This is a genomic window from Curtobacterium sp. VKM Ac-2887, assembly GCF_015350935.1.
Taxonomy (GTDB): domain Bacteria; phylum Actinomycetota; class Actinomycetes; order Actinomycetales; family Microbacteriaceae; genus Curtobacterium.
Map to the genome: position 1 here is coordinate 113262 of NZ_JADKSB010000005.1, position 57494 is coordinate 170755.

The window sequence follows — 57494 nt, forward strand, 5'->3', positions numbered from 1 at the left end:
CGAGCCCGGCCGAGGTGAGTTCCTCGAGAGTGAAGCCCCGACCGCGCAGGTGGTCCTTGAGCATGTCGAAGGACTTCGGGGCGAAGCCGACACCGAAGTGCTGCGCCGCCGAGGGATCGAACCCGCGCTCCCCCAGGAACCGCCGTGCGGGGTCGGCCGCGGCGGTGGTGAGCTGCGCCGTGTAGAACTCGAGCGCGGCTTCGTTGGCCGCGATCAGCCGGGCCCGGGTGTTGTAGTCGGTGCGCGGCCCGTCGCCCTCTTCGTAGTGCAGGGTGAAGCCGATCTTCGCGGCCATACGCTCGACGGCCTCGGCGAAGGTGGTGTGGTCCTGCGCCATGATGAAGCTGAAGACGTCGCCGTCCTCGCCGCAGCCGAAACAGTGGTAACGCCCGACCTGGGGCCGGACGTGGAACGACGGGGAACGTTCGTCGTGGAAGGGGCAGAGCCCCTTCATCGACCCGACGCCCGCGTTCTTCAGCGTGACGTAGTCGCCGACGACGTCGGCGATGTTGACACGCGAGCGGACCTCGTCGATGTCGTTCCGCGCGATCCTGCCAGCCACCCTCTGATCCTAGTTCGTGGGACCGACCTCGGCCGACCGCTCACACCGGGATGTGGACCGCTTCCCGCTCGCCGACGACCAACCGACGGTGCCAGGCGATCGCCCCTTGGTCCGTCAGGCTCGCGACCTGGTCGACCACGGCGCGGAGTCGGCCGTCGTCGTCGGACGCCGCACGCCAGTCGGCGGCGAAGCCGGGCTCGAGGTCCGACGCACCCGACGCCGCCAGGGCGTCGAGCAGCTCGGTCAGGATCCGACGCTGGTCTTCGTACACGGGCTGCCGGTCGCCCTGCGTCATCACGAACGCCGCCACGATCCCCTTGAGGACCGCGATCTCGCCGATGATCTCCGGCGGCGTCACCACCGACGCCGCGAACCGGACCAGGGACCCGGAGGCGTAGGACTCACGGGTCGCGGCCGTTGCCGTCCGCGCGAAGCGGCCGATCAGCTGCGAGGTCAGGTTCTTCAGGTGCGCTGCGTCACGCCGGGACCCGTCGTACGAGGTCATCCAGAGCGGCAGGGCCCGGAGGCGGTCGAACGCCTCGAGCAGTTCCTCACGACTCAGGTCGTCGCCCACCCACGCGTGCATCGCGGTGACGATGTCGTTCTCGCCGACCCGGTCGCCGAGCGCCGCGACGTCGATGAACCCGGCGACGACGGCGTCCTCGAAGTCGTGCACCGAGTACGCGATGTCGTCGGACAGGTCCATGACCTGCGCCTCGATGCACCGCTGCCGACGGGGCGCCCCGGCGCGGAGCCACTCGAAGGCGTCGTGGTCGTCGTCGTAGAAGCCGAACTTGGTCCGACCCGATGACGACTCGGAGACGCCCTGCGCCGCGGGCCACGGGTACTTGCAGCTGGCGTCGAGTGACGCGCGCGTCAGGTTGAGCCCGAAGGGACGCTCGACGCCAGCGCCAGCGCCAGCCCCCGCGCCAGCGCCGGCAGCGACAGCGGCGCCCGACCCCGGCCGCAGCCCGTACACCTTCGGCTCGAGTCGGGTGAGCAGCCGCAGCGTCTGCGCGTTGCCCTCGAACCCGCCGATGCCGGCGGCCCAGGCGTTGACGGCGGTCTCACCGTTGTGGCCGAAGGGCGGGTGGCCGATGTCGTGCGCCAGGCACGCGGTGTCCACCACGTCGGGGTCGAGGCCCAACGAGTCCGCGAGCTCGCGACCGACCTGCGCCACCTCGAGCGAGTGGGTCAGGCGGTTGCGGGCGAAGTCGAGCCCGGTCGTCGGGCTGAGCACCTGGGTCTTGGCGGAGAGGCGGCGCAGCGCGCTGGAGTGCAGCAACCGGGCTCGGTCACGGGCGAAGTCCGATCGGCGGCTGCCGTGCTCTTCGGGGAGCCAGCGCTCGGCGTCGGCCGGGCCGTACGAGGCGGTGGCGCTCATCCGCCGCTGTGGTGCAGCTCGGCGGCGGCGAGGACCTTGCGGAACTCGCTGTCGACGTCGCGGGACTCGAGCCAGCGGTCGGGCAGGGCGGTGCGCTTCGGGTTGCCGGAGCGACCACGGGGACCCTCGGCGCCCTCGCCGGGGTACGGTGCGTCGCGGTCGAGCTGCCCGAGCAGGTCGTCGATCTCCTGCAGGCTCGACGACAGCGCGAGACCGGACCGCACGTCGCTGCCGATCGGGTACCCCTTGAAGTACCAGGCCACGTGCTTGCGGGCGTCGCGACAACCGTGGTCTTCGGACCCGAAGAACTCGACGAGCAGTTCGGCGTGCCGACGGAACCCGTCGGCGACCTCGCCCAGGGTCGGCATGTACCGCAGCCCTTCGCCGCGGAACGCCGCGGCCAGGTCGCCGAACAGCCACGGACGCCCGAGGCACCCGCGTCCGACGACGACGCCGTCGACGCCGGTCTCGTCGACCATGCGCAGGGCGTCGGCAGCCGACCAGATGTCCCCGTTGCCGAGGATCGGGATGTCGGTGACGGTCTCCTTCAGCGTCGCGATCGCCGACCAGTCGGCGTGACCGGAGTAGTGCTCGTTCGCCGTGCGGGCGTGCAGCGACACCGCGGCGACGCCGGCGTCCCGCGCGATGCGGGCGGCGTCGAGGTAGGTCAGGTGGTCTTCGTCGATGCCCTTGCGCATCTTCACGGTGACCGGCACGTTCCCTGCGGCGCGGACGGTCTTCGTGACGAGTTCGCGGAACAGCTCGAGCTTCCAGGGCAGGGCCGCCCCGCCGCCCTTGCGGGTGACCTTGGGCACCGGGCAGCCGAAGTTCAGGTCGATGTGGTCGGCACGGTCCTCGCCCACCAGGATCGACGCGGCCTCGGCCACGGTGTTCGGCTCGACGCCGTACAGCTGGATCGACCGCGGGGTCTCGGACTCGTGGTGCTGGATGAGCTGCATCGACACGGGAGTGCGTTCGACCAGTGCGCGCGAGGTGATCATCTCGCAGACGTAGAGACCGGCGCCGTACTCGCGGCAGAGCCGGCGGTACGCCATGTTCGTGATGCCCGCCATGGGCGCGAGCACGACCGGCACGTCGACCTCGATCGGGCCGATGCGCAGAGGCCGTGCTGGGGCTTGTGTGATCGTCATACCTGGTCCATCCTCCCACGTCGGTGCTCGCCGGTAGCGTTCTCCACATGACGATCGACGCCAGCACCCGCTTCGACACCGACGCAGCAGCCCGCGGCCTGACGGTCGAGGTCGTCGAACGCCCCGCCGCGGACTCCCTGCAGCAGGCCGCCGAACTGCTCGGCATCGACCCCGGCGACATCGTCAAGACACTCGTCGTGAAGCGCCACGACGGCGGCTTCCTGCTCGCGCTCGTGCCGGGCGGCCGGAGCATCGCGTGGAAGAAGCTCCGCACCGTCGTCGGGGTGAACAAGCTCTCGATGCCCGACGCGGCGACCGCGCTCCAGGCGTCCGGCTACGAACGCGGCACGATCACGCCCATCGGAGCGACCGGCGACCTGCCCGTCTACGCCGACGAACGCATCGTCGGTCGACGGGTCGCCCTCGGCGCCGGTCGCCACGGCGCGAGTGCCTTCGTCGACGCCGACGACCTCGTCGCCGCGTACGGCGCGACGGTCGCCGACATCACCGACGAGGAACCGCAGCGCGACTGATCGGTCCGGCGACCGACGGATCGCGCCCCCGCACAGCCGTTGCGCCCCGCAGAGTCGGGGCGCAACGACCGCACGGGGGTGCGGGACCAGCAGCGCGCGGCGCGGGACGAGCAGCGCGCGAAGCGCGACCGACGGATCCGTCAGTCCGGCACCTCGGTCCAGTCGCCCTCGGCACCGGCGAACGATCCGGCGTCGATCAGGCACGAATCACCGTCGCAGACCGGCGCACCGCCGGGCGTGACCAGCGTGAGCAGGCCGGGGCGCGCCTCCAGACCGGAGATCGCATCCGGGACCGACGGGGCGGACGGGAGGCCCGCCCCACCCCCGACGGTGACCGTCGCGCCCGTCATCGGGTCGCCGCCACGTCGGCGCTCGCGTCGTCCGCAGCGCGTTCGGTCGCCGAGGCGACCTCGTCCGGAGTCGTCCCGCGCAGCGCGACGACCTGCGTCAGCACCTGCTCGAACGCCGCCGGGTCCTGCGCACCGGAGACGCCGTACTTGCCGTCGATGACGAAGAAGGGGACGCCGTTGATGCCGAAGGCCTGCGCCTGGGCCTGGTCGGCGCGGACGGCTGCGAGCTGGGAGTCGTCGCGGAGCGTGGCGAGGACCTCGTCGCGGTCGAGCCCGATCTCGGCGGCCAGGTCGGCCAGCGTCGCGTCGTCGCCGACGTGCTCGCCGCGCTCGAAGTAGGCGGTGAACAGGCGCTCGACCATGTCGAGCTGCTTGCCGTGCTGCTTGGCGAGGTGGATGACCTGGTGCGCCTTCACGGTGTTCGTGTGGTGCATGGCCTCGAAGTCGTAGTCGAGGCCGACGCCGGCTGCGATGGCCGTCACCTGGTCGAGCATCTGCTGCGCCTGCTCGACGGGCATGCCCTTGTGCTCCGACAGGAACTCGGCCTCGGTGCCCTCGAAGTCGACGGGGGTGTCCGGGCTGAGCTCGAAGGAGTGGTACTCGACCTCGACCGGGCGGCCGTCCGCCGAGGCGCCGAACGCGGCGACGCCGGCCTCGAACTTGCGCTTGCCGATGTAGCACCAGGGGCAGGCGATGTCCGACCAGACATCGACCTTCACGGAGTCGTTCATGCTGATCCCAACGCGGACGCTGCGCGCGCATTCCCGCAGAACCTGGTTCCGGACAGCGCACCGTGGATCTGCGTGTTGCTGTGTCCGGAACCTGGTTCCGACGCGCCGCGACGCCGCGACGCCCGCGAGACCCCTACGCGCCGAGCAGCCGCTGCGCCAGGTAGCCCTGCAGCTGGTCGAGGGCGACCCGCTCCTGCGCCATGGTGTCGCGCTCGCGCACCGTGACGGCCTTGTCCTCGAGCGTGTCGAAGTCGACCGTGATGCAGAACGGCGTACCGATCTCGTCGTGACGACGGTAGCGACGGCCGATCGCACCGGCGTCGTCGAAGTCCACGTTCCAGTTCTTGCGCAGGTCGTCGGCCAGGCCGCGGGCGACCGGCGACAGCTGCTCGTTGCGCGACAGCGGCAGCACCGCGGCCTTGACGGGCGCCAGGCGCGGGTCGAGTCGCAGCACGGTGCGCTTGTCGACGCCGCCCTTCGCGTTCGGTGCCTCGTCCTCGTGGTACGAGTCGAGCAGGAACGCCATGAGCGCACGGGTCAGGCCGAAGGACGGCTCGATGACGTACGGCACGTACTTCTCGTTGGCCGCCTGGTCGAAGAAGCGCAGGTCCTGGCCGGACGACTCGATGTGGTTGTTGAGGTCGAAGTCGGTGCGGTTCGCGACGCCCATGAGCTCGCCCCACTCGGATCCGGTGAACCCGAAGCGGTACTCGATGTCGGCGGTGGCGTCGGAGTAGTGCGCCCGCTCGCCGTCCGGCACGTCGAAGCGGCGGAGGTTTTCCGGGTCGATGCCGAGCTCGGTGTAGAACGCGATCGAGTCGGCGATCCACTGCTCGTAGTGCTCCCCAGCCTCGGCCGGCGGCACGAAGTACTCGATCTCCATCTGCTCGAACTCGCGGGTGCGGAAGATGAAGTTGCCGGGCGTGATCTCGTTGCGGAACGCCTTGCCGACCTGGCCGATGCCGAACGGGGGCTTCATCCGGCTGGTCGTCACGACCTGCGCGAAGTCGACGAAGATGCCCTGGGCGGTCTCGGGGCGCAGGAAGTTCAGGCCCTCTTCGGACTCGACCGGGCCGAGGTACGTCTTGAGCATCCCGGAGAACTCGCGGGGCTCGGTCCACTCGCCGCGGGTGCCGCAGTTCGGGCAGGCGATCTCGGCCATGCGGCCCTCGGGGTCGCGGCCCTTCTTGGCGACGAACGCCTCGATCAGGTGGTCCTCGCGGAACCGGTGGTGGCAGTGCAGGCACTCCACGAGCGGGTCGGTGAAGGTCGCGACGTGGCCGGAGGCCTCCCACACCTTGCGGGGCAGGATGACGGCGGAGTCGAGGCCGACCATGTCGCCACGGCCGCGGACGAACCGCTGCCACCACTGACGCTTGATGTTCTCCTTGAGCTCCACACCGAGGGGCCCGTAGTCCCACGCGGAGCGGGAGCCTCCGTAGATCTCACCCGACTGGAAGACGAAGCCGCGGCGCTTGGCCAGGGCGATGACGCTGTCGAGACGGGTGGGCTGTGCCAAAGAGTGCTCCAGAGGTCGCCGAGCTGGGTGCTCGGTGCGGAAACGGTCCGGGCAAGACTACCGGCGATCGTCGGCCGGGAGGCCCGCCCCGCGTCCGCCCGCAGCGCTCACCTCGCCGACGTGGTCGCCCCCACCCCGCCCAGTGCGGCCGCCACGTCGCTCACGTCGGACTCGTCGTTCCACAGGTGGAACGCGATCCGGAGTCGCCCGGCACGCCCCGACGCGGTGAGTCCGGCGGCGGTGAGGGCCCGGAGGGCCGACCCGTCGGCGTCCGCGAACGTCACGATCGCCTGCCCGTCGCCCTGCCGAGGCGACCCGAGGGCGTCGCACAGCCGATCTGCGAGACCGGTGGCGTGCCTCCAGACCGCCTGCTGGTCGAGCGCGACCGCGTGTTCGAGCGCGGCCACGGCACCGGGCCACGCCTGCCAGGCCGGCGAGACGTCGAAGCGACGGGCGTCGTCGGCCAGGCGCATGTCGGGGCCGTAGCAGGACGACCAGACGTCCGCGCCGGCGTACCAGCCGGCCTGGACCGGGCGGAGCCGACCGAGGGCGGTGTCGGAGAGTGTCATGAAGGCGACGCCGCGCGGTGCGCAGAGCCACTTGTAGGCGTGCGTGAGCGTCACGTCGAACAGTGCCGCGTCGACGGGCAGGACGCCGGCTGCTTGCGTGAGGTCGCAGAGGGTGAGGGCACCGACCCGCCGGGCCGCGGCGACGACCGGGTGAGGATCCGTGACGGCGCCGGTGGCGGACTGCACCGCGGACCACGCGACGAGGGCGGTGTCGGGCCCGACGGACGCGGCGAGCCGGTCGAGCGGGACGTGCCGGACGCGGACGCCTCGGTGCGCCTGGGCGAGGAACGGGAAGACGACCGAGCTGAAGTCGCCGTCGGGCACGACCACCTCGGCACCGTCCGGCAGGGCGTCGGCGACGACCGCAGCCATCACCGAGGTCTGCGAGCCGGTCGCGACATGGGACACCGGCACCCCGACGAGGGCGGCGAACAGCGCGCGGCCCTCCTCGACCAACGCTCCGTAGTGGGCCGGCGAGGTCTCGGCTCGGGACCACGCGTCGAGGTCGGCCCGCTGGGCGGCGATCGTGGCCCGGGTCGGCAGACCGGCGGTGCACGCCGCGAGGTAGCCACGGCCGGCGGGGAAGGAGTCCATGCGGACAGCGTCCCGGCTCGTGCCCCATCACACCAGGCCTGTTCTGTTGTGCAGCCGATAACATCGCGTGATGGACGACATCGATCCCCAGCTGCTCCGGATCCTCCGCGCTGTGGCCGACGGCGGGTCGATCACCCGCGCCGCCGCAGCACTCGGGTCGAGCCAACCCGCGGTCAGCCAGTTGCTCGCCCGGGCCGAGCGGCGACTCGGGCACACCCTGGTGCTGCGGTCCGGGCAGGACGGTCGCGGCGGGCGCGGTGCCACCCTGACGGACGCCGGTCGGGTGCTCGCGGACCACGCGTTGCACGTGCAGGCCGCGCTGACCGCCGCGCGCGAGGACCTCGACGCCGTCGGGGGGCTGACCCGCGGCCGCGTGCGCCTCGCCGGGTTCCCGAGCGCGTCCTCGGCTCTCGTGCCCGCCGTGCTCGCCCGGCTGGCGTCGACGGCTCCGGGCGTGACGACCTCGTACGTCGAGGTCGAACCGCCCGAGGCGCTCGACCTGCTGCGGAGCGGGGAGGTCGACGTCGCCCTGACCTTCACCTACGTCGGCGACGAGGTCGGGTCTGCCCCGGACCCCGGGCTCGTCACGCGGGCACTCGGGCGGGATCCGCTCGCCCTGGTGACGCCGGTCGGAGGCTCGGGCACCGCGGACGCCGGTGTCGTGGACCTCGCGTCGCACCGCGACGCCCGCTGGATCGGCGGCTGCCCCCGGTGCCGCGGCCACCTGCTCGCCTCGTGTGCGACCGCCGGGTTCACCCCGGACATCGTGCTCGAGACCGACAACGCGGCTGCGGTGGTGGGGCTCGTCGCCGCCGGACTCGGCGTGGCGCTGCTCCCCCGGCTGGCGCTCGCGACGACGGTCATCCCCGCCGAGGTCCGGGTCGACCCCGTGGACGACGACCTGGCCCGCCGGGTCGAGGTCGTCATCGCCCGAGGGGCCGAGCGCGTCCCGAGCGTCCGTGCCGCCCTGGACGCGGTGCGGTCGGCGGCACACCTGCTCGACGGGCCGCTGCCCGGCTGATGGTCCCGCTACGCCGTCGGGGCGTCGACCGCACCGCCGTAGCGCCGGTCGCGGCGTGCGTACTCCTCGATCGCGCCCCACAGGTCGGTGCGCCGGAAGTCCGGCCACAGGCGGTCCAGGAACACCATCTCGGCGTACGCCGACTGCCACAGCAGGAAGTTGCTCGTGCGCTGCTCCCCCGAACTGCGCAGGAACAGGTCGACGTCGGGCATCTCGGGCACGTAGAGCCGCTTCGCCAGTGCCTTCTCGGTGACCTGGCTCGGCTTGAGGCGTCCGGCGGCGACCTCTTCGGCCATCCCCCGCACGGCGTCGACGATCTCGTTCCGGCCGCCGTAGTTGACGCACATCGTCAGGGTCAGCACGTCGTTGCGCGCGGTCATCTGCTCGGCACGGTCGAGCTCGTCGATGACGCTCCGCCACAGCCGAGGACGGCGTCCGGCCCACCGCACCTTGACGCCCCACTCGTTCAGTTGGTCGCGCCGACGACGGATCACGTCGCGGTTGAAGCCCATCAGGAACCGGACCTCTTCCGGCGAACGCTTCCAGTTCTCGGTGGAGAACGCGTACGCCGAGATGTGCTTGACGCCGATCTGGATCCCGCCGGCGACGACGTCGAGCAGCGAGGCCTCGCCCGCCTTGTGTCCCTCGATCCGGGTGAGCCCGCGGCCGTTGGCCCACCGGCCGTTGCCGTCCATCACGATCGCGACGTGGTCCGGCACGAACCGGGCCGGGATCGCCGGAGGCGTCTCACCGGTCCAGTCGATCGGGCGGAACGGCTCGGCGTCGTCGGGGCGGCGGGGGCTCATGCGGTGGGTGTTCCTTCCACGGTGCGGGTTCCTTCCGCGGCGGGATCGGGGTCGGGGAGTGCGGGTGCCGGGGTGGAGGCCACCGCGCGTGCTGTCGCCTCGGGTCCGTCGTGGGTCAGCGGCACGGGCAGCGGGTGCTCCGAGCGGTCGACGTGCGGCAGGGACCGGAGCGATCGTTCCAGGTGCCACTGGGCGTAGGCCGCGACCACGCCGGAGGCCCTCGACCGCGTCCGTTCGTCGGTGGCGTCGACGCTCGCCCAGTCGCCGGCGAGCAGCGAGCCGAGCACGCCGAGCGTCGCCGGGTCGAGCCGCGGCGTGCCGGGAGGCGCAGCCCGATCGGCGACGACCCCGCCGAGCTGCACCACGAACGCGGAGTGCGGCCCGGGCTCCCCGGTGACCGCACAGTCGCTGAACGAGGGCGCCCACCCCGCGATGCTCATCGCACGGAGCAGGTAGGAGTCGAGCGTCGCGCTGGAGTGGTGCTCACCGCGCGAGAGCGACCGGAGCGCACCGACGAGCAACAGGTACTGCTGCAGCCCGGCGTCGGCCTCGCTCAGGCGGTCGGCGGTCTCGACCATCGCACTGGCTGCCGTGTAGGCGCCGTAGTCCGCGACGATCTGCGCCCCGTAGGCCCCGAGCGACTCGGCCTGCGTGACGATGTCGAGCGACCGGCCCTCGTAGAACTGGGCGTCGACGACCATGAACGGCTCGAGCCGGCTGCCGAACTTCGACGCCGTCCGCCGCACGCCCTTGGCCACCGCACGGATCTTGCCGTGCTGCCGGCTGAGCATGGTGACGATGCGGTCGGCTTCCCCGAGCTTGTGGGTGCGCAACACGACGCACTCGTCCCGGTACAGCGGCATGCCCCCAGTATCCCCCGCCCCGCCGACACCGCGTGCGGCGCGCAGCGCGCAGCCGCGCGCGCCGCGCGCAGGGGTACCGAGCGGAATCGGGCGTACCTGGTCGAAAGAAACGATCAGGTACGCCCGATTCGACTTGCCATCGCGCGTGACGGGGGAAAGACCGGGCACAGACGGGAGGCTCCCCACCGGGCACGGCCGGTCCGCCGCTGGCGCGTCGGCCCGGAACCGGCCGGCGTGGGCCCAGGTGCAGGACGGACCTGCACCGCGCCTCCCGGTCTGGCCGCGTCTCAGGCGGAGACGAGCTCCGGCGAGTCGGCGCCGGCTGCAGCACCGGCGCGCACCGCGCGGTTCACCGCGGACACGATCGCCTTGAGCGAGGCCGTCGAGATGTCGGCGTCGATGCCGACGCCCCACAGGCGCACGCCGTCGACGTCGAGCTCGACGTACGACGCCGCCTTGGCGTCACCGGAGGCGCTCATCGTGTGCTCCGAGTAGTCGTACAGCGTGACCTGGACGCCCTGCTCGGCGAGGACCTTGAGGAACGCGTCGATCGGACCGGTGCCCACGGCGCCGGCGGTGACGGAGCCCTCGTCGACGCGGAGTGCGACCGACAGCGAGGTCGTGCCGTCGAAGTCGCTCGAGGTCGCCGTCTTGGTGAGCTCGTAGCGGCCCCACTTGTCGTCGTCGGTCGAGGCGGGCAGGTACTCGTCCTGGAACACGTCCCAGATGCGCTGCGACGAGAACTCGCCGCCTTCGGTGTCGGTGTGCCGCTGCACGACGCCGGAGAACTCGATCTGCAGCTTGCGGGGCAGGTCGAGGGCGTGGTCGGTCTTGAGCAGGTACGCGACGCCGCCCTTGCCGGACTGCGAGTTGACGCGGATGACCGCCTCGTACGACCGGCCGATGTCCTTCGGGTCGACGGGCAGGTACGGCACCGCCCACTCGATCTCGTCGATGTCCTTGCCCGCGGCGGCAGCCTTGGCCTTCATCGCCTCGAAGCCCTTGTTGATGGCGTCCTGGTGCGAACCGCTGAACGCCGTGTAGACGAGGTCGCCCGCCCACGGCTGACGCTCCGGCACCGGCAGCTGGTTGCAGTACTCGACGGTGCGCTTCACCTGGTCGATGTCCGCGAACGAGATCTCCGGGTCGATGCCCTGCGTGAACAGGTTCATGCCCAGCGCGACGAGGTCGACGTTGCCGGTGCGCTCACCGTTGCCGAACAGGCAGCCCTCGATGCGGTCCGCGCCGGCCATGTAGCCCAGCTCGGCGGCGGCGACGGCGGTGCCACGGTCGTTGTGCGGGTGCAGCGAGAGGATGACGTCCTGGCGGTGCGCGAGGTTGCGCGACATCCACTCGATCGAGTCGGCGTAGACGTTCGGCGTCGCCATCTCGACGGTGGCCGGCAGGTTGATGATGACCTTGCGGTCGGGGGTGGGCTCGAAGACCTCGAGCACGGCGTTGCAGATCTGCAGCGCGACCTCGAGCTCGGTGCCCGTGTAGGACTCCGGCGAGTACTCGTAGTAGACCGTCGTGTCGTGCTGCAGCGTCGCCTCGGCCGCCTTGCACAGCTTCGCGCCGGCCACCGCGATGTCGACGACACCCTGGACGTCGGTGCGGAAGACGACCTCGCGCTGCACGATCGACGTCGAGTTGTACAGGTGGACGATGGCCTGCTTCGCGCCGTCGATCGCCTCGTACGTGCGCTGGATGAGGTGCTCGCGCGCCTGGGTCAGCACCTGGATGGTGACGTCGTCGGGGATCGCGCCCTCGTCGATCAGGCTGCGGACGAAGTCGAAGTCGGTCTGCGAGGCGCTCGGGAACCCGACCTCGATCTCCTTGTAGCCCATGCCGACGAGCAGGTCGAACATGGCGCGCTTGCGCTCGGCGTCCATCGGGTCGATGAGGGCCTGGTTGCCGTCGCGCAGGTCGACCGCACACCAGCGCGGGGCCCGCTCGATGCGCTTCGTCGGCCAGGTGCGGTCGGGCAGTTCGACCGAGATCTGTTCGTGGAAGGGGACGTACTTGTGGATCGGCATCCCGGAGGGCTGCTGCGTGTTCTGCATCGTTCGTCGCTTTCGTGTGCTCTGGGTGAGGGCGGCCACGACGGACTCCGCGACGAGGTGGGCCGGTGTGTCAGGCCTCGTCGCGGCAGCGAAGGAGGAGGAGTGCCGAGTACATCGAGTCCACGGTAGCACCGGCGGGCTGCTGTGTGACAAGCGCGTCGGTGGTCGGCGCCCGGGTGGTCACGACATGCCGTCGGTCGGTCGCCGAGGTTCCACGAACCGACGCCAGCGCCGCCGAGCGCTGCGGATCGTGGAACCTCGGCGAACGCGAGCGGCGTGGCGGGCGCGGGTGTGGCGGGCGCCGGCGCGGCAGTGGACGCACGGAACGGCGGACGGGAGGCACGGTGCCAGCTGGCACCGTGCCTCCCGTCCGCCGCGTGGTGCGACCAGAGCGCCGCGTCAGTCGACCGCGAGCGCCTCGGTCGGGGGCACGCGCATCGCGCGCCGCACCGGCGCGATCGTCGCGACGACCGCGAGCACGAGCGCCCCGACGACGACGATCCCGATGGTGAGCGGCGGCAACACCGGCGTGACCGGGTGCCCGAGCGACCCGAGCAGCGTCTGCCCGCCGACCCATCCGTAGAAGGTGCCGAGCACGAGCCCCGAGACGACGGCCGCGACGACCATCTGCACGGCCTCGGTCACGATCATCCGGCGGACCTGTGCCCCGGTGAGTCCGAGCACCCGCAGCAGCCCGAGCTCGCGTCGGCGCTGCAGGACCCCGAGTGCCAGCGCGTTGACGACCCCGACGGCGGCGATCACGGCCGAGAACCCGACGATGACGCTGACGACGGCGTTCAGCTGCACGAAGAAGTCGCGCTGCGCCTGCACCATCTCGGTCGTCATCTGGCCCTGTCCCATCTGCTCGAGCTGGGCCTCGAGCACGTGCTGCATGATCCCCAGTGCGACGGCGAAGGTGACGAGCAGGGTGACGCCGATGACGAGCCCGATCGTCGCCCGCGAGGACCGACCCGGCGCACGCATGGCGTTGCGGCCGGCGAGCAGGACGACGGGGTCGTGCGAGCCGATCCGACCGATGAGCTGCAGCACCGGCGGCATCACGATGGTCGCTCCGACGGCGACACCGGCGAACGACACGAACCCGCCGAGGGCAGCCGGCAGCACCGCGATCGGCGAGCTCGCGCTGACCGCGAGCCCGATGAGCATGAGCGCCGCGCCGCCGGCCATGAGCACGATGGCCCAGACCTTGCGGGCGGTGCCCGAGCGGACGTCGTCGTGGCTCGGTTCGATGCTCGAGGACAGCGCCTCGAGCGGGGTGACGGTCAGCACCCGGCGGGAGCCCGCTGCGAACGCTCCCCAGGTCGCCAGGACCACGGCCACGACCGGGAGCACGAGTTCCCACGGCAGGAGCGTGTAGTCGGTGTCGGGCAGGAACCCGTTGCCGCGCAGGACCACCACGAACACCGCGGACAGCCCGGTACCCACGACGGCGCCGATCAGTCCGCCGAGCACTCCGACGACCAGTCCGGTCCGGGTGATCCGGGCCCGGAGCGTGGCGCCGGTGGCACCGACGAGCCGCTGCAACGCGATGATGCGGGTCTGCCCGGCGATGAGGGTCGCGCAGGTGTTGGCGGTGACGATCGCGCCGACGTACAGCGCGATACCGAGGAACAGCCACCCGACGACGGACAGGATCGCCCTGACCGGGCCGAGGTCGGCGAGCCCGGCGGCGCCGAGCGCCTCGGTCACGATGCCCGGGGCGATGACGAGTGCCGAGCCGAACGTGGTGCCGAGCGCCGCGACCAGCACGGTCGGGGCGAAGGAGCGGACGCCGTTCACGCTGCCGCCTCCATCCCCAGCATCGTGGTGGAGATCGCGCCGGCGTCCATCGCCGGGCGGTCGGCGACGACCCGGCCGTCGGCGAGGAACAGGATCCGGTCGGCGTTGGCGGCGGCGACGGGGTCGTGCGTCACCATGACGACGCTCTGGCCCCACTCCTGCACGGCCCCGCGCAGGATCGCGAGCACGTCACGGCCGGTGCGCGAGTCGAGGGCTCCGGTCGGCTCGTCGGCGACGACGACCGCCGGCCGCGAGGCGAGTGCCCGGGCGATGGCGACGCGCTGCTGCTGCCCACCCGACAGCTGGTGCGGCCGGTGCGAGAGCCGGTTGCCGAGTCCGAGCTGGTCGACCAGACGGTCGATCCACGCGCTCTCGTCCTTCGACGGCTTGTGCCCGCCGAGCAGGAACGGCAACCGGATGTTCTCGCTGACGTCGAGCGTCGGCACCAGGTTGAACGACTGGAACACGAACCCGAGCCGGCGGCGACGGAGCTCGGTCAGGTCCTTGTCACCGAGCCCCGTGATGTCGACCCCGTCGATCTCGATGCGGCCCGCGGACACCGCGTCGAGGCCCGCGGCGACGTGCATGAGCGTCGACTTGCCGGACCCCGACGGCCCCATCACGGCGGTGAACTCCCCCGCGCCGATGTCGACGCTGACGTCGTCGAGCGCCGTCACCCGGCGCGCGGCGTCGCCGTAGTGCTTGGACACGTGGTCGAGTCGGATGATCGGAGCGTGGCTGGTGGTCATGCACCAACGATGGCGTCCGGGAGGCCCGCCCCGCGTCCGTCGGGCGGCTCCTGTGGATGAGCCGCTCGGCTCGACTTCCTGTGGACGGGTCATCCAATCGGATGACGTCCGTCAGTCGGCCTTGCTCACCAGCCCGTGCTCGTGCGCGAACACGACGAGGCGCACGCGGTCGCGGAGTCCGAGCTTCGTCAGGACCCGCGAGATGTGGGTCTTCACGGTCGCCTCGCTGACGTACTCGTGCTGCGCGATCTCGCTGTTGCTGAAGCCGCGGGCCGCCAGGTCGAAGATCTCGCGCTCGCGCGGGGTGAGGTCGTCGAACGTCGCCGGCACGGTGGCGGCCTGCTCGACGGAGTCGTCGTAGCGCCGCAGGAGTTCCCGCGTCGCCGAGGCCGCGAAGACCGCGGTGCCGGCGTGCACGGTCCGCACGGCGGCGAGCAGGAACTCGGGGTCGGCGTCCTTCAGCACGAAGCCGCTCGCCCCGGCCCGGATGGCCTTCGCCGCGGCCTCGTCGAAGTCGAACGTGGTCAGGACGAGCACCTTCGCGCCGTCGGTGCCGGCCTGTTCGACGATGTGCGCGGTCGCCGTGATGCCGTCCATCACGGGCATCCGGACGTCCATGAGCACGACGTCCGGTCGGGTGCGCCGGACGAGTTCGACGCCCTCGGCACCGTCGCCCGCCTCGCCCACGAAGTGCAGGTCGGGTTGGGAGCCGATGAGCATCCGGATGCCGGTGCGGAAGAGTGCCTGGTCGTCGACGAGGGCGACGCGGATGCGGCCGTCGGCCGGCGGGGTGGTGGTCATCGGGCGGTGCGCTCCTGCTCGGTCGGACTGATGGTCGGGGCGGGGGCCGACTCGGCGGTCGGGCCCGCAGCCGGGCTCGCGGTCGGGCTCGCGGTCGGTGTGATGCGCCCGCGGGGCATCTGCCCGCTCGCGGGGACGGCGGGCATGCGGACGGCGACCTCGAAGTCGGGGCCACGGACACCGGCGGTCATCGTGCCGCCGGTCATGGTGGCACGCTCGCGCATGCCGACCAGGCCGTGCCCGGTGCCGGGACCCCGGGTGCCGTCGTCGGCGCGGCGGTTCACCACCGCGATCTCGACGGTGTCCGGGCGGTAGGTCAGTGATGCGTGCACCGGTGTGCCGGGCTCACCGTGCTTGTAGGCGTTCGTCAGGCTCTCCTGCACGATCCGGTACACCGCGAGCTGCGTCGTGGTGGGGAGGCCGGTCGGGTCGCCCTCGCGCTCGACCCGGACGTCGAGGCCGACCTGGCGCATCTCGCCGACGAGCCGGTCGATGTCGTCGATCTCCGGCGTCGGGACGGTCCCCTGCTCGTGCCGCAGCGCGCCGAGGAGCTCGCGGACGTCGCCGAGGGCCCGGCGGGCGGTGGTCGAGATGGTGCCGAGGGCCTGGTCCGCGACGGCGGGGTCGGCCTTCAGTGCGTAGCGGGCACCGTCCGCCTGGGCGATGACGACCGCGAGCGAGTGCGCGACGATGTCGTGCATGTCCCGGGCGATGCGCACGCGCTCCTGTTCGACCGCGACCGCTCGGTCGGCACGGGCGGCGTCGCGCTCGGCGAGCAGCTGGGCCTCGCGGCTCATGCTCGCCGACCGGCGGGTGCGGACCACGAGGCCCGCCAACCACGGCAGGAGCAGCAGGAGCAGGACGACGGCGAAGTACGAGACCGTGACCTGCACCGACTCCTGGAACGGGGTCGAAGCGGTGTCGATCGTCAACCGGTTGCGGTAGTCGTCGACGCCGATGTACAGGGCCGCGGTGACGGACCCGACGATCGCCGAGACGAGTCCTGCCAGCCGCACCCGCCGGCTGCCGTAGGCGCTCGTCGTGTAGAGCACCGCGGCGATGAAGGCGTTCGACAGGTCGGGCATCTGGCCCGTGACCATCTCGAAGACCGCGAACACCCAAGCGACGGCCAGTGCGAGTCCGGGCGACAGCCGTCGGAGCGCGAGGGCAGCGGTCATGCCGACGACCGTGACGATCGCGAGCGGGGAGTCCATGCCCCGCGCCGAGGTGATCAGCACGAGCGAGCCGAGCACCACGGCGATGACGACGTCGGTGATGACCTGCGCGCGCAGCATGGGACGGAACACGCGTCCACGGTACGGCGCTCGGCTCACGGGCGCGTCCCTCGTGTGGATGACTCCTGGCGCCGGACGCTCAGAAGCCGAGGCGTCCGAGCTGCTTGGGGTCACGCTGCCACTCCTTGGCGACCTTCACACGGATGTTGAGGTACACGTGCCGACCGCCGAGCAACGACTCGATCTCGACGCGGGCGCGGGAGCCGACGTCCTTCAGGCGCTCCCCCTTGTGGCCGATGACGATCGCCTTCTGGCTGTCGCGCTCGACGAACAGGTTCGCGAAGATGCGCAGCGGCCCGTCGGCGTCGTCGTCCTCGTCCGGCTCGACGATGTCCTCGATCACGACGGCGAGCGAGTGCGGCAGTTCGTCGCGGACGCCCTCGAGCGCGGCTTCGCGGATGAGTTCGCTGATGCGCTCCTCGTCGGTCTCCTCGGTCACGGCCGACGAGTCGTACAGCTGGGGCGACTCCGGCAGCAACGAGGTGATCTCGCCGAGGAGGTCCTCGAGCTGCAGGCCCTTCGTGCCCGACGTCGGGATGATCGAGTCCCAGTCGCGGAGCCGGGAGACGGCCAGCAGCTGCTCGCCGACCTTGTCCTTCGAGGTGCGGTCGATCTTGGTGACGATCGCGACCTTCTTGGCCCGCGGGTACTGGTCGAGGGTGTCGTTGATGAAGCGGTCGCCCGGGCCGATCGGCTCGTTGGCGGGGACGCAGAACCCGATGACGTCGACGTCACCGAGCGTGGACTGCACCAGGTCGTTGAGCCGCTCGCCGAGCAGGGTGCGGGGACGGTGCACACCCGGGGTGTCGACGATGATGACCTGGCCGTCGGGCCGGTGCACGATGCCGCGGATCGCGCGACGGGTGGTCTGCGGCTTCGACGAGGTGATCGCGACCTTCTGGCCCACCAGCGCGTTCGTCAGCGTGGACTTGCCCACGTTCGGACGCCCGACGAACGAGACGAAGCCCGCGCGGTAGGGCTTGCCCGAGGCGGTCGGGGTGGAGTCGGAGTCGGTCATGCGTGCGTGGTTCCCGTCGTGGTGGTGGCGTCGTCGAAGGCGTCCTCGACACCCGCGAGGGCGTGAGTGCGTTCGGCGAGCACGGTGATGAGGTGGCGGCGCTTGCCCTCGACCCGGTCGGCCGTCAGGACGACGCCGGACACCGTGACCGTGTCGCCGGAGACCGCCAGGTGTCCGAGCTCCTTGGTGAGCAGACCGCCGGCGGTGTCGACGTCGTCGTCGTCGAGCTCGATGCCGAACAGGTCGCCGAGCTCGTCGACGGGCAGTCGGGCCGAGATGCGCCAGAGGCCGGGTTCGACCTCGACCCGGTCGACCACGGCGCGGTCGTACTCGTCGGAGATGTCCCCGACGAGCTCTTCGATGAGGTCCTCCATCGTGACGAGACCGGCGACGCCGCCGTACTCGTCGACGACCAGGACCAGGTGGTTCTTCGCGACCTGCATGTGCCGCAGGGTGTCATCGGCGGCCTTCGACTCCGGCACGAACTCGGCCGGACGCAGCAGCCGGGTGACCCGCTCGCTGCCGGACCCCGGTCGCTCGTACAGCGCCCGCGACACGTCACGCAGGTACAGGACGCCGAGGACGTCGTCGCTGTCCTTGCCGGTGACGGGCATGCGGGACACCCCGGCGGCGAGGAACTGCTCCATGCCCGCGGCGAGTGTGTCCGAGCCGTCGACGGTGAGCATGTCGGTGCGCGGCACCATTACCTCGCGCACGAGGGTGTCGCTGAACTCGAAGACCGAGTGGATGAGTTCGCGGTCCTCGTCCTCGAGCACGTTGCTCTCGGTGGCCTCGTCGACGAGGGACAGCAGTTGTTCTTCGCTCGACACCGTCGAGGCGCTGCGGCCGCGGCCCGGGGTCACGCGGTCACCGATCCGGACGAGCAGACCGGCGAGCGGACCGAGCACGATCCGGACGGCGCGGACCAGGCCGCCGGTGGACGCCAGCAGCCGTTCGGCGTGCGCCCGTCCGACGCTGCGCGGACTCGACCCGACGAGCACGAACGACACGGCCGTCATGATCGCGGCGGAGACGATGAGCGCCACCCACCAGCTGTCGAACGCCCGCACCAGGGCGATCGTGACGAGCACGGCCGCGGCGGTCTCGGCGAGCACCCGGAAGAAGTTCAGGGCGTTGACGTGCGCGCCGACGTCGTCCGCGATCGCCTCGAGCGCACGACGACGCTTGTTGCCGCGGGCGATCTCGTCGAGGTCGGCCCGGGACACCACGGAGAGCGCGGCGTCGCTCGCGGCCAGGAGCCCGCCGAGCACGACGAGCCCGAGCGCGACCGCGAGCAGACCGACGACGACGAGCATCGGCTACCGACCCCGGCGCTGGGCCGCGAAGGCCGTCAGTATCTCGCCCTGCAGCCCGAACATCTCGGCCTTCTCGTCCGGCTCGGCGTGGTCGAACCCGAGCAGGTGCAGGATGCCGTGGCAGGTGAGCAGCAGCATCTCGTCGGTGCTGGAGTGCCCGGCGGTCTTCGCCTGTTCCTCGGCGACCTGCGGGCAGAGCACGATGTCGCCGAGCAGGCCGGCGGGCGTTGGGTCCTCTTCGGTGCCCGGTCGGAGCTCGTCCATCGGGAAGCTCAGGACGTCGGTGGGGCCGGGCTCGTCCATCCACCGCACGTGCAGCTGCTCCATCGCGCCCTCGTCGACCAGGACGATCGCGAGTTCGGCGTCCGCGTGCACGTGCATCGCGTCGAGGGCGAACGCGGCGAGGCGCTGGATGGCTGCCTCGTCCACCTCGACCCCGGACTCGTTGTTGAGCTCGATGCTCACCGGTTGCCTCCTCGGGCGTCGTTCTGGGGGTACGGGGGTCGCTGGCGGTCCTGCGGCGGCCGTCCACGGCGCTCGGCACGGTTGGCGCCGTCGGGGTTGCCGACCGGCGCGCTGCCACGGCCACCGGGACGGTGACCGGCCTGCTCGGCGAGGCGTTCCTCGTCGTAGACGGTGTAGGCGTCGACGATGCGACCGACGAGCGTGTGCCGCACGACGTCCTCGCTGCCGAGGCGGGCGAAGTGGATGTCCTCGACCGTCTCGAGGATCCGCGTCACGAGCCGGAGTCCGGACACGTTGCCCGGCAGGTCGACCTGGGTGATGTCACCCGTGACGACCATCTTCGAGCCGAACCCGAGACGCGTCAGGAACATCTTCATCTGCTCGGGCGTCGTGTTCTGCGCCTCGTCGAGGACGACGAACGAGTCGTTGAGCGTCCGGCCACGCATGTACGCGAGCGGCGCGACCTCGACCGTGCCCGCAGCCAGCAGCTTCGGGACCAGCTCGGGGTCCATCATCTCGTTCAGGGCGTCGTACAGCGGCCGCAGGTACGGGTCGATCTTGTCGGTGAGCGTGCCCGGCAGGAACCCGAGCCGCTCGCCGGCCTCGACCGCGGGACGGGTCAGGATGATCCGGGTGACCTCGCGACGCTGCAGGGCCTGGACGGCCTTCGCCATCGCCAGGTACGTCTTGCCGGTGCCGGCGGGGCCGATGCCGAACGTGATGGTGTGCTCGTCGATGGCGTCGACGTAGGCGCGCTGGCCGTCGGTCTTCGGCCGCACGGACTTGCCGCGGCTCGACACGATCGGCGTGCCGAAGGTGTCGGACGGCTTGCGGTCGTCGTCGAGGATCCGTGCCGACATCGGGATGTCCGACGGGCCGATGTCCTGCCCGCGCTTGACCATGCCGACGAGTTCGTCGACGAGCGCCTTCGCCCGCGCGACCTCGCGCTCGGGCCCGGTGAGCGTGACCTCGTTGCCGCGGACGACGACCTTGACGCCCGGGTACTGCCGTTCGACGGTCTTCAGCAGGCGGTCCTGGGGACCGAGGAGCTGGACCATGGCGATGCCGTCGACCTGGAGGGCGACGGAGACGACCTGGTCGTCGTCGGTGGTGGGCTGTGCTGGTTCGTTAGCCGGCAAGGGTGCCTTCCTGCAGTTCACCTGCGAGTACGTGCGCGTGCACGTGGAACACGGTCTGACCGGCGGCTTCGCCGGTGTTGAAGACGAGACGGAACTGGCCGCCGGCGCGCTCGTCGGCGATGCGCTGCGCGGTGGCGACCAGGTGGGCGAGGAGGTCGGGGTCACCGGCCGCGAGTTCGGCGACGTTCGCGTACTGCTCGGTCTTGGGGATGACCAGCACGTGGACGGGTGCCTTCGGGGCGATGTCCTCGATCGCGATCACGCGGTCGTCCTCGGCGACGACGGTCGCCGGGATCTCGCGCGCGATGATCTTGCTGAAGACGCTGGGCGTGCTGGTGCTCATGACTCCATCGTAGAACGCAGGACCGACCTCGGGCCTTCCCTCACCAGCGCCCGAGTCCGGCCTGCAGGATCGCGAGTGCCGCGGGACCGGCGGTCGACGTCCGCAGCACGCTGTCGCCGAGCCGGACCCTGATCGCTCCCGCGGCCTCGAGCCGCTCGAGCTCGGAGCCGTCGATGCCGCCCTCCGGCCCCACCACGAGGGCGATCTCGTCGAGGTCCGCCGTCGGCTCCCAGGTCGCGAGCCGCACGGTCGCGGTGGGGTCGAGCACGAGCACCGCAGCACCGGCACCGAGCGCGGGGACGAGCTGCGCCGTCGTGACGAGCGGCCCGACCTCGGGCACCCGCGACCGGATCGCCTGCTTCGCGGCCTCGTGCGCGATGGCCGTCCACCGCGATCGGCCCTTCTCGACCTTCGGGCCCTCCCACCGGGAGACGCTGCGCGCGGCCGACCACGGAACGATCCGGTCCACACCGATCTCCGTCGACGCCTGCACCGCCATCTCGTCGCGGCCGCCCTTGGCGAGGGCCTGCACGAGCGTCAGCGACGGGACCGGCAGCGGGTCGACGGACAGTGATGCCACGGACAACACCAGCGAGTCGCGGTCGACGGACTCCACCGCTCCGGACACGACGGTCCCCCGTCCGTCCGAGAGCCGCAACGTCTCGCCGACCCGCACGCGCGAGACGGTCACGGCGTGCCGCCCCTCTGCCCCGTCGAGCGTCACGGAGCCACCGACGGCGACCCCGTCGAGCGACTCCACGACGTAGAGCGATGCCATCAGAAGTTGAAGAAGCGGTCGCGGAGCTTGCCGAACATGCCCTGCTGGAACCGGGCGAGCTGCGGCGCCGACGCCTTGTGCGACTTCGCGAGCTGCTCGACGAGCTGGCGTTCCTTGTGCGACAGCTTCGTCGGGGTGACGACCTGCACGCCGACCCGGAGGTCGCCGCGGCCGCTCCCGCGCAGCTTCGTGATGCCGCGGTCCTTGATCACCAGGACGTCCGCGCTCTGCACCCCCGGACGGATCTCGAGCTCGACGGGCCCGTCGAGTCCGTCGATCGTTGTGGTGGTGCCGAGCACGGCGTCGGTCATCGCGACCTCGAGGGTGGCGAGCAGGTCGTCACCGTCGCGGCTGAAGACGTCGTCGTGCCGCACCCGGATCTCCAGGTACAGGTCGCCGGAGGGGCCACCGGCGGGGCCGACCTCGCCCTGGCCGGGCATCTGCAGGCGCAGGCCCGAGTCGACGCCGGCGGGGACGTCGACCGGCACGGTGCGACGGGCGCGGACGCGACCCTGACCCTGGCAGGTCGGGCAGGGGCTCGGGATGACGGTGCCGTAGCCGCGGCAGGTGCCGCACGGGGCGCTCGTCACGACGTTGCCCAGAAGCGAGCGGACCTGGCGCTGGATGTTGCCGGAACCGCCGCAGATGTCGCAGGTGCGCGGGCTGGTGCCGGGTGCGCAGCACGACCCGTGACAGGTCTCGCACAGGACGGCGGTGTCGACCTCGACGTCCTTGTGGGTGCCGAAGACGACCTCGTCGAGGTCGACGTCGATGCGGAGCAGGGCGTCCTGCCCGCGCTCGGCACGGCTGCGGGGACCACTGCCCCGGCCGCCACCACCACCACCGCCGAAGAAGGCGTCGAAGATGTCGCTGAACCCGCCGGCGCCGCCACCGAAGGGGCTGTCGGCCTGGGGCCCGGCGTCGTACCGGCGCCGCTGCTCCGGGTCGCTCAGGACGTCGTACGCGTGCGTGACGTCCTTGAACCGCTCGGCTGCCTCTGGGGCAGGGTTCACGTCCGGGTGGAGCTCACGCGCCAGGCGGCGGTAGGCCTTCTTGATGTCGGCATCGGAGGCGTCTCGCTGGACGCCGAGGACGTCGTAGTGGTCTGCCACGTATCCCTCAGTCGGTTGTGTTCGGTCGGTCGGTCGGTGTTGCAGTCGATCAGTGTTCGCCCAGCAGCTTGGACAGGTACCGTGCGACGGCCCGGACGGCAGCCATGTTCGTGCCGTAGTCCATCCGGGTCGGTCCCAGGACACCCAGGCGTGCCACCTCGCCGCCACCGGCGAGGTACCCGCCGGCGACGATGCTCGTGGCGTCGAGCCCGTACTCGGCGTTCTCGACGCCGATGCTCGCCGCCACCGCGATGTCGTCCACCTGCATCTCCCCGAACAACCGGAGCAGGGTGACTTGTTCCTCGATCGCTTCGAGCACCGGGAAGAGGCCGCCGGAGAAGTCCTGCTCGCTCTTCGCCAGGTTGGCGGCACCGGCCATCACCAGGCGGTCCTGACGGTTCGCCGCGACCTGCTCGATGAGGGTCGCCACGACGACCCCGCCGAGCGCCTGGGCGTCGGGCCGGAGCTGTTGCGGGACCGCACGGAGCGCGGTGGGCACGTCCTGCAGCAGGAGCCCCACGGCCGCGCCGTTCAGCACGGTGCGGAGTTCGGTCAGCAGCGGCTCGTCGAGCGCGACGTCGGTCTCGACGACGCGTTGTTCGACCCGGGCGGTGTCGGTGATGAGCACGACCATGAGCCGGGCGTCGCCGAGGCGCACCAGCTCGACGTGCTGCACCCGGGCGCGCACCATCGAGGGGTACTGCACCAGGGCGACCTGGTTCGTGAGCTGGCTGAGCAGGCGCACGGTGCGGCCGAGGACTTCGTCGAGGTCGTTCGGTGCCCCGAGGAAGGTCTCGATGGCGTGCCGCTGGGCGCTCGTCAGCGGCCGGGCTGCGGCGAGGTGGTCGACGAACAGCCGGTAGCCCTTGTCGGTCGGCACCCGGCCGGACGAGGTGTGCGGCGCGACGATGAGCTGCTCGTCCTCGAGCAGGGCCATGTCGTTGCGGATCGTGGCGGCACTGACGCCGAAGGCGTGCCGCTCGACGATCGTCTTGGAGCCGACCGGTTCGCGGGACGCCACGTAGTCGCGCACGATGGCCTTCAGGACCTCGAGGCTGCGTTCACTGACCACGAGCGCTCCTTCCTGGTCGACCTGGCACTCGGACGTGTCGACTGCTGATCCTACGCCCGCACGACTGCACCCCCGATACGCTTCCGGCATGACCTACGGACAGCAGCCCGGTGGCCCGCAGAACCCCAACGGGCCCCAGTACCCGGGCGGGTACACCCCGCCGCAGCCGATGAGCCCGGAGGACCAGCGCCTCTGGGCCACGCTGACCCACATCGGCGGGATCTTCTTCAACTTCGTCGCCCCGCTCGTGGCGTACCTGGTGCTGCGCGACCGCGGCGGCTTCATCCGCGAGCACACCCGGGTCGCACTGAACTTCCACATCACCGTGGCGATCGCGTACATCGCGTGCGCCATCCTGAGCGTCGTGGTCATCGGCGCGCTGCTGTTCCCGATCGTCGTCGTGCTGACGATCGTCTTCGGCATCCTGGCGGCCGTCGCGGCGAACCGGGGCCAGTTCTACCGCTACCCCCTGTCGATCGAGTTCATCAAGCAGTAGGGACGCCGGTCAGTCCAGCAGCTCCCGCACCACCGCGTCGGCCAGCAGGCGACCCTGCAGGGTCAGGTCGATGCGTCCCCGCACCGCGGCCGACCCGTCCACGAGACCCCGTGCGATGAGTCCCGCGACCCGGCCACGGGCCTCCTGGCGGATCTCGCTCGTCGCGAGCTCTCCGCGGACCCGCGCGGCGAGGAGCAGGCGCTCGACGTAGCGGGTCTCGTCGTCGATGACCTCGCGCCCGGCGGCCGGCGACGCGCCGGACAGCACCCGGTTCGCGTACGCGGCCGGGTGCTTCACGTTCCACCAGCGCGTGCCGGCCACCGCGGAGTGCGCGCCGGGGCCGACACCCCACCAGTCGTGGCCCTTCCAGTACGACAGGTTGTGGCGACTCGCGTGCGCGTCGCCGCGCGCCCAGTTCGACACCTCGTACCAGGAGTACCCGGCGTCCCCGAGCACCTGGTCGGCGAGCTCGTACATGTCGGCGGCCAGGTCGTCGTCGGGGGCGGGGAGCTCCCCGCGCGCCACCATGCGGCCCATCGCGGTGCCGTCCTCGACGATGAGCGAGTACGCCGACACGTGGTCGGGCTCGCACGCCAGCGCGGCGTCGAGCGAGGTGCGCCAGTCGTCGAGGGACTCCCCCGGTGTCGAGTAGATGAGGTCGAGGGAGACGTCGAGCCCCTGCTGCTTCGCGAGGTCGACGACGACCGGCACGCGCAACGGGTCGTGCGTGCGGTCGAGGGTCGCGAGGACGTGCGGGACCGCGGACTGCATGCCGTAGCTGATCCGGTTGAACCCACCCTCGCGCAGTGTCTGCAACGAGGACGCGTCGACCGAGTCCGGGTTCGCCTCGGTCGTGACCTCGGCGCCGGGCAGGATCCCCCACGTGTCGTCGATGGCCCGCAGGATCATCGCCAGGTCGGACGCCGGCAGCATCGTCGGGGTCCCGCCACCGAAGAACACGGTCGACACAGGCCGACGCGGGACGCCGGAGCGGTCGAGCACGGTCGCGGCCCACTCGATCTCCCGCACGGCGTGGCCGGCGTAGTCGTCGCGGCGCACGCCGCGGAGCTCGGACGCCGTGTACGTGTTGAAGTCGCAGTAGCCGCAGCGCACCCGGCAGAACGGCACGTGGACGTAGACCCCGAACGGCACGGCCGCCGGGTCGGAACCGGCGGCGGAGCCCGCCGCGGCTCGCGGCACGATCAGTCCGTCAGCGGGTGCCGGATCGGCGATCGGGAGAGCACTCGGCATGGAGTCCATTGTCCGTCATGATGGACGCATGGAGCACCACCCCGTCCCCACCACGGTCCTGTGGGACATCGACGGCACCCTCGTGATGAACGCGTCGTCCCCGGGCAACCTCTACCACCTCGCGCTCGAGCGTGCGGTCGGCCGCGACCTCACCCTGCGCGTCGGGCACCAGCACGGTCGGACCGATGCCGGGCTCATCGCCGAGCACGTCCGTGCGCACGCGTTCGAGGACACGATCATCCCGACGGTCAGCGGCCACCTCCGCGACCTCACCGCTGAGCGGCACGCCTCGGGCGACCACCGGTCCCCCGTCCCCGGTGCCACCGCGCTGCTCACCCGCTTCGCGGAGCTCGGGTGGCGGAACGGCCTGCTCACCGGCAACTCCGAGTACCGCGCCCGCGTCAAGCTGGCCGGTGCCGGGTTCGACGAGGGCCTGTTCGACTGGGACCACTCCTACTTCGGCGACACCGAGGTGGAGCGCGCGGACGTCACCACCCGCGCGGCGGCGGAGCTCGCCGGCACCCGTGCCGTGATCGTCGGCGACACCCCGCGTGACGGCGAGGCCGCGGACGCCGCCGGCATCCCGTTCCTGGCGGTCGCCACCGGGGTGTTCGACGTCGAGGCGCTGCGGGTCACCAACGCGGTCACGGTCGCGCGGGACTGCCGGGTCGACGCCGCGCTGATCGAGGACGCCATCGCGGCGCTGCCGCCGCTGCGCTGACCCAGCGCGCACGCGCACAAAGCACACGCACGCAAGCACGCGCACGCAAGCAGGCGGGCGCTCGCCAGCACGCGCTCGCCGCTAGTCGCCCCGCAGCGCCGCCAGGTACTGCTCCGCCATCACCTTCTGCTGCCGTCGCAGCAGCGGCGCGACGAACTGCCACTTCCGGCTCGACGGCTGCGAGAACTGCCGGATCTGCAGCCACACGGAACCGTCCGACGTGCGCTCGACGACGAACGACTCCTCGCCGGAGAGCGGGTGCCCCTCGAGCGTGCCGTACGCGAAGCCCTTGCGGTCGTGCTCGTCAATGATCGACACGACCCGCACGGGCGCCTGCACGGTCCGCCCGAAGGCGTGCATCGTGAGCGTCGCCGACGTGCCAGCGGTCACCAGCGGGGTGCCGTCCGGCGCGAACTTCTCGACCCGGGGCGTGCCGATCGAGGCCGGGGCGATCGGGACGCCGTCGTCGTCGAACGTCACCGGGTTGTACCGGACCTCGTCGTCGTCGGGCTGCTCCTCGACGCGCACGCGGATGCCGCTGCGCTCCTGGATCTGCCACGTCAGGGCCTGCGTCACCGCGGTCTCGAACCGCTGGTCGCCGTGCCCGATCCGGGCACGCGACTCGGTGGGGGTGAACCCTTCGGGCGGGTACGTCATGAGGTCCGACGCCTGGGTCGCCCCCACCGCGCCGTAGGTCAGGGCGGTCCGGTAGCTCCCGCGGATGCTCATGCCGCCAGCCTACTTGCGCCTGCCCCGTCGGATCGAACCGATCACCGCTCAGGTCGCGTCGTCCGGGTCGCGTCGTCCGGTTCGCGTGCACCCCGAACTGGAGGCCCGACACCCGCCCGCCCCGCCCCTATCGTTGCAGCGTGCCCCGCTCCACCCCCGCGCCCTGGCGGTCCGTCGACCGTCGGACCGCGACGCTCGCCGCGCTCACGCTCGTCGCCTTCGGCGCCGCCGCACTCGCGCGTGTCCTCGTCGACGCGACGACGGCGAGCATCGGCTCGTCGACGCGGTACGTCACCGTGCCGGCCGCGCAGTGGGACACCTTCGACACCGCGAACGCGATCGCCGCGGTCGGTGCGTGCTGCGCCGGAGCCGGGGTCCTGCTGTTCGGCGCCAGCCTCGTGTCCGCCGTGCGGCGGCACCGGGCCACGCGGATGCCGCAGTGGCTCGGCGCCGTGACGATCGCCCTGGCCCTCGGCGCCGTCGTATCCGGGATCGCCGCGACCCAGCAGACGGACTTCGGTGCGGCCGCCGGGCTGGTCATCCTGCGGACCGCACTGGCGGGACTGGCCGCCGCGAGCCTCCCGGCCCTCTGCCTGGCCGTGCTGCGGGCGCGGGCCGCTCGGACCCGCTGACCCGTCGCTACTTCTTCTTCTCTTCCACGTCGCCGGAGAGCGCTGCGATGAAGGCTTCCTGCGGGACCTCGACCCGACCGATGGTCTTCATGCGCTTCTTGCCCTCCTTCTGCTTCTCGAGGAGCTTGCGCTTGCGGGTGATGTCACCGCCGTAGCACTTCGCCAGGACGTCCTTGCGCATCGCGCGGATGCTCTCGCGGGCGATGATCCGCGCGCCGATGGCCGCCTGGATCGGGACCTCGAACTGCTGGCGCGGGATGAGCTTGCGCAGCCGCTCGGTCATCAGCGTGCCGTAGGCGTAGGCCTTGTCGCGGTGCACGATCGCGCTGAACGCGTCGACCTGGTCGCCCTGCAGCAGGATGTCGACCTTGACGAGGTCGGCCGCCTGGTCGCCGATGGGCTCGTAGTCGAGCGAGGCGTAGCCCTGCGTCTTGCTCTTCAGCTGGTCGAAGAAGTCGAACACGATCTCGCCGAGGGGCATCTCGTAGCGGATCTCGACGCGGTCCTCGCCGAGGTACTCCATTCCGAGCAGCGAGCCGCGGCGCGACTGGCACAGCTCCATGATCGCGCCGACGTAGTCCTTCGGGGCGAGGATCGCCGCGCGTACCATGGGCTCGCGGACCTCGACGATGCGGCCGCCGGGGAACTCGGACGGGTTCGTGACCTCGGTCACGGAGTTGTCCTCGTTCGTGACCTCGTAGATCACGCTGGGCGCGGTCGTGATGAGGTCGAGGCCGAACTCGCGCGAGAGCCGCTCGGTGATGATCTCGAGGTGCAGCAGGCCGAGGAACCCGCAGCGGAAGCCGAAGCCGAGCGCCACGGACGTCTCGGGCTCGTAGACCAGCGCTGCGTCGGAGAGCTTGAGCTTGTCGAGCGCGTCGCGGAGGTCCGGGTAGTCCGACCCGTCGATCGGGTACAGGCCCGAGAACACCATCGGCTTCGGGTCCGTGTAGCCGGGCAGGGCCTCGGTCGCGGGCTTCTGCGCGCTCGTGACGGTGTCGCCGACCTTGGACTGGCGGACGTCCTTCACGCCGGTGATGAGGTAGCCGACCTCGCCGACGGAGAGCCCCTTCGTCGGGATCGGCTCGGGGCTCGACACCCCGATCTCGAGGATCTCGTGCGTCGACTTGGTCGACATCATCTGGACCTTCTCGCGCGGCTTGATCGAGCCGTCGATCATCCGGATGTACGTGACCACGCCGCGGTAGCTGTCGTAGACCGAGTCGAAGATCATCGCGCGGGGCGCGGCCTCGACGTCGCCGACCGGTGCCGGCACACGCCGGACCACCAGGTCGAGGAGCTCGGGGACACCGACGCCGGTCTTGCCGGAGACGCGCAGGACGTCCTCCGGCTTGCCGCCGATGAGCTGCGCGAGCTCGGCCGCGTACTTCTCGGGTTCGGCCGCCGGCAGGTCGATCTTGTTGAGGACCGGGATGATCTCGAGGTCGTTCTCGAGCGCCAGGTACAGGTTCGCAAGCGTCTGCGCCTCGATGCCCTGGGCGGCGTCGACGAGCAGGATCGCGCCCTCGCACGCTGCCAGGGAACGCGAGACCTCGTACGAGAAGTCGACGTGCCCGGGGGTGTCGATCATGTTGAGCGCGAAGGTCTCACCGTCGAGCTCCCACGGCATGCGGACGGCCTGCGACTTGATCGTGATGCCGCGCTCGCGCTCGATGTCCATGCGGTCGAGGTACTGCGCGCGCATCGCGCGCTCCTCGACGACGCCGGTCATCTGCAGCATGCGGTCGGCCAGCGTGGACTTGCCGTGGTCGATGTGCGCGATGATGCAGAAGTTGCGGATCGCGCCGGCCGGGGTCGCGGCGGGCTCGAGCGGAGCGGATGCTTGTGGGCTCACGGTTCCTCAGGTGGGTCGGACGGTCGGCCCAGTCTCCCATGCTTCACCCGCTCTGGAGGCACGGCACGGCTGCGCGACGTGCGATGCGCGCTTGGTGCGCCCTCGCGCCGGTGTGCTGGCCCCGCACGGTGCGAGGTCGGCGGGCCCGTGCGCGGTTGACCGCCCCGTGACCGGATGCTGCGCGGCACGGGGCGAGCATCCTCGCACCAGGTGGAAGACTGCGCACCGTGCGCTGTCGCGCCGACCGGCACCGGGCCTCCTGGCCGCGATCGCCCGTCAGACGGAGGCGTGCGCCGGTGCGGGCAGCACGCCCAGGCCACGGCGGAGGTCGTCGGGGGTGGCGGCCAGGCAGACGCGGACCCAGCCCTCGCCGGTGCGGCCGAACGCGCTGCCGGGCGCGACCGCGACAGCCTCGCGCTGCAGGAGGCCGAGCGCCCACGCCGCGACGTCGCCGTCCGAGGCGTGCGACACGTCGACCCAGAGGTAGAAGGCGCCGCGCGGGTCGAGGTACCGGATGCCGGCGGCGTCGAGGACCTCCTTCGCGACCTCGAGGTTCGCCCGGTAGTGCTCGCGGGCGTCGCGGACCGCGGAGTGGTCCCCCACGATCGCCGCCAGCGCCGCGTACTGGTCGGGCTCGGCGACGCAGCTGATCATCGCCTCCTGCGTGGTGCGCATCGTCGGCCCGAGGCCCTTCGGCGTGACGAGGTACCCCACCCGGACGCCCGTCATCGCGTAGGTCTTGCTCAGCGAGAACGCGGAGAACACCCGGTCGTCCTCGTCGAGCGCGGCCAGGCTGACGTGGCGGGTGCCGTAGGTGAAGTACTCGTAGACCTCGTCGCTGATCACCCACAGGTCGTGCCGCTTCGCGAAGGAGAGCAGCGTGCGGAGGGTGTCCTCGCCGAACACCGAGCCGAGCGGGTTCGACGGCGAGTTCACCACGAGCACGCGGGTGCGCTCGGTGACGCTCGCCGCGAGTGCCTCGAGGTCTGGTTCGAACCCGTGCTGCGGTTCGAGCCGGTACGGCACCGGCGTGGCCCCGAGGATGTGCGCGTTCATCGTGAAGGTCGTGTAGCCGGGGTCCGGCACCAGGACCTCGTCGCCGGGGCTCAGCGTCAGCGTCATCGCCTGGAACAGGGCCTGCGTCGCACCGATCGTCATCCAGATCTGTTCGAGGTCGGCCTCGATGCGGTTCTCGCGGCGGAGCTTGTCGCGGATCGCCTCGCGCAGGGGTGCGATGCCACCGTTCGGCGTGTAGTCGGTGCGGTCCTCGGTCCACGCGCGACGGGCCGCGTCGCCGATGTGCGGTGCCACGGGCACGTCCGGTTCGCCGATCACGAGCATCGTGACCGGGGTGCCGGCGGACTGCAGCAGCGCTGCCTGTTCGAAGACCCTCCGGATGCCGGAGGCGGGCACGGTGTCGATCCGAGGAGCGAGGGATGGCATGCCCGACACCGTATCCGGTGCGTGTTGCCGCGAGATCACGCCGATCCAGCGGTGTTTCGTGCTTTGGTGGCGGGGCGTTCGCCTGGTAATGTTGGTGGCTGGCTTGCGCGTTCCCCGCCCACGGGTGGAACGCGATGCGACCGAGGGCCCCTCTACCCCGCGGTCGCGCCCACCCGTACGAGACGAAGCAGGAGCTACACATGGCGAACATCAAGTCGCAGATCAAGCGCATCAAGACCAACCTCAAGGCCACCGAGCGCAACAAGGCCTACAAGTCGGAGCTGAAGACGTTCATCCGTCACACTAACGACGCCGTTGCCGCTGGCGACAAGGACAAGGCCGTTGCCGCCCTGGCTACCGCGTCGAAGAAGCTCGACAAGGCCGTGAGCAAGGGTGTCATCCACCGCAACCAGGCCGCGAACCGCAAGTCGGCCATCGCGAAGAAGGTTGCGTCGCTCTGATCTCCTGAGCGCTGCACGAAGGCCCCGCACCGAACGGTGTGGGGCCTTCGTCGTGTGCGGGGGCAGTGCGTGGGGCGTGGGCGGTGGGCGTCTGGGTGGCGGCGGCGGCGGGCCGCACGCTTCGTGAGCAGTAATGGTCGGGTGGCCGGTCGGCACTCGACCATTTCTGCTCACCAAGTTCGCGGGTGTGGGCGCGCGACGAGCGCGCGACGACCGGGAGGCGCGGGTCGCCTCAGCGCGCCTCGCCGCGTCGGGCGATGGTGCGGACCATGACCTCGAGTGCGTAGTGCGCGTCGCGCGAGCCGCCCTTCACCGCGGTGTCCGCCTCGGCGATGCTCGTGATCGCGTTCGCGAGACCCGTCTCACTCCACGAGGCGACGTCACGCTGCGCGCGCTGCACCTGCCACGGGGCCATGCCGAGCGCCGACGCCGCCTGACCGCTCGGCCCGCGGAACGCGCTGACCTTCGCCATCGTGCGGATCTTGCTCGCGAACGCCGCGACGATCGGCACCGGTGCTTCGCCCGTCGCCAGCGCGTGCCGCAACTCGACGATCGCCGGAGCGGACCGTCCGGCCAGGGCGATGTCGGCCACCTTGAACGCGTTCGTCTCGACGCGACCGCCGTAGTACTTGTCGACGACCTTGTCGGTGATCTCCTGCGCTTCGTCCGCCAGGAGCTGCCGACACGCGGCGGCGAGCTCAGCCAGGTCGTCCGCGAAGGCGACCACGAGGGTGCGGACCGCCGACGGCGCGATCTTGCGTCGAGCGGCGCGGAACTCGGCGTTCACGAAGTCGATGCGGTCGGTCTCGCGCTTGAGCTCGTCGCACAGGACCTCGACCCCACCGCCGACCCCGCTGCGGATCGTGTCGAGCAGCTTCTTGCCACGCACCCCGCCGCCGTGACGGAGCACCAGGGTGACGTCGTCGGCCGGGGCCTGCAGGTACGAGATGGTCTCGGTGATGAAGGCGTCGGTGCACTTCTCGACGTTGGTGACCCGCACGAGCCGCGGCTCGCCGAACAACGACGGGCTGGCGAGGGTCGCGAGCAGCCCGGGAGCGTACTGGTCGGCCTCGAGGTCGTGCACCTCGAGCGCCGGGTCCTCGCCCACGAGCAGGTCCTTGAGCACACTGCTGGCCCGGTCGGCCAGGAACGCCTCGGGCCCGGTGACGAGCACGACCGGGGCCGGCCGGATCCCCGACCAGGGGACTTGGTCGATCTTCGCTGCGGCGCGCGCGGGCTTCTTGGCGGGCATGCGGTCCTTCCGGTGGTGCCGACCCGGACGGTGCCGGTGCGACGAGTGCTCCGACGATCCTACGGGCGGCCACCGACGGCGTGCGCTCCGTCCACACCCGCAGGTCGTCGGCCGCCGCCCGACCCACCACGACGGTGCCGAGTTCGTCGGTCCGGTACGCGGCGGTCCCCGACGATGCGAGCATCGACAGCGCCGACCGAGTCGGGTGGCCGTAGGTGTTGTCCGCGCCGACGCCGACGAGTCCGACACGGGCCGCGAGCTGCCGGTACAGCAGCGGGTCCTGGTCGGCCGAACCGTGGTGCGAGACCTTCACGATGTCGACGGGGTCTGTTGGCAGCGCACCGCCGGAGCGGACCCGACGCTGCGCGGTCTCCCCCAGGTCACCGAGGAACACCCCGGACAGGCACGTCGGGCAGTCGGCACCTGGCGGCGGCTCGGTGACGAGCACGATGCTCGCGTCGTTGCCGGCGTCCGGGCTGCCCGCGCGCGGCCACACCACACGCCAACCGAGCGGCCCGAGCACGCCGGACACCCGGTCGTCGGCCTGCCGGACGTCGACGCCGCCGCGCTGCAGGTCCTGCACGACGCGGCTGTCCGACGCACGGCCGACCGGTCCGACGAGCGCCGTGTCGACGATGCCCGCGACCTCGTCGACCGCCCCGACGTGGTCGCGGTCGAAGTGCGTGAGGACGAGCAGGTCGATCCGGCGGACCCGCAGCAGGTCGAGGCACGCCCGGAGGCGGTCCGGGTCGTCCCCGGTGTCGATCAGGGCCGTGCTGTCGCCGCCACGGACCAGCACGGCGTCACCCTGTCCGACGTCGCACGCCGCGACCGCCCAGTCGCGCGGGACGGTACCGCGCACGACCAGCACGGGAACCGCGACGGCGGCGACACCGACCACGACGACGACTCCTGCGACGAGCAGCAGGCGGCTCCGCGCCGTCGGAGTGCTCAGCACGGCGACCGCGAGGCACGCGCTGACGACCACGGCGCCGACCACTCCGACGGTCCCACCCGGCCACGGCGCCGACGCGTACGGCAGCAGCGCTGCGCCGCGGGCGATGCCCCCGACCGCCGACGCGGGGGCCCAGGCGACGGCTGCCAGCACCGACCCACCCCACGGCCAGACCGGCGCGAGCAGACACGCACCGAGGCCGACGACGGTGACGATCGGTGCCAGGGGCTCGGCCAGCAGGTTCGCCGGCACCGCGTAGGTCGGCAGCGCCGCGGACAGCGGGATCGTCACGGGCCAGCAGGCGACCTGTGCTGCCACCGGCACGGCGAGGGCGGCGGCCGCCGGGGTCCACAGCCGTCGGGCGAGGAGCCTGGTGAGCGGTGGCCCGAGCACCACGATGCCGGTCGTGGCGAGCACCGACAGCGCGAACCCGAACGACCGCGCGAACCAGGGGTCGACCACCAGCATGCCGATCGCGGCCAGGGCGATGAGGGGCACGCCGCGCACGGGGCGGCCGGACAGGTGCACGACCAGCACGACGACCGCCATCACCGTGGCCCGGACGATGGACGGGTCTGGCCGCACGAGCACCACGAACGCGAGCAGCACGGCGACGGCCGACGCCGCCCGGAGCCCCCGAGGCATTCCGCAGAGTCGCCCGAGCACCACGACGAGGCCGACGATCACCGCGCAGTTCGCCCCGGACACCGCGGTCAGGTGGGTCAGCGCCGAGGTCTCCATCGCTGCCTCGGTCGCGGCGTCGAGGCCGGACCGGTCGCCGATCGCCAGGCCACGCAGGAGCGCAGCCCCGGGCTCGGGCAGGTCCGCCGTCGCACGGACGAAGGCCCGGCGCGCGGTGTCGGTGGCTCCGAGCAGTCCCCCGGGTGGCTCGGTGGCGGGCACACCCCGGAGGAACAGCACGAACGCGGTCGCGGAACCGGGGACGTCGGCCTCGAGTGTCCCGGAGCCGGTCATCCTCGTCCCCGCGGCCAGCACGAGGTCGTGATCGTCACCCGATGGCACGAGCGCACCGTCGCCCGGCGGCACGAGCCGGACCGGTACCCGGAGCGCACGCACCGTGTCGGCACGCTCGAGCGTCGCGAGGACGGAGCGGTCACCCGGGCCCAGGTCGCGCGACAGGACTGCGTCGAACGACACGGTGCCCGACCCGGAGGCGAGGGCGCGGAGCACCTCCGGCGTTCGTCGGGTCTCCCCCACGGTGACCGACACGGCGAGCAACGCGGTCAGCGCCGCCGCGACGAGCACCGGGCCGGCACCGGCGGTCACGGTGCGGCAGCGGCGGCCCGAGCGACGACGACTCGCGACGATCGCAGTCCCTCCGGCGAGCACGGCCAGCACGGCGGCCACGATCCCGACCACGGGCGCTGCCGCGGGGCCCCCGACGAGCACGGTCGTCACGATCCAGGTGATCGCCACCGGCACCGCAACCCGCAGGTCCGTCGCACTGGGTCGCAGCTGCACGGGCACGGCTCAGACCCGCACGCGGTCACGCAGCTCCGCGAACCGGACGTCGCCGATGCCGCTGACGTCGAGCAGGTCCTCGACCGCGGTGAACCGGCCGTGTTCGTCGCGCCAGGCGAGGATCCGGCCGGCCAACCCCGGGCCGATGCCGGGCAGGGTCTCGAGCGCAGCCTGGTCGGCGCTGTTCAGGTCGACGACGGCGTCGGCGCCGGTTCCCGCGGCACCCGCGGCACCCGTACCGTCGTCAGCGCCGCTGCCCGCCGCGGCCGCACCGCCGTCGACCGGATCGAGCGCCGCCGGGACCTCGTCCTCGCCCACGCGCGGCACGTACAGCCGCTCGCCGTCGGTCAGGACCCGCGCCAGGTTCAGTCGGTCCAGGTCCGCATCCGCCGTCGCGCCGCCGGCCCGCTCGATCGCGTCGGTCACCCGGCTCGACGGCGGCAGGCGCACCACGCCGTCGCGCTCGACCGCCCCGAGCACGTGCACCACCACACGCGCCGCACCAGACCCAGCGGTCGGCACCCCGGCGGTGGGCGCACCGGCGGTCGGCACGCCGGCAGCCGGAGGGCCGACAGTCGGCGCGCCGGCGGTGGGCGCACCACTGACGACGACCCCGCCCGCCCCTGCACCACCACGGCCCGTCAGCGACCCGACCAGGACCACCACCAGCGCCACAGCCACAACGACCCCGGCCAGCACCACCGCGGCCCGCGGCGACAGCACCAGTCGCGACCAGAGCACGCGTCCCGATGCGGGCGCGCCGTCCACTGACCGAGGGTCCGGTGACGAGGGCGACGACATGCCCCGAACGCTACGGAGCCCGGCCGATCGGCCGGGCTCCGGAGTGCTGGTCTGTGGACAGGTGCGTCGGACGCCCACCCTGTGGACGGCCAGACGCTCACCCTGTGGACGGCCAGACGCCCACCCCGTGGACGGCCGCGCCGCCCGAGGGCTACCCCTTGATGGCGATGTTCACGAGCTTCGGCGCCCGCACGATGACTTTCACGATCTCGCGGTCACCGATGTACCGCTGCACGTTCGCCGAGTTCCGCGCGAGTGCCTCGAGCTCGGACGGCTCGATCGACTTCGACACCTCGAACGAGTCGCGGACCTTGCCGTTGACCTGGACGACCGCGGTGAGGGTCTCCTGCACCAGCAGCGTCGGGTCGGCCTTCCGCCAACCGTGCAGCGCGACGGTGGCCTCGTACCCGAGCTGCTCCCACATCTCCTCGCCGGTGTACGGCGCGAACACGGCGAGGCCGAGCGTGACGGTCTCGACGGCTTCGCGCACGGCGGGGTCGGCGGCACCGGGGCCGCTGTCGATCGCTTTGCGCGTCACGTTGACCAGGTCCATGAGCCGTGCGATCACGACGTTGAACTTGAACGACTCCATCAGGCCCGGCGCATCGGCCAGGAACCGGTGCGTCACCTGGCGCAGGGCGCGGTCGCCCTCGGCCCAGACGACGTCGGGGATCGACGTGACGTCGGTCGCCAGGCGGTAGGCGCGGGCCAGGAAGCGTGCCGAGGCGGACGGCGAGACGTCCTCCCAGTTGATGTCGTCCTCGGGCGGGCCGGCGAAGCCCATCACCAGGCGGATCGCGTCGACGCCGTTCGCGTCGAGCTCGTCGCCGAGCGAGACGCCGCCCTTGGACTTCGACATCTTCGAGCCGCCGGACAGCACCATGCCCTGGTTGAGCAGTGCCGAGAACGGCTCGGTGAAGTCGAGGTAACCGAGGTCGAAGAGCACCTTGGTGACGAAGCGCGCGTACAGCAGGTGCAGGATCGCGTGCTCGATGCCGCCGATGTACTGGTCGACCGGCGCCCACTTGCGAGCGACGGCGGGGTCGAACGCCTGGGTGTCGTCGTTCGCCGCCAGGAAGCGCAGGAAGTACCACGACGAGTCGACGAAGGTGTCCATCGTGTCGGTGTCACGAAGCGCGGGCGTCCCGTCGACGGGGTTCGGGACGTTGACCCAGTCGGTCGCTCCGCCGAGGGGCGAGGTGCCCTTGGGCTTGAGGTCGAGCCCCTCGGTGTCGGGCAGGCGCACCGGCAGCTGGTCGAGCGGCACGGGGTGCTCGCTGCCGTCGGCGCCGTGGATGATCGGGATCGGCGTGCCCCAGAAGCGCTGGCGCGAGATGAGCCAGTCGCGCAGGCGGTAGGTCTTGGCGGCGCGACCGGTCCCGCGCTCCTCGAGCAGGGAGATCGCGGCGGTGATCGCGTGCTGCTTCGACATGCCGTCGAGGGGGCCGGAGTTCATCATCCGGCCCTGACCCGTCAGCGCCTCGCCCGTGGTGGCGGGGTTGAGGTCGGGCAGCTCGGTGTCCTCGGTGATCACCGGGATCGCTCCGGTGACCGCGGCGTTGGTGTCGACGACGACCTTCACCGGCAGGTCGAACGCCCGGGCGAAGTCGAGGTCGCGCTGGTCGTGCGCCGGCACGGCCATGACCGCCCCGTGGCCGTAGTCGGCGAGCACGTAGTCGGCGGCCCAGATCGGCAGGCGCTCCCCCGTCAGCGGGTGGATCGCGAAACGGCCGAGCGGCACACCGGTCTTCGGGCGGTCGGCGTTCTGCCGGTCGATCTCCGACGTCTTCTGCGTGGCGACGAGGTAGGCATCGAAGTCCGCACGGACGGAGGAGGACGCAGAAGCGACCAGCGACGCCGCCAGGTCCGAGTCCGGTGCGACGACGAGGAACGTCACGCCGTGGATCGTGTCGGGGCGCGTCGTGAACACCGTGACGGGCTCGTCACGGCCCTCGATGACGAAGTCGACGTCGGCGCCGACCGACCGGCCGATCCAGTTGCGCTGCTGCGCGATGACCTTGGCGGGCCACCGTCCCTCGAGCTGGTTGAGGTCGTCGAGCAGGCGGTCGGCGTACTCCGTGATCTTGAAGTACCACTGCGTGAGCTTCTTCTTGACGACGACGGCACCGGAGCGGTCCGAGGTGCCGTCGGGCAGGACCTGCTCGTTCGCGAGCACGGTCTGGTCCACCGGGTCCCAGTTGACCCAGCTGTCCTTGCGGTACGCCAGGCCCTTCTCGTACATCTTCAGGAACAGCCACTGGTTCCACTTGTAGTACTCGGGGTCCGAGGTGTGGATCTCGGTGCTCCAGTCGAACGACGGCGCGTAGCGCTTGAAGGACGCCTTCTGCTGCGCGATGTTCGCGTAGGTCCAGTCCTTCGGGTCCACCCCGCGCTTGATCGCGGCGTTCTCGGCGGGCAGGCCGAAGGAGTCCCAGCCGATGGGGTGCAGGACGTTGAAGCCCTGCTGGCGCCAGTAGCGCGCCACGAAGTCGCCGAGGGCCCAGTTCTCGGCGTGCCCCATGTGGAGGTCGCCGGACGGGTACGGGAACATCTCGAGGATGTACTTGCGCGGACGCGTGTCGTCCAGGTCGGTGGTGAAGAGCCCGAGCTCTTCCCAGCGGGGCTGCCACTTCTCCTGGATACGACGGAAGTCGTAGGCGTTCGGGTCCTCGGCGTGCTGCTCGGTGGTCACGGACGTCAACGATACAAGCCGGGAGGCCCGTCCAGCGTCCGCCTGTCGGGTCATCCGACGAGCAGGCGGCCGGCGGCCATCCGCAGGGTGCGGTCGACCAGGTCCGCCCGGACCGGCACGTGCGACACGATCACGACCGTCCGTCCCGCTGCGCGGGCCGTCGTCACGAGGTCGTGCAGGACGGCGTCGCCGAGGTCCGGGTCGATGTCGGCCGTGGGTTCGTCGAGCACGAGCACCGGGAACGCGTGCAGGAGCGCGCGCGCCAGGGCGAGCCGGTGCGCTTGTCCGCCGGAGACGAGGCCACCGCGCTCCCCCACCGACGCATCGAGCCCGCCGCGACGTCCGACCCACTCGCCGAGGCCGACCCGGTCGAGCACGGCGAGCAGCTCGTCGTCGGTCGCGGTCTCGCGGGCGAACAGCAGGTTCTGTCGCACGGACTGGTCGAACACGAACGGGTCCTGCTCGATGAGCCCGATGCGGGCACGGACGGCGTCGGGGTGCATGTCCTTCGCCGAGACCCCGTCGAGCGTGTACGAGCCCTGGTGGTCGACGAACCGGACGAGCGCGTCGACGAGGGTGGACTTCCCCGCGCCGCTCGGCCCTTCGAGCACGACGACCTCGCCGGGGTGCAGGTCGAGCGAGACCCCGTCGACCGCCGGCGTCGTGGCTCCGGGCCACTGCACGGTCAGGTCGCGCACCGCCACGGTGACCGGACCGAACACCGCCAGTTCGGCCGGGTCGGCGTCCTGCTCGGGTTCGGGCACGATGCCCGCGGGCACCCGGGCCGGGACGACCTGCTCGACCCGCTCAGCGGCGGCGCGCACGCGGCGCAGCGTGAGGACGGCGAGCGGGACCCCGCCGACGACCTCGAACAGGGCGAGCGGCACGAACACGGTCAGCGCCCAGAGCGGTCCGTCGAGCGCCCCGGACACCACGACCGGTGCACCGACGGCCAGGATCCCGATGACCGCGCCGCCGCCGACCAGCCCGACCAGGGCACCGACGAGCGCCTCGACCGTGCCACGGCGGCGCACTGCACGGGTGACGCCGGCGTCGAGACGGGCGATGTGCGCCAGCCGCTCGTCGAGGGTGCCGTAGGCCGCGAACACGTCGAGCGTCCGCACGGTGTCGAGCACGAGGTCGGCGACCCGACCACGTTCCGCCGCGGTCTCACGGTCGGAGCGCTCGGCGATCGACCGTGTCACGACCGACCCGAGCAGCGCCGCGACCGCCAGGCCGAGCAGGAGCACGAGGGCGGCCGGCACCGACACGATCGCCACCGCGACGACGGACAGCAGGGCGACGACCCCGGCGGACACCAGCGGCCCGACGACGCGGATGGGCAGGTCCTGCAGCCGGTCGGTGTCGGTGACCAGGCGGGTCATCAGGTCGCCACGGCCGGTGCTGCCGAGCCCTGCCGGTGCGACCGAGGCGAGCCGCCGGTACATCTCGGTGCGCACCACCGCGAGCTGCCGGAAGGACGCGTCGTGCCCGGCGAGCCGGTCGACGTAGCGCAGCGCCGCACGCCCGAGTGCGAACGCCCGCACGCCGACCATCACGAGGGTCAGGTAGAGGATCGGCGGGTGCTCCGCGGCACGGGTGATGAGGTAGCCGCTCGCGGCGAGGAGCGCCACGGCGCAGACCGCACTGAGCGCGCCGGCGGCGACCGCCTTCGCCCAACCCGACCCGTGCGGCATCGCGAGCCGCAGGACGGACGCTCCACGGGCCTCCCGGGACAGCACCCGCTGCCGGCTCATGCGCGCACCCCCGTCCGGACGGTGACAGACCCACCGGTGCCGATGTCGACCCGGACGTCGGCCGCGGCCACGACCGCCGGTCGGTGGCTGGCCACCACGACGACCGCGCCGTCGGCCGCCAGGCCGCGGATCGCGGCGACGACGTGGGCCTCGGCCTCGGCGTCGAGCGCCGACGTCGGTTCGTCGAGCAGGACCAACGGCGTGCCGACGCGGCGGGCGCGGTACAGCGCCCGCGCGACGGCGACGCGCTGCGCCTGGCCGCCGGACAGTCCGCTGCCACCGGCGCCGATCGGGAGGCCCGGGTCGACCCCCAGCCCCGCGTCGCGCAACGCGGTCTGGACGTCCACGGCGTCGGGGGTCGCGCTGAGCGCGACGTTCTCGGCGACGGTCCCGCGCACGAGGCGGGGTCGCTGGTCGGCCCAGGTGGTGCGGCCGGCGGCGGTCGTACCGGCGGCGCCGGGGACGACCACGGTGCCGTCGTGCGGCAGGACGCCGCGGAGTGCGGCGATGACGCTCGACTTGCCCGAGCCGCTCGGGCCGGCGAGCACGACGACGGTGCCGGGGTCGGCGTGCAGGTCGAGCGGGCCGATCACCACGTCGGGCCGGCGGACGGTCAGACCGTGCACGGCCAGCGCCGCGGCAGCCGGAGCGGTCGCCGCGGGGTCCGTGTCGTGGTGCGGCGCGGGCTCCGTGTCGTCGTCGAGGACGTCGAGGACCGCTGCCGATGCCTCGACGCCGTCCTGGGCGGCGTGGAAGTCCGCGCCGACCTGGCGGATGGGGGCGAACGCGTCGGGGGCGAGGACCAGGACGAACATCGCGGCGCCGAGCCCGAGCGAGCCGTCGACCAGCCGGATGCCGATCGACACCGCGACGAGGGCGACGGACAGGCTCGCGGCGAGCTCGAGCGCGAACCCGCTGACGAACGACAGCCGGAGCACCCCGAGCGTGCCACGACGGTACTCGTCCGTGACGGCGCCGATGCGGCCGACCTGGCGCCGGGCGCGACCGAACACCTTGAGGGTGGCCAGGCCCTCGACGGCCTCGAGGAAGGCGCCGCCCAGCTTGGCGAGGGCGTCGGACTGCTTCCGCTGCAACGACTGGGTCGCGAGTCCGATCAGGATCATGAACACCGGGATGACCGGCAGGGCGAACAGGATGATCAGCCCGCTCGTCAGGTCACCGAGGCCGATCGCGACCAACAGCAGCGGTGTGGCGATCGCGGTGAGTGCGAGCTGCGGCAGGTAGCGACCGAAGTAGGCGTCGAGCGCGTCGAGGCCCGGCCCGAGGGTGGTGGCGAACCCCGCACTCGACCGGCTCGCCAGCCAGGACGGACCCCGCTCGGCGGCGCGGGCGAGCACCGTGGTGCGCATCTCGCTCTTCACCTTCGCCGCGGCGCGGGCCGCCAGGTCGTCGGTCGCCCAGGCCGCCACGGCACGGAGCACGAACGCGCCGCCCAGCAGCGCGAGCGCCTGCCCGAAGGCGCTCGGGACACGGCCGTCCTGGACCGCGTCGATGCCGAGGGTCACGGCGGCGGCGATCCCCCACGCGATCGCGATGGTCGCGACCGTGCGGAGGACGCCGGTGCCGGCGGCCGCGACGATGAAGCCGCGCGCCGTCCGCGACAGGCGCAGGAGTCGCGGGTCGAGCGGCTTCACCGTCGCCTGCCTAGTGCGCGGCCTGGGTGACCTGGGCCCGCGAGACACGCTTGCGGAACACCCAGTACGTCCAGGCCTGGTACGCGAACACGAGGGGCACGAAGATCAGCGCCACCCAGCTCATCACCGTCAGCGTGTACGAACCGCTCGAGGCGTTGTACACGTTCAGGCTGTTCGCCGGGTCGTTGGTGGCGGGCATGACGTCCGGGAAGATCGCCGTGAACATGGCGAGCACGATCGCGGCGATGGTGACGGCCATGAGCGTGAACGCCCGGCCCTCCTTGCCCCAGGCGTTGCACAGCACGGCCAGGACGAGCGCGAGTGCCGCGACCACCGAGAGCACGAGCGAGGCCGGAGTCGCCCGGACGAACGCCATCCAGACCAGGAACGCGGCACCGACGACGATCGTCAGGATGCCGGCCCGGGTCGCCAGGCGCTTCGCCCGCTCGCGGATCTCGCCCTCGGTCTTCAGCGCCACGAACACGACGCCGTGCGTGAAGAACACCAGCAGCGTCGCCACGCCGGTCAGGAGCGCGAACGGGTTGAGCAGGTCGAAGAGCGTGCCCGTGTAGTTGTGCCCCGAGTCCATCGGGATCCCGCGGACGACGTTGCCGAACGCGACGCCCCACAGGAAGGACGGCAGGGCGGACCCGACGATGATCATCAGGTCGAAGCGACGCTTCCACTCGAGGTGCTTGTTCTGGTGCCGGTACTCGAACGAGACACCCCGCAGGATCAGCGCCGCGAGGATGAGCAGCAGCGCCAGGTAGAACCCGGAGAACATCGTCGCGTACCACTCGGGGAACGCCGCGAACAGGCAGGCGCCGGCGACGATGACCCACGTCTCGTTGAGGTCCCAGACCGGGCCGATCGTGTTGATGAGCACCCGACGGTCGGTGTCGTCCTTGCCCAGGAAGGGCAGGGACATGCCGACCCCGAAGTCGAAGCCGTCGAGAACGAAGTAGCCGACGAAGAACACGCCGACGATCGCGAACCAGAGGACAGGCAGATCCATCTCAGTACACCGTCACTTCGTGCTTGACCTCGCCGGTCTCCTCGTCCACCTCTGCCGGAGCGGCAGGGCCCTCTTGCGCGACCTTCTTGATGAGCTTGAACTCGACCACCGCCAGCGAGCCGTAGATCACGGTGAACACGACGAGCGAGATGAGGACCTCGAGCCCGGTCACGTTCGGCGAGACGCCGTCGCTGGTCTTGAGCAACCCGAACACGAGCCACGGCTGGCGACCCATCTCGGTGAAGATCCAGCCGACGATCATCGCGGCCATCGGGAGCGGGACGGTCCAGGTGGCGACGCGCCAGATCCAGCGCTTCGTCGGGAACCGGCCCTTGCGGGTCAGCCAGAGGCCGGCGAGCGACACCATGACCGCACCGACGCCGAGCGCGATCATCCAGCGGAACGACCAGTAGGTGACCCAGATGATCGGCTTGTAGTCGCCGGGCCCGTACACCTGGGTGTACTGCGCCTGCAGGTCGTTGATGCCCTCGACCGTGCCGTTGAAGGTGTGCGTGGACAGGAACGACAGCAGGTAGGGCACCCGGATCGAGAACAGTTCGTGCACGCCGTCGGGGGTGCCGAGCGTGAAGATCGAGAACGAGGCGTCCTTGCCGGTCGCCGTGTTGTAGAGCGCTTCGGCCGCGGCCATCTTCATCGGCTGGGTGTCGACCATGGTCAGGCCGAGCTGGTCGCCGGTGAGCACCGTCAGGGCCCCCGCAGCCACCATGGTCCACATGCCGAACTTGAGCGCCGGCATCATCGTCTCGAGGTTCTGGTTCCGCGCCAGGTGGTAGGCGGCGACCGAGATGATCACTGCTGCGGCGACCATGAAGCAGGCGAACAACGTGTGCGGGAAGGCGGCGAGGGCGACCTTGTTGCCGAGGACCGCCCAGATGTCGGTGAGCTCCGCGCGGCCCTTGGCCTCGTTCATCGAGAAGCCGACCGGGTGCTGCATGAACGCGTTCGCGGCGATGATGAAGTACGCCGACATGATCGTGCCGGCGCTGACGCACCAGATGCTCGCCAGGTGCAGTCCCTTCGGCAAGCGGTCCCAGCCGAAGATCCAGACGCCGATGAACGCGGCTTCGAAGAAGAAGGCCAGGATCCCCTCGAGCGCGAGCGGGGCGCCGAAGACGTCACCGACGAAGCGCGAGTAGTTCGACCAGTTCATGCCGAACTGGAACTCCTGCACGATGCCCGTCACGACGCCCATCGCGAAGTTGATCAGGAAGATGCGTCCGAAGAACCGGGTCAGCTGCAGGTAGTGCGCGCGACCGGTCCGGTACCAGGCGGTCTGGAACACGGCCACCACGGCGGCCATGCCGATCGTCAGCGGGACGAAGAGGAAGTGGTAGATGGTCGTCAGACCGAACTGCCACCGCGACAGGATGAGCGGGTCGAGGAGGTCGGTCATGCGGCACTTCCCAGTCGGGTCGCCGCGCGCAGTCGGTGCACGTCAGTGTCTTCCTGTGGAACGGATACATCAGATGTCACAGCCGTTGGGACTCTTCAACGGTACCGCGTCACCACCGACTTCGACAACTTGTAGAAATGTTCCGTGCACGAACGTGCAAGGGTGTTGCACGGCACAACCGTGCGGCACGGATGTGCCGATTCCCGCTCCGCCGAACGACGAGAGGCGCCGGGCAGTTGCCCGACGCCTGTCGTCTAACGCACGAGGACTGCTGTTACAGCAGGCCCTCGTCGGTCAGGAACTCCTTGGCGATGGTGGACGCCTTCTCCTTGTCCGCCGTGCTCTTGGTGTTGAGCTCGATCAGGGCCTCGGGCGTCAGCTTCTCGTTGACCGAGTCGATCGCGTCCGCGGCCTTGTCGTTCACCTTGTCGGAGACGACGGGGATGACGTTCTGCGGCAGGATCAGGTTCTCCGGGTCCTCGAGCGTGACGAAGTCGTTCGCCTTGATGCTCGGGTCGGCGCTGTAGATGTCGGCGAGCTGGACGGTGCCGTCCTTCAGCGCCTTGACCGTCAGGGCTCCGCCGGAGTCCTCGACCGCCTTGAAGTCGACGTCGACGCCGTAGACCGACTTCAGGCCCTTCGGACCGTACGGACGGGTCTGGAACTCGGAGTTCGCGCCGACGGTGAGCTTCGACGTGACGTCCTTCAGGTCGGCCAGGCTCGTCACGTCGTTGTCCTCGGAGAACTTCTTCGTGACGGTGTAGCTGTCCTGGTCGGTCGCCTCGGCCTCGTCGAGGACCCGGAGGCCCTTCGGCAGCGCCGTCTCGAGGCCGTCGTCGATCTGGTCGGCGGTCTTCGCCGTGGAGTCCTTGTCGAAGTACTGCAGCAGGTTGCCGCTGTACTCGGGCATGACGTCGATCGCGCCCTTCTCGAGCTGCGGGATGTAGACCTCGCGCTGCCCGATGTTGAAGTTGCGCTTGACCTCGAAGCCGTTCTTCTCGAGGACCTGTGCGTACAGCTCGGCGATGATCTCGTTCGAGTAGTACTGCTGCGAGCCGACGACGATCGTCTTGGAGTCGGACGACGCGCTGGAGCCGCTGTCGAGCGGGTCGCTCGACGCGCAGCCGGTCAGGGCGGCGGCGACGCCCAGTGCGAGCGCTGCTGCGACGCCCGCACGGATCTTTGCTGTGATCACGATGGATTTCCTTCCGGGATGGGATTGCGGGCTCGCTCGCGCGATCCCTGGCGCTGCCGGGCCGACGGGTCGGCGGTGCCCTTGGGCACCGACGCCCGCTGCAGCACGGCGAACACGATCTCGAACGCGATCGCGAGTGCGATCACGAGGATGGAGGCGCCGAGCATCTCGGCGTAGTCCTGGGTCTTCAGACCGAGGAAGAAGTAGCCGCCGAGGCCGCCGGCGCCGACGTACGCGGCGAGCGTCGCCGTGGCCACGACCTGCAGCACGGCTGCGCGGAAGCCGCCGATCAGCAGGGGCAGGCCGAGCGGGACCTCGACCTTCCACAGGATCTGCCAGCCCGTCATGCCCTGGGCCTTGGCGGCGTCGACGGTCACGGGTTCGACCGACTCGATGCCCGAGTACGCACCAGCCAGCACCGAGGGGATGGCGAGCACGACGAGCGCCAGGAGCGGAGCCTGCAGGCCGATGCCGAGCAGGAGTCCGAACAGGGAGAGCACGCCGAGCGTCGGCAGTGCGCGGATCCCGCCGGACACGGCGATCGAGAAGCCCCGTGCGCGGCGCGTGTGGCCGATGGCGTACCCGATCGGCACGGCGATCAGCGAGGCGATCACCACGGCGAGCAGCGTGATCCAGATGTGCTCCCAGAGGCGGCCGGGGATCGCGTTGTACCCGGAGTAGTTGGTGGGGTCGAAGACCCAGGCGAAGGCCTGTCCGATGATCACGAGGCGACCTCCGCTGCTTGCAGGACACGGCGGGTCCGGCGGCGCGACACCGAGGTCGTCCGGGTCCACGGCATGACGATCCGGCCGAGCAGCACCAGGATCCCGTCGAGCACGAACGCCAGGACGAGGACCATGACGATGCCGGAGATGATCTCCTCGTAGATCCCGCGCCCGAGGCCGTCCGTGAACAGCGACCCGAGGCTCTGGATGCCGAGGACGGCGCCGACGGTGGTCAGCGAGATCGTGGACACCGAGACCACCCGCAGCCCGGCGAGCAGCACCGGCCCGGCCAGCGGCAGTTCGACGCGGAAGAACCGCTGCGCCGACGAGTACCCCATCGCGGTCGAGGCCGACTTCGTCCCCGAGTCCACCGAGGTGAGCCCGTCGACGGTCGACCGGACCATGAGCGCGAGGCCGTACAGGGTCAACCCGATCACGACGTTGACCGGGCTCTGCAGCCCGGTGCCGATGATGCCCGGCAGCGCCACGAACAGCGCCAGGGACGGGATCGCGTAGAGCAGCCCGGCGAACGTCACGATGCCGCTGCCGACACCCGAGGCGAACCGCGATCCACCGGGGCGCTGGAGGCGGACGACGAGCCAGCCGATGGGGATGGACAGCAGGAACGCGATGATGATCGGCGGGATGGCGATGGCCAGGTGCGCGACCGTGGCGTCACGGATCGTGTCCAGGTTCGCGAGGACCCACTTCACCGCGTGCCCTCACCCTGCGCCGGAGCACCCGGGGCGTCGAGCGACGCTCCGGCCTGGTTCGATGCGGGGTCGGCCTGCACCGCTGCGGCGGCGTCGACGACGTTGACCGGTCCGGTGAGGACACCGGCTGCACGCCCGTCGCCGTCCACGACGATGGGGCCCGTGGGGGTGTGCTCGACGCGCAGCGACCGACGCCCACGGCCCACACCGATGAAGTTCGCGACGAAGTCGTCCGCCGGCTCGGCCAGGATCTCGGACGGCGTGCCCTGCTGGGCGATCTCGCCGCCCTTCTTCAGGATGACGACCTGGTCGCCGAGCTTGAACGCCTCGTCGATGTCGTGCGTCACGAACACGACGGTCTTGCCGAGTTCGCGCTGCAGGCGGATGAGCTCGTCCTGCAGGTCGTTGCGGACCAGCGGGTCGACGGCACCGAAGGGCTCGTCCATGAGCAGGATGTTCGGGTCGACGGCGAGGCCGCGGGCCACGCCGACGCGCTGCTGCTGCCCGCCGGACAGCTGGGACGGGTACCGGTCGGCGAACGCCCGGTCGAGTCCCACGGTGTCCATGAGCTCGAGCGCACGCGTGCGGGCGTCGGCCTTCGACACCCCGGTGAGCAGGGGCACGGTCGCGATGTTGTCGACGACCTTGCGGTGCGGCAGCAGACCGGAGTTCTGCATGACGTACCCGATGCTCCGCCGGAGCTTCACGGGGTCGACGCCGGAGACGTCGGATCCGTCGATCTGCACGGAACCCGAGGTGGGGTCGACCATGCGGTTGATCATCCGGAGCAGCGTCGTCTTGCCGCAGCCGCTGGAGCCGACGAAGACGGTCGTGGTCCGGGACGGGATCACGAGGTCGAAGTCGTCGACCGCGGTGGTGCCGTCCGGGTAGGTCTTTCGTACCGAGCGGAACTCGATCATGGGTGCCCTTCTGTTCGGAGGTAGCCCGACTCCGGATGAGAGTACCCGTCGGGTCCGACAGCGGTTCGCCCGTTCCGGCACGCGGCGCGTCCCGGACAGGTGCGCACCGCCGTGGACCGGACCGAGCGCACGACGGAACCAGCGCGGACGACGACGCCCGCGCCTCCTGTTCGGAAGCACGGGCGTCGTCGGATGGGTGCGGGACCCCGCGGCGGTCAGCCGGCGGCGACCACGGACTCCATGTGGGCACGGCTCATCGTGCGGTACTCGGCGATGAGCGCCGAGTCGGGGTGCTCGCGGTCGCGGTGCGCCCGCGCCAGCACGGCGTGGCCGGACTCGGCCAGCACGACCCAGGCACGTGCGATGCGCTCGTTGTCGGGCAGCCCGAACCGGTCGCGCATGATCTGCCCGACGGCGGCGCCGAGCGCTCCCATGCGGTCCTCGGCGTCACCGGTGCCGGTGTCCGCGGTGTCGCCGAAGCGGATCGCGCGGAAGCCGGGCTCGGTGCGGTACAGCTCGGCGGTCTCGTCGATCAGCGCGTCGCAGGCCTGCTGCCAGGTCTCCGCGCCGCTCGCGTCGAGCGCCGCGACGAAGCGCGCGGCCAGCCGCTGCGTGCAGCGGATGGCGAGCGCGTCGACCACGGCGATGCGGTCCGGGAAGTAGCGGTAGACGGTGCCGATGGACGCTCCGGCCCGCTCGGCGACCATCGCGGTCGTGAGTCGCTCGAACCCGATCTCGTCGATCACCGCGGCAGCAGCGTCGAGCAGACCCGCGAGGCGCGCCGAACTGCGGGCTTGGACCGGCTCGTTCCTGAGCAGTGATGATCCCCCCGGCAGAGCGTTCGTTACCTCGGTGACGAGCACGTGTTCTCCTCTTGCGCTCCAGCGCGGTTCGTTGGTGTGACGAGGACGATTTTCGCAGAGACCGGCTGGAACATGGCTGCGACTCACCACAGGTGCCGCGGGACGTGGACTTCCGGGTCCTGCATGGGATGATGGGGCGATGCCCGACCCGACGCCCCACGAGCCGTCGTTGGCCGAGCCGCTCCTGCACCGCGCGGCCCGCATCGAGAACGCCGTCCAGGAGTTCCGCGAGCACCGCGCCCGAAGCCGTGGCCTGGTCCCGACCGTCGTCCCCTACACCGGCTACGGCGCTCCCGGATGGGTCCGCATCCTCTGCCGCGTGCTGCTGACCCGCCGTGGCCTCGCCTCCGACGTCTCGTACGCCGGTGTCCGCGGGTGGAAGAGCTTCACGAGCGTCGCGGTCGACCACGCCGAGGTCACCGTCACCGCCGGTGGGGTCTCGCACGTCGTCGAGACCGACCGTGGCGGGGTCGTCGACACCATCGTGCCGATCGACCTCGAGCCGGGCTGGCGCACCGTCCGGTTGTCGGCCGGCGGCGGGCGCGACGTCGAGGCCGACGTGTTCGTCGTGCACCCCGACACCCGCTTCGGGCTGCTGTCCGACATCGACGACACCGTCATGGTGACCTCGCTCCCCCGTCCGATGCTGGCGGCGTGGAACTCCTTCGTCCTCACCGAACACGCCCGCCGCCCCGTGCCGGGCATGTCCGTGCTGTACGAACGCGTGCAGGCGCAGCACCCCGGCTCCCCGACCGTGTACCTGTCCACCGGTGCCTGGAACGTCGCGCCGACCCTGCAGCGCTTCCTGACCCGCAACATGTACCCGTCCGGCACGCTCCTGCTCACCGACTGGGGCCCCACGCACGACCGCTTCTTCCGGAGCGGGCAGCTGCACAAGCAGCAGAACCTGCGGCGCCTGGCGAAGGACTTCCCGGACGTGCAGTGGCTGCTCGTCGGCGACGACGGCCAGCACGACGAGTCGCTGTACGGCGAGTTCGCCCGCGAGCACCCGGAGAACGTCGCGGGAGTCGCCATCCGGCAGCTGTCCACGAGCGAGGCGGTCCTGGCCGGCGGACGCTCCCGGGCGCAGGAACGCTCCCGCGACACCTCGGCGCCGTGGGTCTACGCACCGGACGGTGCCGGGCTCTGGTCCGAACTCGCGCGGGTCGGGCTCGCCGAGGCGGACGCCTCCGACCCGGCCTGAGCGAGGCTTCAGGCACACCGACGGCACGCGGCCGCCAGACGGCCGGCGGCCCGTCCGCGCGGCCACGACGCTCGGCCTCCGGGTGTTCGATCGGGGCATGAGCACCGACACGGACCGGACCGCCGACACCGAGCGAGCACCCGCGCCCCCCGCGACTCCCCCGAACCTGATCGAGGACCACGCCGTCATCGGCGACACCTCGACCGCCGCACTCGTCGGCCGCGACGGCACGATCGACTGGGCGTGCCTGCCGCGGTTCGACAGCGCCGCCACGTTCGCCTCGCTGCTCGGCACCGAGGACCACGGGCACTGGACGCTCCGACCGAGCGACCCCGCGGCGACGGCGCACCGGAAGTACCACGGCGACACGCTCGTCCTGTCGACGGTGTGGACCACAGCGGACGGGGTCGTCGAGGTGACCGAGTTCATGCCCGTCGGCGCGCACCGGCCGTCCATCGTCCGCCGTGTCCGCGGACTGAGCGGCACGGTCGAGGTGCAGCAGACCCTGCGGATCCGGTTCGACTACGCCCTCGCGCTGCCGTGGGTACGACAGATCGGCGGCGATGAGGACCCGGCACTGCTCGCCACCGCCGGCCCCGGGTCGGTCATCGTGCGTGGCCCGCGCTTCCGGGCCTCCGACCACCGGCACACGGCCACCGCGATCATCCACGACGGTGACGTGCTCGACACCGTGCTCACCTGGTACCCCTCGCACCGGGAACCCCCGGAGCCCGTCGACGTCGACGCCGAGCTCCACCGCACCGTGACGTGGTGGACGGACTGGATGGCGACGGCGCGCACCGAGGGTCGCTACGCCGACGCCGCCCGCCGCTCCCTCCTGCTGCTCCGCGCGATGACCCACGGCGAGACCGGCGGCGTGGTGGCCGCCGTGACCTCGAGCCTGCCGGAGGACCCGGGCGGCGAACGCAACTGGGACTACCGCTACGTCTGGCTCCGCGACGCCTCCCTCGCCCTCGCCTCGCTCATCGCGCACGGCTACCGCGACGAGGCGGCGCACTGGCGCGGCTGGTTGCTCCGCGCCATCGCCGGCGACCCCGCCGACGTGCAGATCATGTACGGCATCGCCGGGGAGCGCGAACTGCCGGAACGGGAGCTCCCGCACCTGCCCGGGTACGCCGGCTCGACGCCCGTCCGGGTCGGCAACGGCGCGTACACGCAGTACCAGGGCGACGTGTTCGGCGAGGTCCTGGCCGCCCTGCACGACGCCCGCGAGCTCGGGGTCGAGGAGAACGCCGACTCGTGGGCCCTGCAGCGCGCCCTGCTCGGCTACGTCGAGGAGCACTGGCAGGAGCCCGACAACGGCATCTGGGAGATGCGCGGCCCGCGACGGCACTTCACGCACTCGCGCGCGATGATCTGGGCCGCGTTCGACCGTGGGGTCGCCGCGGTCGAGGAGTTCGGTCTCGAAGGGCCCGTGGACCGCTGGCGCACCCTGCGCGACCAGGTCCGGGCCGAGATCGAGGAGCACGGCTGGAACGCTGCACGCGGCAGCTACCGGCAGCACTACGACACCGACGAGGTCGACGCGAGCCTGCTCGTCCTGCCGCAGATCGGCTACGTCTCCGCCCACGACGCCCGCATGACCGGCACCGTCGCCGCCATCGAGCAGGACCTGTCCACCGGCTCCGACGGTCTCGTGCTGCGGTACCGGACGTCGTCGGGGTTCGACGGGCTCGCCGGCGCGGAGCACCCGTTCCTGGCGTGCTCGTTCTGGCTGGTCGAGCAGTACGCGGCATCGGGCCGGATCGACGACGCCGAGCGCCTCATGGACGTGCTCGTCGGGTACGCGAACGACGTCGGCATGCTCTCCGAGGAGATCGACGTCGCCACCGGACACCACGTCGGCAACACCCCGCAGGTGCTGTCGCACCTGACGCTCGTGTCCGCGTCGGACGCGATCGCGCGGGCGCGGGGCGCGTCGACCGGGCACCGCACGCGGCTGCCCGTGCACGACGGCGGCACCCGCTCGTGGACCGGCGAGGGCGAGCGGGCGGGCACCCCCGCCTGATGCGGTGGTGCTGACCACGAAACGGACGGGAGGCACGGTGCCAGCTGGCACCGTGCCTCCCGTCCGCAGTTCCGCCCGTTCAGGGCGCGACGGTCACGTCCGTCAGGACGACGACTCCCAGTCCGCCGGGCCGCGCGAACCGGCGCGGTACTCCTCGAGCGGAACCTCGTCGGCCTTCCAGGCCTTGACGACCGGCTCGACGATCTCCCAGCAGCGCTCGGCCACGTCGCCGCGGATCGAGAGCAACGGGTCGTCGTGGAAGATGCCGTTCAGGACCTCGCCGTAGGGGGTCAGCTCGCCGTCGCTGAACGACGACGACAGGGTGACCTGGCCCATCTCGAACGGGTTGCCACCGCCGTTGGCCGACACGGTCAGCTCGATCTCGTCCGGGTTCAGGACGATGCGGAGCGTGTCCGCCTTCGGGCGACCGCTCAGGCCGGAGGGCAGGCGCGTGACCGGCTTGAAGGTGATCAGCACCTCTTTCCGGCTGTTGCCGAGTGCCTTGCCGGACCGCAGCGTGAACGGGACGCCCTTCCAGCGGGCCGTGTCGACCTCGACCGAGATCTCGGCGAGCGTCTCGGTGCTCCGCGACTTGTCGACGCCGTCCTCGTCCTGGTACGACGGCAGCTCCTTGCCGTCGATCGTGCCGGCCGTGTAGACGGCGCGGCGCGACGCGATCTTCGCGTCGTCGCCCTTGAGCCGCGTCGAACGGAGCACCCGGGCCAGGGACGAGCGGAACTCGACGGCGTCGATGTCCGCCGGGGCGTCCATCGTCACGATGCCGAGGATCTGCAGCAGGTGCGACTGGATCATGTCGACCATCGCGCCGGCCTCGTCGTAGTACTGGGCGCGGTTCTCGAGACCGAGGGTCTCGTCGTAGAAGACGTCGACCTTCTCGATGTTGTCCGCGTTCCAGATCGGCTCGAACAGGCGGTTCGCGAAGCGCAGACCGATGATGTTCAGGACCGTGGTGCGTCCGAGGAAGTGGTCGGTGCGGTGCACGCGCTCTTCCGGGACCAGCTTCAGCACGGTCTCGTTGAGGGCCTGGGCGCTCGCGACGTCGGTGCCGAACGGCTTCTCGAAGGCGAGGGTGGTGCCAGCGGGGAGCTCGACCTGCTGCAGTGCCTCGCAGATGTCGGAGGCGATCTGCGGGGGCAGGGCGAAGTAGAGGATCGGCTCGGCCTCGGCCGCGTCGAGCAGTGCCGTGAGGTGCTCCGGGTCGGTGGGGTCGCCCTGGATGAACTGGGTCGACGCGAGCGTCGCGTCGACCTCGGGGCCCTTGACGTCCTGCGACGCGAAGGACTTCGTGACGATGTCCTTCCACTGCTCCTCGCTGCGGGCGCTGCGGCCCGTTCCGATGAGCTGGACGGGAACCGCTCGACCGCTCTGCAGGAACGTGCCGAGGCCCGGCAGCAGCAGGCGGGAGGCGAGGTCGCCCGTCGCGCCGAAGATGATGAGGGTGCGCTTGTCGGTCACCTGAGGTGACTCCTTTCGCTGTGGTGGGAGGTCCGCTCCAGTCAAGCCGCGGGCGGGCCCGTTTGTTCCGGATCGGGGACCGGAGATCGTGGGGCGCTGTGGTGTGCAGCGCCGGGTCGTGCGCTGCGTTGGCAGCGCCTGGACGCACTTCGGGCGGCACCGGATGTGGTGCCGCCCGAAGTGTCAGGTGCGTTGCAGCGTCAGGTCAGTGCCCGAAGTTGCCGCGGTAGTACTCGTAGACCCAGCCGACCAGGGTGACCGCCACCAGGGCGAGTCCGATCGGGACGATCCACAGCCCGGCTGCGACACCGAGGAAGCAGACGGCGACCGCTGCTGCCAGCAGGATGGGCCACCACGACCACGGGCTGAAGTGCCCGAGCTCGGCGTCGCCGTCCTCGATGTTGGCGTCGGGGCGGTCCTCGGGCAGCACGCCGCCCTGGGACGCCATGACCTTGCCGAGGTAGAAGGCGATGAACGCGGACATGATGCCGGTCAGGCCGATGGCCACGGTGCCGACCCACTCCGGGTGACCGTAGTAGAGCAGCGCCCAGATCGTGTACGCGGCGTCCGCGAGGATGAAGAACCCGAAGAGGATCCAGAACAGGTTGGTGTTCGCGCGCATCGGCTTACTTCACCTCGCCCTTCGCGGCGTCGTAGGTCGGGGCATCCGGGGCGTCCTTCGCGGGGCCGACACCGATCGGCACACCTGCCTCGGGGTGGTTCAGGTCGAAGGCCGGGGACTCGGAACGGATCCGCGGGATCGACGTGAAGTTGTGGCGGGGCGGCGGGCAGCTGGTGGCCCACTCGAGCGAGCGGCCGTAGCCCCACGGGTCGTTCACGGCGACCTTCGGTGCGTTCCGGGCCGTCACGTAGACGTTGAAGATGAACGGCAGGAACGAGATCGCGAGGATCATCGAGCCGATCGTCGACAGCTGGTTCATCCAGGTGAAGCCGTCGTTCGGCAGGTAGGTCGCGTAACGACGCGGCATGCCGATGACGCCCAACCAGTGCTGGATGAGGAACGTGGTGTGGAACCCGATGAACAGGAGCCAGAAGTGGATCTTGCCGAGACGCTCGTTGAGCATCTTGCCCGTCCACTTCGGCCACCAGAAGTAGAAGCCGGAGAACATCGCGAAGACGACGGTGCCGAAGACCACGTAGTGGAAGTGCGCCACGACGAAGTACGAGTCGGACACGTGGAAGTCGAGCGGCGGCGACGCCAGGATCACACCGGTGAGGCCACCGAACGTGAACGTGATGAGGAAGCCGACGGCCCAGAGCAGCGGGGTCTCGAAGGTCACCGAGCCGCGCCACATGGTGCCGACCCAGTTGAAGATCTTCACGCCGGTCGGGACCGCGATGAGCATCGTCATGAGCGAGAACCAGGGCAGCAGGACGCCACCCGTGACGTACATGTGGTGCGCCCAGACCGTGACCGACAGGGCCGCGATCGCGATGGTCGCGTAGACGAGGGTCTTGTACCCGAAGATCGGCTTGCGGCTGAAGACCGGGAAGACCTCGGACACGATGCCGAAGAACGGCAGCGCGATGATGTACACCTCGGGGTGCCCGAAGAACCAGAACAGGTGCTGCCAGAGCAGCGCACCGCCGTTGGCCGGGTTGAAGATCTGCGCGTCGAACACCCGGTCGAGCCCGAGGCCGAACAGCGCGGTGGCGAGCACCGGGAAGGCCATCAGGACGAGCAGCGCCGTCACGAGGGTGTTCCAGGTGAAGATCGACATGCGGAACATCGTCAGACCCGGGGCACGCATCGTGATGATGGTGGTGATGAAGTTCACCGCGCCGAGGATCGTCGAGAAGCCGGTCATGCCGAGTCCGAAGACCCAGAGTGTGCCGCCGAGCCCTGGTGTGAACGTCGTGTCACTCAGTGGCGCGTAGGCGAACCAGCCGAACGAGGCCGCACCCTGCGGGGTGAGGAAGCCGCCGACCGCGATGAGCGAGCCGAACAGGTAGAGCCAGAACGCGAAGCCGTTGAGTCGCGGGAAGGCGACGTCGGGAGCACCGATCTGGAGCGGCATGATCGCGTTCGCGAAACCCGAGAAGAGCGGCGTCGCGAACATCAGCAGCATGATCGTGCCGTGCATCGTGAAGAGCTGGTTGTACTGCTCCTTCGTCGCGACCACGTGCAGGCCGGGCTCGAACAGCTGGGCACGGATGACCAGAGCCATCACACCCGCGAGCAGGAAGAAGACGAAGGACGCGATCAGGTACATGTACCCGATGGTCTTGTGGTCGGTGGAGGTGATCCACCGGACGATGATGTTGCCCTTCCGGCCCACCTTCGACGCCTGGAAGTCCGGCGAAGCAGTCTGGGTCGGTTGGCCGACGAAAGACGTTGTCATCTGACGAGCCCCTACTTGTTCTCGCTGGACGCCTCGACCGGCGCCTTGTTGTTCGGTTCGTTCGTGTTGGTGTTGTACTCGTCACCGAGGAGCCCGACCTTGCCCTGGTCCTTCAGGGTGTCGAGGTAGTCCTGGTACTGCGCCGGCGTGACGACCTTCACCTGGAAGAGCATCAGCGAGTGGTACTCACCGCACAGCTCCGCGCACTTGCCCTGGTACGTCCCGAGCTTCTCCGGGATGAAGTACTCCCAGTTCGTCTTGCCGGGGAGCATGTCCTTCTTGTACAAGAAGTCGATGATCCAGAAGGAGTGGTCGACGTCGCGCGAGGAGAGCTCGATCGCGACCTTCTTGCCCTGCGGCAGGTAGAGGGTCGGCAGCTGCGACTCGTCGATGGCGCCCTTGGCGTTCTCTTCTTCCTGGGCCTGGATGCCCTGGTAGTAGACGCTGTCCTCGGGGTTGTCCTTGTTGATGTAGTTGAAGTCCCACGCCCAGCGCTTGCCGTACACGTGCACGGTGGCGTCGGGGTCGTCGAACGGCTTCTCGATCGCGGCCTGGTCCTTCGCGGTGAAGGCGAAGAAGCCCAGCACCAGGATGAGCGGCACGATCGTGTAGAAGATCTCGAGCGGCATGTTGTAACGCATCTGCACGGGCAGGCCGGTCTGGCCCTTCCGGCGGCGGTACACGATGGCGGCCCAGATGATCAGGCCCCAAACGATGAGACCGACGGCGAGGAGCACCACCCAGCTGGTGGTCCACAGGCCGACGATGCGGCTCGTGTGGTTGGTGACGTCCTTCGTCTCCTCCGTGCCGGGGAGCCATCCGTTCATCTGCTGCTGCGTGCAGCCAGCCAGTGCGATGACCAGACCGACGGCCACCGGGACGGCCGCCCAACGTATACGGCGATTCGAACGCACTGTTACCTCTCGCAAAAGACGTGAGCCCGGAGCCGAACCCGCCGAGCCGCACGAAGGCGACACTTGGCTGGCTCCCAGCTTGATTGGAACACTCCTAGCTTACTCGCAGCTCGGTACCGCTCGCGCACACCCGACACGCTCATCGCCGCGATCCGCACTCCTGACCGGCCGTTTTCCCCGGTCACACTGCGACCGCACCCCGCGACGAACGCGAGCGGGGAGCGACCGTGTCGGTCGCTCCCCGCTCGCGTGTCGGATCGGCTGGTGATCAGTGGAAGCTGTCACCGCACGCGCAGCTGCCCTGCGCGTTCGGGTTGTCGATCGTGAAGCCCTGCTTCTGGATGGTGTCCTCGAAGTCGATCGTCGCGCCGTCGAGGTACGGGACGCTCATCTTGTCGACGACGACCTCGACCCCGTCGAACTCGGCGGTGACGTCACCGTCGAGCA

General features: G+C 70.9%; 51 protein-coding genes and 1 pseudogene (2 of these 52 cut by a window edge). 8 read left to right on the top strand and 44 right to left on the bottom strand.

Annotation, left to right across the window (positions count from 1 at the left end):
* The 3 genes in view from dnaG to dusB are tightly spaced (at most 40 nt apart) and all read right to left on the bottom strand, a layout consistent with a single transcriptional unit that may run on beyond the window.
* Positions 1-562, bottom strand: the 5' portion of a protein-coding gene (gene dnaG / locus ITJ69_RS07695; RefSeq protein WP_123340415.1) for a DNA primase. It extends 1352 nt beyond the left edge of the window; the window shows 562 of its 1914 coding nt (coding positions 1-562); the start codon lies at positions 560-562; its stop codon lies off the left edge, out of view.
* Positions 563-602: 40 nt separating this feature from the next.
* Positions 603-1946, bottom strand: a complete 1344-nt coding sequence (locus ITJ69_RS07700; RefSeq protein WP_194672480.1) for a deoxyguanosinetriphosphate triphosphohydrolase — start codon at positions 1944-1946, stop codon at positions 603-605.
* Positions 1943-3097, bottom strand: a complete 1155-nt coding sequence (gene dusB / locus ITJ69_RS07705) for a tRNA dihydrouridine synthase DusB (RefSeq protein ID WP_123292566.1) — start codon at positions 3095-3097, stop codon at positions 1943-1945. Before dusB ends, ITJ69_RS07700 begins: the two co-directional genes overlap by 4 nt.
* 47 nt (positions 3098-3144) lie before the next feature.
* Between dusB and ITJ69_RS07710 the strand changes: the two genes are divergently transcribed.
* Positions 3145-3630: an aminoacyl-tRNA deacylase gene (locus ITJ69_RS07710; RefSeq protein WP_194672481.1), complete on the top strand. Its 486-nt coding sequence runs from the start codon at positions 3145-3147 to the stop codon at positions 3628-3630.
* A gap of 140 nt (positions 3631-3770) precedes the next feature.
* Here ITJ69_RS07710 and ITJ69_RS07715 read toward each other — a convergent pair whose 3' ends face one another.
* The 4 genes from ITJ69_RS07715 to ITJ69_RS07730 all read right to left on the bottom strand — a co-directional run bounded on the left by ITJ69_RS07715 (position 3771) and on the right by ITJ69_RS07730 (position 7393).
* On the bottom strand, positions 3771-3980 hold the full coding sequence (locus tag ITJ69_RS07715) for a hypothetical protein (protein ID WP_123340411.1): 210 nt from the start codon (positions 3978-3980) through the stop codon (positions 3771-3773).
* Entirely contained in the window at positions 3977-4711 is a 735-nt protein-coding gene (locus tag ITJ69_RS07720) for a DsbA family oxidoreductase (protein WP_194672482.1), read from the bottom strand. Before ITJ69_RS07720 ends, ITJ69_RS07715 begins: the two co-directional genes overlap by 4 nt.
* 133 nt (positions 4712-4844) lie before the next feature.
* Positions 4845-6230 (bottom strand): glycine--tRNA ligase, encoded by a 1386-nt coding sequence (locus ITJ69_RS07725; protein ID WP_123938268.1) that lies wholly within the window; start codon positions 6228-6230, stop codon positions 4845-4847.
* 107 nt (positions 6231-6337) lie between these two features.
* Complete coding sequence (locus ITJ69_RS07730) at positions 6338-7393, bottom strand: aminotransferase class V-fold PLP-dependent enzyme (protein WP_194672483.1); 1056 nt, start codon at positions 7391-7393, stop codon at positions 6338-6340.
* Positions 7394-7463: 70 nt separating this feature from the next.
* Here ITJ69_RS07730 and ITJ69_RS07735 point away from each other — a divergent pair, with 70 nt between their 5' ends.
* Complete coding sequence (locus tag ITJ69_RS07735; protein ID WP_159572975.1) at positions 7464-8414, top strand: LysR family transcriptional regulator; 951 nt, start codon at positions 7464-7466, stop codon at positions 8412-8414.
* A gap of 8 nt (positions 8415-8422) precedes the next feature.
* On the opposite strand, the gene ITJ69_RS07740 is transcribed toward ITJ69_RS07735, so the two are convergent.
* The 15 genes from ITJ69_RS07740 to hrcA form a co-directional block, all read right to left on the bottom strand.
* Positions 8423-9220, bottom strand: coding sequence for an isoprenyl transferase (locus ITJ69_RS07740; RefSeq protein WP_131846220.1), 798 nt, complete (start codon positions 9218-9220; stop codon positions 8423-8425).
* Entirely contained in the window at positions 9217-10083 is an 867-nt protein-coding gene (recO, locus tag ITJ69_RS07745; protein WP_131920522.1) for a DNA repair protein RecO, read from the bottom strand. Before recO ends, ITJ69_RS07740 begins: the two co-directional genes overlap by 4 nt.
* Before the next feature lie 287 nt (positions 10084-10370).
* Positions 10371-12146: a 2-isopropylmalate synthase gene (leuA, locus tag ITJ69_RS07750; RefSeq protein ID WP_194672484.1), complete on the bottom strand. Its 1776-nt coding sequence runs from the start codon at positions 12144-12146 to the stop codon at positions 10371-10373.
* A 399-nt stretch (positions 12147-12545) separates the two neighbouring features.
* The gene (locus ITJ69_RS20925) at positions 12546-13946 is read right to left on the bottom strand and encodes an ABC transporter permease (RefSeq protein ID WP_131920524.1); all 1401 of its coding nucleotides are present in this window, start codon (positions 13944-13946) and stop codon (positions 12546-12548) included.
* The gene (locus ITJ69_RS07760) at positions 13943-14695 is read right to left on the bottom strand and encodes an ABC transporter ATP-binding protein (RefSeq protein ID WP_111085736.1); all 753 of its coding nucleotides are present in this window, start codon (positions 14693-14695) and stop codon (positions 13943-13945) included. Before ITJ69_RS07760 ends, ITJ69_RS20925 begins: the two co-directional genes overlap by 4 nt.
* 111 nt (positions 14696-14806) lie before the next feature.
* A complete protein-coding gene (locus ITJ69_RS07765) occupies positions 14807-15496 on the bottom strand; it encodes a response regulator (protein WP_111085737.1) in 690 nt (229 codons plus the stop codon).
* Complete coding sequence (locus tag ITJ69_RS07770; protein WP_323743062.1) at positions 15493-16803, bottom strand: histidine kinase; 1311 nt, start codon at positions 16801-16803, stop codon at positions 15493-15495. Before ITJ69_RS07770 ends, ITJ69_RS07765 begins: the two co-directional genes overlap by 4 nt.
* 67 nt (positions 16804-16870) lie before the next feature.
* Positions 16871-17809 carry a GTPase Era gene (era, locus tag ITJ69_RS07775; protein ID WP_123292554.1) on the bottom strand — a complete coding sequence of 313 codons (939 nt, stop codon included), beginning with the start codon at positions 17807-17809 and terminating at the stop codon, positions 16871-16873.
* Entirely contained in the window at positions 17806-19125 is a 1320-nt protein-coding gene (locus ITJ69_RS07780; protein ID WP_173168390.1) for a hemolysin family protein, read from the bottom strand. The genes era and ITJ69_RS07780 overlap by 4 nt, the downstream gene beginning before the upstream one ends.
* A 3-nt stretch (positions 19126-19128) precedes the next feature.
* On the bottom strand, positions 19129-19590 hold the full coding sequence (gene ybeY / locus ITJ69_RS07785) for an rRNA maturation RNase YbeY (protein ID WP_111085740.1): 462 nt from the start codon (positions 19588-19590) through the stop codon (positions 19129-19131).
* Positions 19587-20648 carry a PhoH family protein gene (locus ITJ69_RS07790; protein WP_228505182.1) on the bottom strand — a complete coding sequence of 354 codons (1062 nt, stop codon included), beginning with the start codon at positions 20646-20648 and terminating at the stop codon, positions 19587-19589. The genes ybeY and ITJ69_RS07790 overlap by 4 nt, the downstream gene beginning before the upstream one ends.
* Positions 20649-20718: 70 nt before the next feature.
* Complete coding sequence (locus ITJ69_RS07795) at positions 20719-21072, bottom strand: histidine triad nucleotide-binding protein (RefSeq protein ID WP_123292550.1); 354 nt, start codon at positions 21070-21072, stop codon at positions 20719-20721.
* A gap of 40 nt (positions 21073-21112) precedes the next feature.
* A complete protein-coding gene (locus tag ITJ69_RS07800) occupies positions 21113-21850 on the bottom strand; it encodes a 16S rRNA (uracil(1498)-N(3))-methyltransferase (RefSeq protein WP_194672485.1) in 738 nt (245 codons plus the stop codon).
* On the bottom strand, positions 21850-22962 hold the full coding sequence (gene dnaJ, locus ITJ69_RS07805; RefSeq protein ID WP_111085744.1) for a molecular chaperone DnaJ: 1113 nt from the start codon (positions 22960-22962) through the stop codon (positions 21850-21852). Before dnaJ ends, ITJ69_RS07800 begins: the two co-directional genes overlap by 1 nt.
* A gap of 49 nt (positions 22963-23011) precedes the next feature.
* Positions 23012-24034 (bottom strand): heat-inducible transcriptional repressor HrcA, encoded by a 1023-nt coding sequence (gene hrcA / locus ITJ69_RS07810; protein WP_123340397.1) that lies wholly within the window; start codon positions 24032-24034, stop codon positions 23012-23014.
* Between the two features lie 88 nt (positions 24035-24122).
* Here hrcA and ITJ69_RS07815 point away from each other — a divergent pair, with 88 nt between their 5' ends.
* Positions 24123-24530: a DUF4870 domain-containing protein gene (locus tag ITJ69_RS07815; RefSeq protein ID WP_228505123.1), complete on the top strand. Its 408-nt coding sequence runs from the start codon at positions 24123-24125 to the stop codon at positions 24528-24530.
* A 9-nt stretch (positions 24531-24539) separates the two neighbouring features.
* Here ITJ69_RS07815 and hemW read toward each other — a convergent pair whose 3' ends face one another.
* A complete protein-coding gene (gene hemW, locus ITJ69_RS07820; protein ID WP_194672486.1) occupies positions 24540-25781 on the bottom strand; it encodes a radical SAM family heme chaperone HemW in 1242 nt (413 codons plus the stop codon).
* Between the two features lie 28 nt (positions 25782-25809).
* On the opposite strand from hemW, the gene ITJ69_RS07825 reads away from it, so the two are divergent.
* On the top strand, positions 25810-26502 hold the full coding sequence (locus tag ITJ69_RS07825) for an HAD family hydrolase (protein WP_185003103.1): 693 nt from the start codon (positions 25810-25812) through the stop codon (positions 26500-26502).
* 81 nt (positions 26503-26583) lie between these two features.
* Here ITJ69_RS07825 and ITJ69_RS07830 read toward each other — a convergent pair whose 3' ends face one another.
* Positions 26584-27231, bottom strand: coding sequence for a DUF1990 family protein (locus ITJ69_RS07830; protein ID WP_111085748.1), 648 nt, complete (start codon positions 27229-27231; stop codon positions 26584-26586).
* Positions 27232-27371: 140 nt separating this feature from the next.
* Between ITJ69_RS07830 and ITJ69_RS07835 the strand changes: the two genes are divergently transcribed.
* Complete coding sequence (locus ITJ69_RS07835) at positions 27372-27863, top strand: hypothetical protein (RefSeq protein ID WP_123292545.1); 492 nt, start codon at positions 27372-27374, stop codon at positions 27861-27863.
* A gap of 7 nt (positions 27864-27870) precedes the next feature.
* On the opposite strand, the gene lepA is transcribed toward ITJ69_RS07835, so the two are convergent.
* A complete protein-coding gene (gene lepA, locus ITJ69_RS07840; protein WP_123292544.1) occupies positions 27871-29718 on the bottom strand; it encodes a translation elongation factor 4 in 1848 nt (615 codons plus the stop codon).
* A 276-nt stretch (positions 29719-29994) separates the two neighbouring features.
* Positions 29995-31161 (bottom strand): pyridoxal phosphate-dependent aminotransferase, encoded by a 1167-nt coding sequence (locus tag ITJ69_RS07845; protein ID WP_194672487.1) that lies wholly within the window; start codon positions 31159-31161, stop codon positions 29995-29997.
* A gap of 200 nt (positions 31162-31361) precedes the next feature.
* On the opposite strand from ITJ69_RS07845, the gene rpsT reads away from it, so the two are divergent.
* Positions 31362-31622 (top strand): 30S ribosomal protein S20, encoded by a 261-nt coding sequence (rpsT, locus tag ITJ69_RS07850; protein WP_111085752.1) that lies wholly within the window; start codon positions 31362-31364, stop codon positions 31620-31622.
* A 232-nt stretch (positions 31623-31854) separates the two neighbouring features.
* Here rpsT and holA read toward each other — a convergent pair whose 3' ends face one another.
* The 13 genes and pseudogenes from holA to ITJ69_RS07915 form a co-directional block, all read right to left on the bottom strand.
* On the bottom strand, positions 31855-32874 hold the full coding sequence (holA, locus tag ITJ69_RS20390) for a DNA polymerase III subunit delta (protein WP_123292542.1): 1020 nt from the start codon (positions 32872-32874) through the stop codon (positions 31855-31857).
* Between the two features lie 619 nt (positions 32875-33493).
* Positions 33494-34804: pseudogene (locus tag ITJ69_RS20395) on the bottom strand (ComEC/Rec2 family competence protein); the annotation flags it as partial.
* 516 nt (positions 34805-35320) lie between these two features.
* Positions 35321-36079: a helix-hairpin-helix domain-containing protein gene (locus tag ITJ69_RS07865; RefSeq protein WP_323743063.1), complete on the bottom strand. Its 759-nt coding sequence runs from the start codon at positions 36077-36079 to the stop codon at positions 35321-35323.
* 184 nt (positions 36080-36263) lie between these two features.
* Entirely contained in the window at positions 36264-38858 is a 2595-nt protein-coding gene (gene leuS, locus ITJ69_RS07870) for a leucine--tRNA ligase (RefSeq protein WP_416354926.1), read from the bottom strand.
* On the bottom strand, positions 38855-40561 hold the full coding sequence (cydC, locus tag ITJ69_RS07875) for a thiol reductant ABC exporter subunit CydC (protein ID WP_194672491.1): 1707 nt from the start codon (positions 40559-40561) through the stop codon (positions 38855-38857). The genes leuS and cydC overlap by 4 nt, the downstream gene beginning before the upstream one ends.
* Entirely contained in the window at positions 40558-42216 is a 1659-nt protein-coding gene (gene cydD, locus ITJ69_RS07880) for a thiol reductant ABC exporter subunit CydD (RefSeq protein ID WP_194672492.1), read from the bottom strand. The genes cydC and cydD overlap by 4 nt, the downstream gene beginning before the upstream one ends.
* A gap of 10 nt (positions 42217-42226) precedes the next feature.
* On the bottom strand, positions 42227-43231 hold the full coding sequence (gene cydB / locus ITJ69_RS07885) for a cytochrome d ubiquinol oxidase subunit II (RefSeq protein ID WP_123340389.1): 1005 nt from the start codon (positions 43229-43231) through the stop codon (positions 42227-42229).
* A 1-nt stretch (position 43232) separates the two neighbouring features.
* A complete protein-coding gene (locus ITJ69_RS07890) occupies positions 43233-44645 on the bottom strand; it encodes a cytochrome ubiquinol oxidase subunit I (RefSeq protein WP_123292497.1) in 1413 nt (470 codons plus the stop codon).
* Between the two features lie 274 nt (positions 44646-44919).
* Positions 44920-45840: an ABC transporter substrate-binding protein gene (locus tag ITJ69_RS07895; protein WP_123340387.1), complete on the bottom strand. Its 921-nt coding sequence runs from the start codon at positions 45838-45840 to the stop codon at positions 44920-44922.
* Positions 45837-46565: an ABC transporter permease gene (locus ITJ69_RS07900; protein ID WP_159573269.1), complete on the bottom strand. Its 729-nt coding sequence runs from the start codon at positions 46563-46565 to the stop codon at positions 45837-45839. The genes ITJ69_RS07895 and ITJ69_RS07900 overlap by 4 nt, the downstream gene beginning before the upstream one ends.
* Complete coding sequence (locus ITJ69_RS07905; protein ID WP_123292494.1) at positions 46562-47278, bottom strand: ABC transporter permease; 717 nt, start codon at positions 47276-47278, stop codon at positions 46562-46564. Before ITJ69_RS07905 ends, ITJ69_RS07900 begins: the two co-directional genes overlap by 4 nt.
* On the bottom strand, positions 47275-48198 hold the full coding sequence (locus ITJ69_RS07910) for an ABC transporter ATP-binding protein (protein WP_123292493.1): 924 nt from the start codon (positions 48196-48198) through the stop codon (positions 47275-47277). The genes ITJ69_RS07905 and ITJ69_RS07910 overlap by 4 nt, the downstream gene beginning before the upstream one ends.
* 215 nt (positions 48199-48413) lie before the next feature.
* Positions 48414-49061 carry a TetR/AcrR family transcriptional regulator gene (locus ITJ69_RS07915; protein ID WP_166673162.1) on the bottom strand — a complete coding sequence of 216 codons (648 nt, stop codon included), beginning with the start codon at positions 49059-49061 and terminating at the stop codon, positions 48414-48416.
* A 139-nt stretch (positions 49062-49200) separates the two neighbouring features.
* Here ITJ69_RS07915 and ITJ69_RS07920 point away from each other — a divergent pair, with 139 nt between their 5' ends.
* The gene (locus ITJ69_RS07920) at positions 49201-50265 is read left to right on the top strand and encodes an App1 family protein (protein WP_194672493.1); all 1065 of its coding nucleotides are present in this window, start codon (positions 49201-49203) and stop codon (positions 50263-50265) included.
* A gap of 97 nt (positions 50266-50362) precedes the next feature.
* A complete protein-coding gene (locus tag ITJ69_RS07925) occupies positions 50363-52294 on the top strand; it encodes a glycoside hydrolase family 15 protein (RefSeq protein WP_194672494.1) in 1932 nt (643 codons plus the stop codon).
* A 102-nt stretch (positions 52295-52396) separates the two neighbouring features.
* Here ITJ69_RS07925 and ITJ69_RS07930 read toward each other — a convergent pair whose 3' ends face one another.
* The 5 genes from ITJ69_RS07930 to ITJ69_RS07950 form a co-directional block, all read right to left on the bottom strand.
* Complete coding sequence (locus ITJ69_RS07930) at positions 52397-53770, bottom strand: glucose-6-phosphate dehydrogenase (RefSeq protein ID WP_123292491.1); 1374 nt, start codon at positions 53768-53770, stop codon at positions 52397-52399.
* A 205-nt stretch (positions 53771-53975) separates the two neighbouring features.
* Complete coding sequence (locus tag ITJ69_RS07935; RefSeq protein ID WP_111085768.1) at positions 53976-54392, bottom strand: cytochrome c oxidase subunit 4; 417 nt, start codon at positions 54390-54392, stop codon at positions 53976-53978.
* Positions 54393-54396: 4 nt separating this feature from the next.
* On the bottom strand, positions 54397-56133 hold the full coding sequence (ctaD, locus tag ITJ69_RS07940) for a cytochrome c oxidase subunit I (protein ID WP_173168381.1): 1737 nt from the start codon (positions 56131-56133) through the stop codon (positions 54397-54399).
* Positions 56134-56144: 11 nt separating this feature from the next.
* Complete coding sequence (coxB, locus tag ITJ69_RS07945; protein WP_111085770.1) at positions 56145-57047, bottom strand: cytochrome c oxidase subunit II; 903 nt, start codon at positions 57045-57047, stop codon at positions 56145-56147.
* Positions 57048-57315: 268 nt separating this feature from the next.
* Positions 57316-57494 carry the final stretch of a HesB/IscA family protein gene (locus ITJ69_RS07950; protein ID WP_111085771.1) on the bottom strand. Its footprint extends 193 nt past the window's final position, so the window shows 179 of its 372 coding nt (coding positions 194-372); the start codon falls outside the window, past its right edge — the gene reads right to left on this strand; it ends in the stop codon at positions 57316-57318.

Excerpts from the sequence above, each read along its gene's own strand:
- ITJ69_RS07700 (WP_194672480.1), bottom strand. The coding sequence starts at position 1,946 with ATGAGCGCCACCGCCTCGTACGGCCCGGCCGACGCCGAGCGCTGGCTC.
- dusB (WP_123292566.1), bottom strand. The coding sequence starts at position 3,097 with ATGACGATCACACAAGCCCCAGCACGGCCTCTGCGCATCGGCCCGATC.
- ITJ69_RS07710 (WP_194672481.1), top strand. The coding sequence starts at position 3,145 with ATGACGATCGACGCCAGCACCCGCTTCGACACCGACGCAGCAGCCCGC.
- ITJ69_RS07715 (WP_123340411.1), bottom strand. The coding sequence starts at position 3,980 with ATGACGGGCGCGACGGTCACCGTCGGGGGTGGGGCGGGCCTCCCGTCC.
- ITJ69_RS07720 (WP_194672482.1), bottom strand. The coding sequence starts at position 4,711 with ATGAACGACTCCGTGAAGGTCGATGTCTGGTCGGACATCGCCTGCCCC.
- ITJ69_RS07730 (WP_194672483.1), bottom strand. The coding sequence starts at position 7,393 with ATGGACTCCTTCCCCGCCGGCCGTGGCTACCTCGCGGCGTGCACCGCC.
- ITJ69_RS07735 (WP_159572975.1), top strand. The coding sequence starts at position 7,464 with ATGGACGACATCGATCCCCAGCTGCTCCGGATCCTCCGCGCTGTGGCC.
- ITJ69_RS07740 (WP_131846220.1), bottom strand. The coding sequence starts at position 9,220 with ATGAGCCCCCGCCGCCCCGACGACGCCGAGCCGTTCCGCCCGATCGAC.
- recO (WP_131920522.1), bottom strand. The coding sequence starts at position 10,083 with ATGCCGCTGTACCGGGACGAGTGCGTCGTGTTGCGCACCCACAAGCTC.
- leuA (WP_194672484.1), bottom strand. The coding sequence starts at position 12,146 with ATGCAGAACACGCAGCAGCCCTCCGGGATGCCGATCCACAAGTACGTC.
- ITJ69_RS07760 (WP_111085736.1), bottom strand. The coding sequence starts at position 14,695 with ATGACCACCAGCCACGCTCCGATCATCCGACTCGACCACGTGTCCAAG.
- ITJ69_RS07765 (WP_111085737.1), bottom strand. The coding sequence starts at position 15,496 with ATGACCACCACCCCGCCGGCCGACGGCCGCATCCGCGTCGCCCTCGTC.
- era (WP_123292554.1), bottom strand. The coding sequence starts at position 17,809 with ATGACCGACTCCGACTCCACCCCGACCGCCTCGGGCAAGCCCTACCGC.
- ITJ69_RS07780 (WP_173168390.1), bottom strand. The coding sequence starts at position 19,125 with ATGCTCGTCGTCGTCGGTCTGCTCGCGGTCGCGCTCGGGCTCGTCGTG.
- ITJ69_RS07790 (WP_228505182.1), bottom strand. The coding sequence starts at position 20,648 with ATGGTCCAGCTCCTCGGTCCCCAGGACCGCCTGCTGAAGACCGTCGAA.
- ITJ69_RS07795 (WP_123292550.1), bottom strand. The coding sequence starts at position 21,072 with ATGAGCACCAGCACGCCCAGCGTCTTCAGCAAGATCATCGCGCGCGAG.
- ITJ69_RS07800 (WP_194672485.1), bottom strand. The coding sequence starts at position 21,850 with ATGGCATCGCTCTACGTCGTGGAGTCGCTCGACGGGGTCGCCGTCGGT.
- ITJ69_RS07815 (WP_228505123.1), top strand. The coding sequence starts at position 24,123 with ATGACCTACGGACAGCAGCCCGGTGGCCCGCAGAACCCCAACGGGCCC.
- hemW (WP_194672486.1), bottom strand. The coding sequence starts at position 25,781 with ATGCCGAGTGCTCTCCCGATCGCCGATCCGGCACCCGCTGACGGACTG.
- ITJ69_RS07825 (WP_185003103.1), top strand. The coding sequence starts at position 25,810 with ATGGAGCACCACCCCGTCCCCACCACGGTCCTGTGGGACATCGACGGC.
- ITJ69_RS07830 (WP_111085748.1), bottom strand. The coding sequence starts at position 27,231 with ATGAGCATCCGCGGGAGCTACCGGACCGCCCTGACCTACGGCGCGGTG.
- ITJ69_RS07845 (WP_194672487.1), bottom strand. The coding sequence starts at position 31,161 with ATGCCATCCCTCGCTCCTCGGATCGACACCGTGCCCGCCTCCGGCATC.
- rpsT (WP_111085752.1), top strand. The coding sequence starts at position 31,362 with ATGGCGAACATCAAGTCGCAGATCAAGCGCATCAAGACCAACCTCAAG.
- holA (WP_123292542.1), bottom strand. The coding sequence starts at position 32,874 with ATGCCCGCCAAGAAGCCCGCGCGCGCCGCAGCGAAGATCGACCAAGTC.
- leuS (WP_416354926.1), bottom strand. The coding sequence starts at position 38,858 with ATGACCCGACAGGCGGACGCTGGACGGGCCTCCCGGCTTGTATCGTTG.
- cydC (WP_194672491.1), bottom strand. The coding sequence starts at position 40,561 with ATGAGCCGGCAGCGGGTGCTGTCCCGGGAGGCCCGTGGAGCGTCCGTC.
- cydB (WP_123340389.1), bottom strand. The coding sequence starts at position 43,231 with ATGGATCTGCCTGTCCTCTGGTTCGCGATCGTCGGCGTGTTCTTCGTC.
- ITJ69_RS07890 (WP_123292497.1), bottom strand. The coding sequence starts at position 44,645 with ATGACCGACCTCCTCGACCCGCTCATCCTGTCGCGGTGGCAGTTCGGT.
- ITJ69_RS07910 (WP_123292493.1), bottom strand. The coding sequence starts at position 48,198 with ATGATCGAGTTCCGCTCGGTACGAAAGACCTACCCGGACGGCACCACC.
- ITJ69_RS07920 (WP_194672493.1), top strand. The coding sequence starts at position 49,201 with ATGCCCGACCCGACGCCCCACGAGCCGTCGTTGGCCGAGCCGCTCCTG.
- ITJ69_RS07925 (WP_194672494.1), top strand. The coding sequence starts at position 50,363 with ATGAGCACCGACACGGACCGGACCGCCGACACCGAGCGAGCACCCGCG.
- ITJ69_RS07935 (WP_111085768.1), bottom strand. The coding sequence starts at position 54,392 with ATGCGCGCGAACACCAACCTGTTCTGGATCCTCTTCGGGTTCTTCATC.
- ctaD (WP_173168381.1), bottom strand. The coding sequence starts at position 56,133 with ATGACAACGTCTTTCGTCGGCCAACCGACCCAGACTGCTTCGCCGGAC.